This is a genomic window from Pedobacter ginsenosidimutans (assembly GCF_001442625.1).
Lineage (GTDB): Bacteria > Bacteroidota > Bacteroidia > Sphingobacteriales > Sphingobacteriaceae > Pedobacter > Pedobacter ginsenosidimutans.
Map to the genome: position 1 here is coordinate 57672 of NZ_LMZQ01000004.1, position 57671 is coordinate 115342.

A 57671-nucleotide genomic window follows, 5' to 3' on the forward strand; every position below is an offset into this window, starting at 1 on the left:
ACAACAACACCGATCATAACCTGGTAGAAGATTTAAAGGGCGGTGTTTATGCAACAAATACTTATTTAAGCAACAATACCAAAACCAATATTGTTGATGAAACACCAGAACTAACCTTAAGTAAATCTTTCCGCAAAAGTTTATCAAACAGATTTGACAAAAATTTAAGGATTGAAGCTTCTGCAAAACAGCGTTTTATTTTTCAGGATAACAGATCGGATAAAGCCTTGCAGAACATTAACCGAACCTATAATAAATTTGTACCGGAAGTGAGTATCAATTATAGCAATTACCAATATGGCGAATTTTATAGATCAATGTCATTAAGCTATAAAACCAACATTATTATTCCAAATTTACAACAGTTAGCACCTTTAACGGATAGTACGAATTTATATAACCTACAGATGGGAAATATTAAATTGAGGGAAGCTACCGATAAGTCTGTTAACTTTAACCTCAACCATTCCGATCAGACAAGCAAAAACACCTTAAATTATAACTTTTATGCTTCGGCAGGTATAATTGATGATGGCATTGTAGATAGTATTTTTATCGATAATCAGAATAAACGCACCATCTATTTAACCAATGCAAACGGCAATAAGTATTTAAATGCCAATGGTTTTCTAAGAAAAACATTTAAGCTGAAAACCACGGAGTTACAACTCAGTTTAAACGGGGGAATAAATATTGCTAAAAATGCCAGTTATTTAAATGATGTATTTAGTTTTTCCAATATCTTAAATACGAATGCCAAACTAAGCTTAAACTATACTTATAAAGATAAATTTGCAGCTGAAGCTGGCCAGGGATTTAACACCTACAGAACGAAACAGGAAGCATTTAACACGAAATATAGCGGATTAAATTTAACCAGTTCTTTAAGCTCCATTTATAACATTACCAAAAAGTTTACTTTAAGTAGCAACATTAGCTTTAACTCGAGCAAATCGAACAGTGCCGCCAATATAAATTTTGCCATCTGGAATGCCAGTGCCGTTTATCGTTTTTTAAAAGGAAATAATGCGGAGTTTAAATTTTCTGCCATGGATCTGCTACATCAAAACACCAACATCATTAATTATGGGGGTGCCAATAGTTTTACGTTAGGCAGTCAAAATGTACTACAGCAATACTTTATGGCTACTTTTTCATACTACCCTAGGCAGTTTGGAAAAAAGCCAGTAAAGAAATAAGATGATTTAACCATCATCTTATTTCTTCATCGACATGTAATCTAAAGTAAGATTAGAAAGTAATTTAACACCCAACACAAAACCACTTTCATCAAGATAAAAATCCGGTGTATGGTGCGATGCAGCTTTTAAAGGATCTTTACCTTTTGGCATCCCTCCTAAAAACACAAACAAACCTGGTACTTTTTCCTGAAAGAAGGAGAAATCTTCTGCACCTGTAACTGGTGGTTTTAATTTCACATGATCCTTACCTGCCGTCAATTCCATGCTTGGCAACATCTTTTCGGTTAGCGCAATGTTATTAAAAGTAACCGGATAATGGTTGCTATAAGGAATTTTAACTTCAGCCGTTGCACCGCCTGCTTCGGCCGTTTTGGTTACTATGGTTTTAATCCTTTCGATAAACATGGCCTCATCTTCCTTACTAAAGTTGCGTACTGTACCTAACATTTCTACCTTTTCGGGAATAATATTCGACCGTACACCACCATTAATAGCGCCAATGGTAACCACACCTGGATTTTCTGTTATATTTAAATTTCTACTTACTATGGTTTGCAGGCTATTGATAATCTGGGCCGAAACCACCACCGGATCGATACTGCTCCATGGATAGGCCCCATGTGCCTGGCGGCCGGTAACGGTAATCTTCATATCGTTTACTGCTGCCATTGTACCCCCGGGGCGGTAAGTTACATCGCCAACTTCGGTTTGAGAATTGATGTGTAAACCGAAAATTACATCAACTTTAGGGTTTTCGAGTACACCCTCCTTAATCATTAATGCTGCCCCACCTTCATCTCCGGCAGGCACACCTTCCTCAGCGGGCTGAAATATGAATTTCACCGTCCCCTGAATATCTTTTTGCATAGAAGCCAGTACTTCTGCTACGCCCATTAAAATAGCCACGTGGCTATCGTGCCCACAGGCATGCATTACACCTACCTCTTGTCCGTTATACTGCGTTTTTACTTTCGAGGCAAATGGAACATCTACCCGCTCGGTAACTGGTAAACCATCCATATCGGCACGCAAAGCAACTACTGGCCCAGGTTTACCTCCTTTTAGCACACCAACTACGCCTGTTTTGGCAACGCCTGTTTTTACTTGTATACCTAAAGATTCTAAATGTTTTGCAATAATGCCAGCTGTTCTTACTTCTGTATTTCCCAATTCGGGATGTTCGTGAAAATCGCGCCTCCAGGTAATTACCTTTTGTTCGATGGCATCGGCTTTTTTCGAAACCAATGGTCTTAAATCTGATTTTTGGGCAAAAGAATTTAATGCCAGTAGCGAAAAACCGATCAGGAATACTTTCTTCATAAATGAATTATTTAGTTTAGGTGCCCTAAGCTAAACAATTTTAAGGAGAGATGGAATTTGGTGTTACCTGAACAGATAAGAACAGTATTTCTTCAGGTATCAACGCTAAGGTTTCCAAAATGGATTTTAGAGTTGTCAACTTTAAATGGCAGGTTTCCTACTAAAAGTTGACAACTCTTCTTAGGTATTTATTTTTACGGGTAGATCAAAAGAACATAGATCCTAAAAATCAGTAAATGCTTAATTAAACATCCCCTTCAGCTTATCCATAATACCGCCACCTCCTGCCTGGCCGGGCTGCTGCGCCTGCCCACCGCCATTAAACATTCCGATTACGTCACTTACATCAAATTTACCATCATCGCCACCCAAACTTCCCAAAACATCTTTAATGTTAAAGGAGCTATCGTTCGGGTCGTTTGTTTTTTGGGTAAACTTGGCAATCAGCCCCGGAATAATGCTTGCTGCCAAAGATTTCGCCGTATCGGCATTAATGCCCAAGCCACTTAATTTATCGATAAAATTCCCCGAAGCCTGTTCAGCAACCTGGGTGCCTTCTGCTTTGTTACCGTTAAATATATCAGTTAATGCACCAATATTACCTGATGATACCTGGTCTTTCAGCGTATCGAAGATAGAACCCGATGCAGCCTGGATTACCGCTTCATTTTGTTCATTCGGAATAGCGGTATTGTTAACAACACTTTCCTGTACGTTTTCACGCACCATTTCATTTAAGTTTTCTAACATAACGTAGAATTAAAGGTTAAAATAATTAATGAACTAACAGGGATGGTGTATTAAAGTTAATGTGTTTAATCGACATTAAAAATTCTTATTCATTTAGAACATTAAAAAGACCATTTTAAATTTTTGCTTTATTACTTTTACAAAAAAACAAAGATTATGTTACCTAAAGTAAATTTCACAGAAACTGAGGCCTACAAGTATTTAGCCGATCATTTTATAGATATTAATCAAAAAAGCATTAAAGATCTTTTTGCTGAGGATGCAGATCGTTTCAATAAGTTTTCTGTTTTTTTTGAGGATATTCTGCTAGATTATAGCAAGAACCGCATAAGCGATGAAACATTAGCACTATTGATTCAATTGGCTCGTGAGTGTAAATTGGATGAAGCTATAAAATCGATGTACAACGGCGATAGAATTAATGAAACCGAAGATCGTTCGGTGCTTCACATTGCCTTACGTAATTTAAGCAATACACCAATTTTAGTTGATGGTAAAGATGTGATGCCCGAAGTAAATGCAGTACTGGCTAAAATGGAGAAATTTAGCAACAGCATCATTAGCGGTGAATGGAAAGGTTATACAGGCAAAGCCATTACCGATGTGGTCAATATTGGTATCGGTGGGTCAGACTTAGGTCCGGTAATGGTTACCGAGGCCCTAAAACATTATAAAAACCACTTAAACATTCACTTTGTTTCGAATATTGACGGAACACACATCGCCGAAACATTAGCAGATTTAAATGCGGAGACAACATTATTCTTAGTCGCATCAAAAACTTTTACTACACAAGAAACCATGACGAATGCACACTCTGCCCGTACATGGTTTTTGGATAAAGGTGGAAAAGAAAGTGATATTGCTAAACACTTTGCCGCATTATCTACCAATGCTAAAGACGTTTCTGCTTTTGGTATCGATACCGAAAATATGTTTGAGTTTTGGGATTGGGTTGGTGGTCGTTACTCGTTATGGAGCGCTATCGGTTTATCCATCTCATTAAGTATAGGCTTTGATAATTTTAAACAATTGTTAGCGGGTGCTCACGCAACTGATAACCATTTTAAAACTGCTGAGTTTGAAAGCAACCTGCCTGTAATTTTAGGTTTGTTAGGCGTTTGGTATATCAATTTCTACAATGCAGAAACACAGGTTATTTTACCTTACGACCAATATATGCACCGTTTTGCTGCTTATTTCCAACAGGGAGATATGGAGAGCAATGGTAAACATGTAGATAGAAATGGGAATGAGGTTGATTATGAAACCGGGCCAATTATCTGGGGTGAGCCCGGAACAAATGGCCAGCATGCTTTTTATCAGTTAATCCATCAGGGTACCAGGATTATCCCTGCCGATTTTATTGCTCCGGCTCAGAGCTTAAACCCACTAGGCGATCATCATCCAATTTTACTATCAAACTTCTTTGCACAAACAGAAGCGTTAATGAACGGTAAAACCGAAGAAGAAGTAACTGCTGAGTTAAAGAAAGAAGGCAAATCAGATTCAGAAATTGAAAAAATTGCACCGTTTAAAGTATTTGAAGGCAATCGCCCAACAAACTCTATCTTATTGAAAAAAGTAACTCCATATACTTTAGGCAGTTTAGTTGCCATTTATGAACATAAAATATTTGTTCAGGGAATTATCTGGAACATCTTCAGCTTCGATCAGTGGGGAGTAGAGCTTGGCAAGCAATTGGCCAAAAAGATTCTTCCGGAGCTGGCGGGCAACGAAAAAGTTTCGAGCCATGATAGTTCTACCAATGGCTTAATTAACCAATACAAAGCCTGGAGATAAAATATAAAAAAAAGCGAGTGTAAATACTCGCTTTTTTTTGTTTAAATCCATAATTTAGGCCCATCCTTATTATTCTTCACGCTAGTGAAAAATCCAAATTAACTTATTAATGAAATAGTTGCTCGCTTTCGCCTTTGATTATTTCTAATCATTTAAAAAACTACTAATGAAACCATCATTAGCATGCTATTCATCATAACAAAAAAACATGCTAATGATAGCTTCATAACCATTAAAAAACAATTATAAACTTATGAAAAAAAGAATTCTTTTTGCTTTGGCTATTTCCAGTCTGTGCTTAAGTGCCTCTGCCCAAAAAGTACAGTTTACGGAATTCGACCTTGACAATGGCCTCCATGTCATTCTACACCAAGACAAAACCGCTCCAGTAGTTGCCGTTTCGGTAATGTATCATGTTGGGTCTAAAGATGAAGAAACCCAGCGTACAGGTTTTGCTCACTTTTTCGAACACTTATTATTCGAAGGTTCGGATAATATCAAAAAAGGTGAATTTATGAAATTAGTGAGCAGTAACGGCGGCCAGAACAATGCCAATACTTCTCAAGACCGTACTTTTTATTATGAACTTTTTCCATCAAACCAGTTAGAACTGGGTCTATGGCTGGAAAGCGAAAGAATGTTACACCCGGTAATTAACGAAAGTGGAGTAAAAACACAAAATGAAGTAGTAAAAGAAGAGAAACGTTTACGTATAGACAACTCCCCTTACGGAAAATTTACAGAGAAAATTTTCGGTCATTTGTTTGATGGCCATCCTTACCGCTGGCAGCCAATTGGTTCAATGGAGCACTTAGATGCTGCAAAATTGAGTGAATTTATTGCTTTCTTTAAAAAGTATTATGTGCCTAACAATGCGGTTTTAACCATTGCCGGCGATTTGGATATAGAGAAGACTAAAGCTTTAGTAAAATCATACTTTGCTGAAGTACCTAAAGGTGCACCAATTGTTCGTCAAGAATTCAAATTACCAGAAATCACCAAAGAAATTATCGATACGGCTTACGATGCCAATATCCAGATTCCAGCCATCTTCGCGGCTTACCGTGTACCAGGGATGAAGAGCAGAGAGAGCAAGGTTTTAGGGATGATCAGCTCTATTTTATCAGAAGGCGGAAGCTCGAGATTAAGTACTAAAATGGTCGATCAAAAGAAAACAGCATTACAGGTTGCTGCTTTTAACTATTCGCTTGAAGATTATGGCGCTTATATCACCTTGGCTTTACCCAATAAGAATACACCGCTTAACGATTTATTAAAAGATATTGATGAAGAAGTTTTACGCCTTCAAACCGATTTAATTAGCGAAAGTGATTATAAAAAACTGCAGAATAAATTCGAAAACAACTACGTGAGTGCAAACAGTAAAATGCTAGGTGTTGCCGAAAACCTGGCTGATGGTTATACTTTCCATGATAAGGATACAAACGATATCAACAAGGAATTAGAGGTAATCAGATCAATCACCCGCGAGGAGATCAGAGATGTTGCTAAAAAATACCTGAACAAAAACCAAAGAGTTGTATTGTATTACTTACCTAAGAAATAAGCTGATCGCTTTTCATTTTAATTATTAAAAACATGAAGAAATTATTCATTATAGCTGCAGTTTCCTTATTGGCTCAAGGTATTTCAGCACAAACAATAGACCGAAGCCACAAACCAAAACCTGGCCCGGCACCCGTTATCACCGTTGGCGATCCTGTGATTTATAAATTAGCAAACGGTATTACTGTTTTAGTGGTAGAAAACCATAAACTACCAAAAGTATCGGCAAGTTATAGCATCGACGCAGGTCCTATTACCGAAGGCGCAAAAGCAGGCGTAGTAGGCTTGATGGGCAGTATGCTGAACGAAGGAACCACAACTAAGACAAAAGCACAATTTGATGAAGCAGTAGATCAGCTAGGTGCCGATGTAAGTGCAGGGGCTAATGGGGGCTCTGCTTCTGCTTTAACCCGTTATTTCCCTCAGGCATTTGCTTTAATGGCGGAGAGTATCCGTAAACCTGCTTTTCCTGCAGAATCTTTCGAAAAACTAAAATCGCAAACCATTACCGGATTAAAATCTAACGAGAAAAGTGCGAAAGCCATTTCAGCACGTGTGGTAAATGCATTGGCTTATGGTAAAAACCATCCGTATGGAGAGTTTGAAACGGAGGCTTCTATTACAGGCATTACTTTAGACGACGTGAAAGCAGCTTATAAGAAATACATTACCCCATCAAGAGGTTATTTAACTTTTGTTGGTGATATTAAACCAGAAGCAGCCAAAGCCTTAGCAGAGAAAGCCTTTGGCGATTGGAAAGGAACTGCCTTAACTTTACCGGTACTTACTAAAGTTGCTAATCCTGCCAAAACTGAAGTTGACATCATAAATGTGAGCAATGCTGTTCAATCTGAAATTACAGTTGTGAACTTAATCGACCTGCCAATGAGCAGCCCAGATTATTTCCCGGTTTTATTGGCAAACCAGATTCTAGGTGGTGGTGGCGAATCGAGATTATTTGATAATCTCCGCGAGAAACATGGCTTTACTTATGGTGCATACTCAAGCACAGGTTCTGGCCGTTTCCAATCTAAATTTTCGGCCAATGCAGCTGTTAGAAATGAAAAAGTTGATAGTGCAGTGGTAGAATTTTTAAGAGAAATTAACACTATCCGCACGACCAAGGTGACCGCTGACGAATTACAGAATGCGAAAAATCTTTTCAATGGATCGTTTGCACTGGGCTTAGAAAATCCGGCACGTACTGCAGGTTTTGCAAGCAATATCTTAATTAATAACTTACCTAAAGATTTTTACCGCACTTATTTACAAAAGATTAATGCCGTAACAACCGATGATATTTTAAGGGTAACTAAAAAATACTTTAACCATGATAATACACGTATTGTTATTGTAGGTAAAACTGATGCCTTTGCAACAGGCTTGACCAAAGCAGGTTTTAAAACACAGCTTTATGATAACTATGCGAATGCGGTTAAAGCAACCGAAACTGCTGCTGTACCAACAGCTGCACCTGCAGAAATTATCAAAAACTACATTAAGGCGATTGGTGGTGAAGAAGCTATTAAAAAAATCACTTCATTACAGCAAAATGGTGAAATGGAAATGCAAGGTCAAAAGCTTACGGTTACCATTAAAAACATGGCGCCTAACTTAAGCAGCATGGAAATTTCCATGGGCGGCCAAACGGCAATGAAACAGGTTTACAATGGTAAAACAGGTTACGCGATGCAGATGGGCCAAAAGGCTGAATTAACTGGCGATGACCTGGCTGAAAAGAAAGATGATAAAGGTTATGGTAGTCAAGTGTACTACGCAACTGATGGAACGAAAATTGAAGCAGCTGGAACAGCCAAGGTAGGTACTGCTGATGCATTTAAATTAAATATTACTTCTCCATCGGGCAAAAAGAAAACTGAATATTACGACACCAAATCAGGCCTACTTTTAAAAGAGGAGAGTACCACTACCAAAGGCGGAGCTGAAATTAGCGAGTCTGTGGAATATTCAAACTACAAAAAAGTTGGTGATGTGTTATTTCCGTTTACCTTAACTCAATCGGTAGCAACTCCGCAAGGCGCTCAGGAGTTTTCAGTTGTAATTAAAGACATTAAAATTAATCCGCCATTAAAAGCCGAAGATTTTAACTAAGTTTTAGATAGAATTTATCTCGAAAGCCGTCCTGATGTAAAATCGGGGCGGCTTTTTTTATTTTTTTTTATTGCAGGCAACCAATTTTAAAAAGCTTACGTATCGATTAAGATTTCAACAGAAATTTCATTTAAAAACCACTGCCAATACAAAAACAGCAATGATTCTTAAATAAACAAAACTTAAACTTAAAAAATTCGGATATGACTGCTAAAAAACAAGTTATCGCGATTTTATTCGCTGCATTCCTGATCATGTTATGCATTTCCGTAAAGGCAAAAGGCAATTCAGTCCTCATTAACAAAATTTTAGCTGTTTCGCTTACCAATCGACTGTGATTATCAAGAAATCTATCTTTTACAAAATTAATTTAAACAAAAACCTTATGAAAAAACAAAATTCAATTTTTTTACTAGCCGCACTCACTGCTTTACTTTTTGCCTGCTCAAAAAAACAAGCAGAGGAAATAAAACCCGAAACACCAACACCAAATGGTCCAACACCTGTAACCACTGCGAATGTAACCTACTCAAATTTTGCCGGGGCATTGTTTCAAACCAAATGTAACAGCTGTCATGGCCCTAATGGGGGAATGAAGGCGGTATGGGCATTGAATGGTTTAGCCTCTATAAAAAATGATGCACGTGTAGCTAATTCAGTTTTGGTTACCAGAACAATGCCCAGAGGCGGTTCTTTAACCGCGAGCGAAAGAGAATTATTACAGGCCTGGGTTGATAAAGGTATGCCAGAATAATAAATAAGGATTAACGCTGATCAAGATGGTTCCATAAAAATTTAAATAAATACACCAATGCAAAAACTACTTTTCACCTTAATAGCCCTGTTATTATGCACAGGTATAAAAGCGCAGATATGGGTAAGTAAAAACGTAACTTCTTCATTTTTCTCTTCAACACCTGTTGAAGATATCGATGCGTTAAGCAAAACAGGCGCTTCGGCCCTCAACATCAAAACCAACGATATTATTTTCAAAATCAACAATACTTCTTTTCAATTTAAGAAAAAGTTGATGCAGGAGCATTTTAACGAAAACTATATCGAAAGCGATAAATACCCAACTTCAGATTTCAAAGGAAAAATTATAGAACAGATTGATTTTTCAAAACCAGGTACCTATCCAATCACCGTAAAAGGAAATCTGCAAATCCATGGAGTTACCAAAGAATATCAGGTGAAAGGTTCTCTGGTTATCACAGCTGATGAGGTAAAGGCTACTTCGGCTTTTAATGTAAAACTTGCTGATCACGACATCAAAATTCCAACAATTGTTTTCAAACAAATTGCCGAAACCATACAGGTAAAAATGACGGCTACTTATCAACCTAAAAAATAAAACCTTATGAAATATCATCTAAAATCACTTTTATACTTGTTTGTCCTTTGTCTACCAATAGTTGCTTCTGCACAGGATTCGCTTGAAAATGCATTGCAGATGCCTGTAGAAAAAAAGAATGTAAAGGCCACATTTAAAGCAACCAAACTCATTAACATACAAACCAATGAAACCATTTACAAAAATGAACTGGATTTCAGGGTAGACCACCGGTTTGGAGATATTGCCGGATCTGGCGGCGGGATTAAAAACTTTTTCGGCCTGGATCAATCTACCGATATCCGAATAGGTTTTGAATATGGAATCAGCGATAAACTTTCTGTAGGCTTAGCCAGGGCAAAAGGCGCCGGAGTTGTAACACAATTGTATGAAGGAAACTTAAAATACCGGTTGCTGGAACAAACAGATGACGAAAAAATACCCGTAGCGGTAACATTGTTTGGCAGTACAACCATTGCAGCCGTAAAGGCTTCAACTGATCCAACAGCGGTAAATGCTTACAGCAAATTTCAAGATCGTTTGACCTATGTGGTGCAAGCGGTAATTGCGCGTAAATTTAATTCGAACTTCTCGATGCTGGTTATGCCATCATACATACACCGCAACTTTACCGTTTTTGGCGATCAGAACGATATGCTTGCACTGTCGGTTGGTGGGCGTATCAAGATCACTAAACGGATGGCTTTTGTTGCCGACTATACTATTCCATTCAGGGATAAAGATAAAAAAGCCTACCTCGAAAGCACATTGGGAACGCAATATTACAAGACACTTGGTGCCGGACTGGAATTTGAAACCGGAGGTCATATTTTCCACCTTAATTTTACCAATGCCACGGCTATACAGGAGTCGCAATTTATTACCGATACCAATACCTCCTGGCTTAAGGGACAATACCGTTGGGGTTTTAGCATCGCCCGTAGATTTTCTTTTGATAAGAAGAAAGCAAAATAATCAAACTTATAACAAACGATTAAGTTTTGTTTTTAAGGGTAAGCAGTATCGTAATTGGTACTGCTTTTTTTTATGATAATGATTAAACGGTTACATTCTGCCCTTTTACATCAAATGCATCACGTAAGCCTATGGCCAGCACATTAAAGGCATAAACCGTAAACATAATGGCTAAACCGGGCAAAACCGCTAAGTAGGCTGCATCCATAATAATATATCCATAATGTTCTTTAATCATGCTCCCCCAGCTTGGCATAGGTGGTTGAGCGCCAAAGCCCAAAAAGCTTAACCCTGTTTCCAGCAATATGGCTGAGGCAAAATTAGATGAGGCAACAACCAAAATTGGCCCCGCGATGTTTGGTAATATATGTCTGATAATGGTTCTGCTCGTACTAAAACCCAAAGCTCTTGCGGCCTCCACAAATTCGACTTCTTTTAAAGCCATTACCTGCCCGCGTACTAACCTTGCTACATCTACCCAGGTTGACAAGCCTACCGCAATAAAAATCTGCCAGAAACCCTTGCCTAAAGCGAATGATATGGCAATTACCAGCAGTAAGGAGGGTAATGACCAAACTACATTCATAAACCAACTGATGGCTGCATCTACGCGACCACCAAAATAGCCAGCAATGGCTCCTAAACTCACGCCAATAAAAAGAGAGATTAGAACGGCCATTAAACCTACAGATAACGAAACTCTGATACCTAAAATCAACCGGCTTAATAAATCACGTCCGTAAATATCTGTGCCCAAAATATACGTGCGTGTATAGATGTTATTTTCTTTGAAAAGAGCTTGTGGTGTTCCTGTTTTTGAAGGTAAAACACAACTTGGACACAAATCTTTCAGTTCGTATCTGGTTTCCTTGGCTTTTTCATCCTCGCCAATATATTCCTGTACAAGAACATCTTTACCTTTTATCTTATAAGAAGTAATCGGGATGCCTTTAAACGTTGATGTTTGCCCGTTTAACATTCTTTCGAAAAAGTTAAGCTTTTCTACTTTCGGGTTCCTACTGACAATTAAAAACGTAAATCTACTTCCGGGTTTCTTTTTGTTTAACTGGAGAATCTGAACATTCGCATTTGGAGAATCATCGGGCATAATTAAATAACCCAAAATACCCATAACCATCAAAAGTAAAATAAAGACAAATCCGCCGAAGGCAAATTTATTCCGTTTAAACTTTAACCATACTTTTTTTGATGGGCTATTATCCATTATCTAACCATTCTGCCTTTCCAATTGTATTTTCCACTGTTTCCAGCAATGCCGATGTAAACCATATAAAGTACGTGCAGCACATTTAAAACAGGGATCAAAATGAGTAAACTGCGCCTTTTGGCAAAGCCGGTTACATCCCATAAAAATAAGGTTTCTAAAACCATTTTAACCAATAGTTGATAAAATGTGATGGTCAAAAAACCTGGAATAAAAAGCCCTGTAATAAAGTTTGCCAGAATAGTGAGGTTAAAGATCCAAATCAGAACCCCTAATACGATAATGGCCTTATTTTTATAACGGGTACTTTTCGAAGCCCAACGTTTCCGTTGCTGAATAAATGCGCCCAAGGTTTCTTTTGCATGCGTATACACAATGGCTTCTCTATTTTTGAGAAAACCGATCTGATCAGGGTACTTGGCAGCAATTTTATGCAACAGTAGCTCGTCATCGCCCGAAGCCAGATCATCTATGCCCTGAAAGCCACCAACTTCATAAAAGGTTGTTTTCTCGTAAGCCAAATTTGCTCCATTACAGGTTGAGGGTTCCTTATTGCCAATAGTAGAGGCCCCCAAACCGATCAGGTATAGAAATTCTAACGATTGCAGGCGCTCAAAGAAACTTTTCTCCTGGAAATAGGCTACCGGAGAGGAGATCATTTTATAATTTTTCTGCTCATATAGGTTTACAATAGTAGCGAGCCAATCTACACCCATTCTGCAATCGGCATCGGTGGTGATAATCAGATCGCCAGAACAAGTTCCTATTGCAGTTTGTATAGCCTTTTTTTTGTATGAATTCAACGCCCTATCTTCATTCAGTTTGATCAGTTTCACATTCCGGTCTGCATAACTCAACACAATTTCTGCCGTACGATCGGTAGAATGGTCGTCGATAATAATAATTTCAGTTAAAACCTTAGGGTACTGCTGTGCAACAAGGTCATCGATGGTTTTAGTAATATTAGCTTCCTCATCCCTTGCGGCAACAATGATAGAAACTTTGGTTTGTGGATCGGATTTTTGCGGAGTAAAATAAACCAGGTTATGCCATCCTCTGATAAAATTAAGGACTAAAAAACCATAGATTAAGGTTAAAGCAGCAGATACTAGACTAATTAGATTTAAGATTTCCAAAAAAATTGAGTTTAAAAACGAAATAAGTTCCTAAGATAGCAGGAATTATAATATTTATGAGCCAAATACTTGCAGTACATGCAATAACAGCCACATGTTGGTCAGTTACGTGTTTAAATAATTCAACAGCGGTAACACTCCTGATACCCACATCAAAAAGATCAAGTGAAGGTAATGCCGATTGTACCAAAAAGAGCAAACAGGTCATCATAATGATATCTGCATAATGCAACCCTGGTATTAACCAGATAAACAGAATGAAATATTGCGAGCTAAATACCAGATAACGGGCAAAACAATAAATGATGATTTTGAACAGCTCTCTTTTTCGGTAACGGCCTAAAATGCTGTAAAACTTCTTGTATTTCCTTGTGAATTTAATAGAGAGCAAAATCCCATTTAACCATCGGATATTAAAGTAGAAGATCAGGAAAAACAGACAGAAAAATACCGCCAGAAATACTACTGCGATAAACAGCACATGATCGATCGGGATAAAACGATAAACAAAAAAACAGGCGGCAATGGCTCCAAAAACATTCGTTAATACCAGTTGACCAATGCTGCCAACACTCATGGCCACTATACCCACAATCCTTCTTTTAGGTGATAGGAAAAATACCCTTCCTCCATACTCTCCTAGCCTGTTGGGTGTGAAAATGGCCAATGTTAATCCGCAAAATACCGATTCGATAGCGCGATAAAAACTGATAGGCTCGATGTGGCTCATGAGGTATTTCCATTTTCCCGCCTCCAAAAACCAATTCACAAACATCAACAATACCACGATACCAATTACCGTAATAATTTCTGTTTGAGGGATATTTTTTAATAATGTACTAAAATCGTGCAGGTTTTTATTCGCAACGAGTTTATGGTAAATAAACCAAAAAGCAAATATTACGATTGCAGCTTTGATGAAGATTGATAATATTTTTTTGTTCTTGCCTGTCAAGATTATCTTTTTAGTTTGCAAATATGCTTAATATTGCTGTAATGTTGAACGAAAAAAAGGAACGGGTTATTATGGGCATTGATCCAGGCACAGCGGTGATGGGTTATGGCGTAATTTTAGAGAAGGGAAATAAAACAGAACTGATCAGTTTAGGGGTGGTAAAGATGACCCATTTAGATGATCCATTCCTTAAACTTCAACGTATATTCGAAAAGACTGTGGTTTTAATCGATCAGTACAAACCTGATGTTTTGGCCATCGAAGCACCGTTTTATGGAAAAAACATTCAGGTGTTATTAAAATTGGGTCGCGCACAGGGCATTGCCATTGCAGCTGCACTCTCCAGAAATATCTCGGTGACTGAATATTCGCCGCGTAAAATCAAACAATCCATTACCGGCAGCGGAAATGCCACTAAAGAGCAAGTGGCGGCGATGCTGCAACGTTTGTTAAATTTCAAGGAAACACCAGAATTTTTAGATGCAACAGATGGTCTAGCTGTTGCAGTTTGCCATTCTTTTCAAAAAATTACCTCCGGTGGAAAATCTAAAACCTATTCGGGCTGGGAATCTTTCGTAAGTGATAATAAAACCAAGGTTAAAGGTTTGGTTGCAAAAGTCAAGAAATAGTCGGCCGGTGTCCCACCGACCGACGGGTAATCTTCATTAAATCTCCATACTTTCCTATTTATTGGGAGTCAGATATAAGATTAGACTATCTTTTGAAACTGAATTATAGTTGTTTTTCTCCCGGTATTCATCAAAGTCAATTGCAAGCATATCAAAACCATCTTTTCTTAGCACAATTCTAGCATCTGGACAGTCTGGTACACACCCCACAAAGCGGCTACCTGTAAAAAAACCTTGTTCATCAGAATAACAACTGTCTGCAATATTACCATCTAGTTGAAGTACAACTTTAACTCCTTTTAAAGGAAGTTTGGTCTGTGAGTCATATACATGACCATCACCTCCCACAATCCCCTCGCATGCTAGTAGAAAGGTCAGTAATCCAAAAAACATGATATTAAATATGACCTTTTTCATTTTCAGGTTATTATTGGCATTCCAATACATGAAATAAATTTAATTGTTCGGGTGATTATCGATTAAACTTTTGGTCGCTTCATCTATTGCTAATTTATTCTTACGAATAAAGTATTTTATAGTGAAGAAGATTGCAATACCTACTAATATTAACATCCATAAATTGGAAATTGCGATGATGATTTCTTTAAAAATTGTCCAACCATTTACAATGCCCAACCAAAGTCTGTTAGCAAATGCCGGACGGTAATCGTACAGATTGTCATTGGCCACAATCATCGTTTTAACGGTATTATCCTGATAAAAATTAAGGGTAATGGTACTGAATTTTACACGGCTATCGATTTGCATATTCTCAATTCTCTTGTCTACATAATCGTCTTTGATGTAAAGAGAAGATTCTACATTAGCGCTTTTCTTCGAGGCTACTTTATTAATCTTTTCAATCGCATCGACCCGATTCTGTGCTTTTAGCTTATTGGATAAATAGGCGATGCTTTGATCATCCATCTTCATTGATTGGTTATCCACAAAAACCGCCATTTTTGCGATGGTATTGGTAAATTCATCCAGTTTCTCCGACGGAACTTTTGCCACCAGATAACCCTGTGTACGATAGGAGGTAATTTCTTTTAACGAATCGGTAGATTGTTTTACTTTATCGGTTTCCTGGATGGAGCTTTCGATGGAGAACTCTGCAACAGTCCCCCCTTCGGCTTTAATGGTTTTGCTAAGCTGTTCTTTTGTACTTTGAACATTTTTAACCCTAAAACGCATATCAGCAGTTTTGATAATCTTAGCTACAGCTGTACTATCTGTGGGCATTCTTAATTCATTTGCGACGATAACTTCGGAGCTAGCATACTTTTCATTCGATTTTTGGCAGCCAAAAATTGTTAAAACTATGGCTATAGCAATAATATTCCTTTTCATGATTCAGTGGTTCTAAAAAATTAATCATTTTAAATATCTGCTTCAAATGGCCATTAGAAGTTTTGCGTTTTGGGTTGGTTTGTAACGCTCTTTTCACTTAATACTACAAAGTGATTTAGGTAACCCAAAAAACAAATTGTTTATATACAGATGTTATATAGCCTACATTTCCATAAAGTAAAAATGCAAAAACAAAAATGCCAGTCACAATGCAAAAACCGAAAGCCGCAGAACTGTCTGGTTTTGGATAGAAAGGTTTGCCCAAGTGATTTAAACCTGACAGGAGCGGGCACCGAACGCAATGAGGTAAAGCGGATTGCTAAACCTATCAGGCTTTTAAAACCTGATAGGTTTGTTCACAAAAAAGCCGATCATGAATGAACATGACCGGCTTTTATATCTTGATCGCAATTGGCTTATGCGTCTAATATTTTGAATACCCCTTTAATGGCAATAATTGCACCGATGAACAAAACAATCCAGGATGCTAAAGATACTTGCCACGAATCATAAGCGAAACGTGCATAAGTACCCACCATGCAAACCAGTACACCAAAAATCATTAATTTATAAATTCCTGGCTGGTTAGCCGTTTTCATACTTTCTGTATTGTGCTTTAATTCGTTGTTCTCCATAATGTTTATTTTTATGATGCTGCAAAAGTAATACTTATTGCTGAATAATTATAAAACTTAATAACTTTTTAATCGTTCTAATCTTTGTTTCGCTTTATCCTTATCACTAAGTTTTTCTCCCTGATACAAAGGCTTTTCCCAATCGCCGTACATTGGGTTTGGCAACACGATATACTTTGTGCCAAATAGGTTCTGATTTGTGTTTACCTGTTCAAAGGTATTTTTATTTTCGCGATAAAAAATATTGCTGAAATCGCTTAAATTATCGCCACATAACAAGAGAATATTATGCGTTTCAGTAATTTTTTGGCGGCGCGGTTCTTTATTTGATGTTCCTTTCGAAACCACTAAATGCGCATCATCTGCATATGGAAAGCCAAAGCGTTGAAGATTTTTCAATGTTGCGGTATAATCCTTTTCATCACGGTTGCTCACATAAAATGTTTCGATATGCTTTGATGCTGCAAACTTTAAAAAAGCCAAAGCCCCCGGAACAGTATCAGCCTGGGCTAAACTTGTCCATTCCGTCCAATCTTCTGGCACATAACTCAGTCCTTTTTTAATTTCATGTCCCTGAAAAGCCGAATTGTCTAAAACCGTCTCGTCTATATCAACAATTACACAATTTGGCTTCTTACTGGTATCAGCCCATAAAGCTTCCTTTAATGATAAACGGGCAAAGTTATAAGCCTGAAAGCATAACGCCCTATACTCGCCCGAAGTTTGCTGCCAAAGCACTGCATTGGTGTAATCACGGGCAGGATTTTGGGCTGCAGCAAAAATCGGCAGTAAAAACGATATAACGATGAGTAGGTGTTTTTTCATGATTTGGAATTAATGCCCAAAGATATTAAACTCCTGTGATGCAGCATTCATTTAAACATCATTTAAATCATATCGCAAATAATTTTACCTATTAATTTTTTAGTTATAGAAATTTATTAGTTTTGGGCACACACAAATAAAATCAAAAATATGAAAATCAAAAGTTTACTAGGGATAGTTATTGCCCTATTTTTCTTTGCGGCCTGCAAGAAGGATAACCCGGTTAATGAGCCAAAAAACTCAATAGAATTACTTAAAGATTCAGCATCATATGTTATTAATGGGAAATCCTATACTGCTATTGGTATTGATAAAAACATGACTTATGTAACACAATCAAATCTTAAAATTACTTCAGGCGAAAATTTTAATTATTTATTGGTGGGAGACAAAGATTCTCTACTATTTGTAAGAGAATATAGTATTAGAGCAGCCTATACCAACATTGCAGTTTCGTTTATAAAAATCTACAACAAAAATGAAACAGAATATACCAATGAAAATAATGGCGGATATCTAAGTTATCCAAAGAACAAGACAGATATATTTTCTCCTGGTTCATATAGATACTCAACTGAGTTTAATAGAAGCAATTCTACTTCTGGAATTGCATTTACATTAATCAACCAACAAGGCATATTTAAATCATATAGTCAATCAGATTTAGGGAAACAGGCATCTGTTACACCAATTGATCAAAAGGATTCCAAATTTGAAATTATAAGTTTAAAAAAACGAAAATCGGATTATCTGTTAGAAGCTAAATTCAATCTAAATGTTTTCGATGAAAATAAGAAACCATTAAAAATAGAAAATGGATATTTAAGACTCAGCATCTTAAAATAATTAATAAAATAACTACAAAAAGCCCATTTCAATTAAGAAATGGGCTTTCTATTTTATTGCCAAACTTTAACCATTCAAAAAGCCTCCCCTATCGGCTTTTGATAAGATGAGTGTTTCTGCTTCTGGATAGGCCTGCGTAAAAGTTGCAGGAATTTTATTTTTACCTCTTTCGTTCCATTTAAACTCAACAGCTAAAAACCTCTCTTTCGTTTTTTCAACATAGTCTATTTCTTGCTGCTGTGTAGTGCGCCAAAAAAAGCAATCAGCTTCCATTTGATGCTGATGCAAAAACTTCATCCGCTCAGCAATCATATAATTTTCAAACAATGCACCAACGTCATTTCTATTGGCTATTGGATTAAAATTCCGGGTAATTGCATTCACAATACCGGTATCATAAAAATAGATTTTTTTATTCTTTTTAATTTCATTGCGTACATTGCCTGCAAAGGCTGGTAAGGTAAAAATCACAAAAGATTTTTCAAGCAAGCTGATGTATTTATCTACTGTTTTCTGATCAGCCTTTACTAGCTGAGCAAGTTCCGAGAAATTAACTTCGCTCCCAATCTGCAAAGCTAAAGCCTTTACAATTTTTTCGAACAACAATGGCTTTTTCACTTCTTCGAGCGCAAATAGGTCTTTATATAGATAACTATCTGCAAGTAATTTTAAATGCTCTTCTGCATTTTGTGGGTCGTTAATAATTTCTGGATAAGCACCATAAATCAAACGTTGTGCTAAAGATCGTTCTTCGGTCAGGAAATCAGTATTGTTTACCAACTCCGCATACGAAAAAGGCAACAGCATCATTTCGTATTTCCTACCCGTTAACGGCTCGTTAATCTTTCCCGACAACTCAAAAGCCGACGAGCCTGTAGCAATTACCTGAACGCTTTTAAAGCGATCTACAATGATTTTAATTAATAAGCCTACATCACTTATGCGTTGCGCCTCATCTATAAAGAGCACCTCATAATTACCGAGCATTTGTGCAATCTGTGTTGCATTAGGTTTGGCTAAGGTTTCTCTTACATCTGTATCATCTCCATTAAGGTATAATGTCTTCTTATCTACTTTTGCTAATAATTGCTCTACGAAAGTAGTTTTGCCAACTTGCCTTGGGCCAAATATAATAAATGCTTTACCCTTAAAGAGTCTTGAAACGGCATAATCCAATTGTTTCCTAACGATCATAGCAAATATTTAACATACAAAAGTATAATAATTTTGGATTACAATCCATAAAAAACATAATAATTTTGGATTATAATCTTTAAAAAACATAATAATTTTGGATTTTAAAGTTCTAAGTGCATAAAAAAGCCCATTTCAATAAAGAAATGGGCTTAAATAATTTTGACTATTGACTAAAGACTTCCGACTCCAGACTTTAAAGCCTTATCCGTTCAAGGCTGCTGCACCACTTACAATCTCAGTTAACTCAGTTGTAATTGCTGCCTGGCGTGCCTGGTTATATGAAAGTTTTAAGGCTTTCAATAATTCGCCGGCATTTTCAGTTGCTTTATCCATTGAGGTCATACGTGCACCATGCTCAGAAGCGTGAGAATCTAAAACAGCTTTATATAACTGAATTTTAACCGATTTAGGGATCAACTGTTCTACAATCTCTTCTTGCGAAGGCTCTAGAATGTAATCAACATTGGTTGTTTTACTTTCAACCTTTGTTTCTTCCGCTTTTGGTAAAGGCAACAACTGTTCAGTTGTAATAAACTGAACCGCTGCATTTTTAAAACGATTGTAAACAACCTCCACTTTATCGAATTCACCTTTAATAAAACCGGCCATAATCACATCGGTAATTTTGGTTATGTTTTCGAAAGTTAAGGCAGCGTATACCTCATTATTATTACCAATTACGTTATAATTACGTTTTTCGTAAAAATCCTGAGTTTTCTTACCGATAGAAATAATGCTTACATTACCGTTTTTCAACTGCTCGCTATATTTCTCAGCAATTAAATTGTTCGCCGCTTTAATCACGTTCATGTTAAAAGCACCAGCCAAACCGCGGTTTGATGATACTGTTACAATTAAAACCTTATTAGGTTCACGCTCTTGTATAAAAGGCGATGAAGACCCTTCTAAACTTGCTGATAGATTACCTAAAATCTCTTTCAGTTTAGTTGCATAAGGACGTAAAGCGATAATTGCATTAGTAGCACGTTTCAACTTAGCTGCCGAAACCATTTTCATAGCCTTGGTAATCTGCTGCGTTGATTGTACCGATGCAATCCGGTTTCTTACTTCTTTTAAATTAGCCATTTTTTAAGTATCGAGTATTAAGTGTCAAGTATCAAGAATGGATTCGTTTATCTGTCTTGATACTTGATACTCATTACTTGTATCTAATTAGTATTTACTTGAAATCTCTTTTGCTACTGTATCTAAAACACCAGTGATGGTATCGTCAAATTTACCAGCTTTTAATGCCGCTAAAGTTTCTGGATGACGTAATTCCAATTGCGTTAAATATTCAGTTTCGAATTCTTTTACTTTATCAACCGGTACGCTACGCATTAAGTTTTTAGTACCTGCATAAACGATAGCTACCTGTTTCTCAACTGTAAAAGGTGTAAACTGAGCTTGTTTTAACATTTGTACGTTACGTGCACCTTTATCTAAAACCGATTTCGTTGCAGCATCTAAATCAGAACCGAATTTAGAGAAAGCCTCTAACTCGCGGTATTGAGCCTGATCTAATTTTAAAGTACCCGCTACTTTTTTCATCGATTTGATCTGCGCATTACCACCCACACGTGATACCGAAATACCTACGTTAATTGCCGGACGGATACCTGAGTTGAATAAGTTCGATTCCAAGAAGATCTGACCATCAGTAATCGAAATTACGTTGGTTGGGATATATGCTGATACGTCACCTGCCTGAGTTTCGATAATCGGTAAAGCTGTTAATGAACCACCGCCTTTAACGATATGTTTAATCGATTCAGGTAAATCGTTCATCGCTTTTGCGATATCATCGTTAGAGTTGATTTTCGCGGCTCTTTCTAACAAACGACTGTGTAAGTAAAAAACGTCACCTGGATAAGCTTCACGGCCCGGTGGACGACGAAGTAATAAAGATACCTCACGGTAAGCTACAGCTTGTTTAGATAAATCATCATAAACAATTAAAGCTGGTCTACCTGTATCGCGGAAAAACTCACCAATTGCAGCACCTGCAAACGGCGCATAGAACTGCATTGGAGCAGGATCTGCAGCCGAAGCAGCAACAACAACTGTATATGGTAAAGCGCCATTTTCTTCTAATGTACGTACAATGTTAGCTACAGTAGAGTTTTTCTGACCGATAGCAACATAAATACAGAACACAGGCTGGCCTGCTTCATAAAATTCTTTTTGGTTGATAATGGTATCGATACAAACGGCAGTTTTACCAATCTGACGATCGCCAATAACCAACTCACGTTGACCACGACCGATTGGAATCATCGCATCAATTGCTTTAATACCAGTTTGTAAAGGCTCATTTACCGGCTGACGATAAATTACACCTGGTGCTTTACGCTCTAAAGGCATTTCGTAAGTTTCACCTAAGATTGGTCCTTTACCATCTAAAGGCTCACCTAAAGTGTTCACTACGCGGCCAAGCATACCTTCACCAACTTTAATAGAGGCAATTTTTTTGGTACGTTTAATCGTATCACCTTCTTTGATCTCGTCTGAAGCACCTAAAAGTACCACACCAACGTTATCTTCTTCAAGGTTTAATACAATACCTTGTAGGCCGTTTGCAAATTCAACTAATTCTCCCGATTGAACTTTAGTTAAACCGTAAACACGGGCAATACCGTCGCCCACTTGCAACACGGTACCAACTTCTTCCAGTTCGGTTTCTGATTTGAAGCCCGCCAATTGCTGTCTGATAATTGCCGATACTTCGTCTGGTCTTACCTCTACCATAATTTTACTTTATATCTTTTTGTAAATGTTTAGTGCTTAGCGCATGGCGCTTGGCATTTATTCGCCATCCGCTTATCGCAATACTGTTTTGTTTGGCGTTTGGCGCACGGCGTTTTCCGCTATACGCTTATCGCCTCGCGCTTACTGCGCAAATTCTTTTTTTAGTTTACTTAAACCGCTGGCAATACTTGCATCAAATTGCTTATCACCAACTTTTAATATAAAACCACCAATTAATTTTTCGTTAATTTTTTCGTTAACAATAACCTGGTTGGCGTTTAATTCTCTTTTAACAATCGCAATAATCTGCTCTTTAGCTGCAGGGCTTAGTGCACTTGCAGTAGTTACATCAGCAGTAACAATACCCTTAATTAAGTTATATTGTTGAACGAACTGTTTAGCAGTGGCAAATAAAATCGCCGAACGGCCTTTGTTTACTACAATCTTGAAAAACGAGATGGTTAGCTTACTTACTTTATCAGCAAAAATACCGTTCAAAATACCCGTCTTTTTATCTAAAGGTACAATCGGGTTTTTTAATATTGCTTCTAGTTCAGGGGTTTCATCAACCACTTTCTCAAACAAAACCATATCATTATAAGAAGCCTCTAGCGCATTGTTTTCAACAGCTAGGTCTATTAATGATTTGGCGTATCTGCTTGCAACTTTAATTTCTGACATATTCTTAGGTGTGAGATGTGAGATGTGAGATGTGAGACGTGAGAACCAATCTCAAATCTAATATCTAATGTCTCAAATCTATTTTCTCAAAACTAGTTTAATTCAACGTCTTTTAACAAGTTAGCTACTAAAGTTTCTTGTTTTGCTTTATCATCCAATTGCGTACGTAAAACGCGTTCTGCAATTTCTAATGATAATGAAGAAACCTGGTCTTTAACTTCAGCCAAAGCTGCTTTCTTTTGGTTCTCGATTTCGATTTTAGCTTTCTCGATCAATTTAGCACCTTCAACCTGAGCTTGTTTTTTAGCTTCGTTTAAAATACCATCTTTTAAAGTTTTAGCTTCCTTTAAAATCTCATCACGTTCTGCGCGAGCTTGTTGCATCAAATCTTGATTTTGGCTGGTTAAACGAGCCATTTCTTGTTTGGCTAATTCAGCTTTGTTAAGCGCCTCATCAATGCTTTGCTCACGTTCGTGAATAGCACCTAAAATAGGTTTCCATGCAAATTTTCTAAGTAATATCAATAAGCAGATGAACGATATTCCAGTCCAAAAAATTAATCCTATGCTTGGGGTTACTAAATCCATTTTATCTAATTTTTTTAATCTTAATCTCTTTAATAAGATTGGGTAAATAACCAATCGTTAAATACCCAACCTAATTTTTTCAGGTGAATTACTGAGGGTTGTTTCCTAATAATGCAACTACCACACCGAATAAAGCAGCACCCTCGATAAGGGCAGCAGCGATAATCATTGCAGTCTGAATTTTTGATGCAGCTTCTGGTTGACGAGCAATACCTTCCATTGCTTTACCACCTACTTGACCGATACCGATACCTGCACCGATTACTGCTAAACCGGCACCAATTGCCGCGATTGAACCTACCATAACTAATTTATTTATATTAATTTGTAAAAAATAGTTTTCTATTAATGATGCTCTTCTACTGCCATACCAATAAACAAGGCAGTTAATAATGTAAAAATAAAGGCCTGTAAAAATGCCACCAACAATTCTAACACATCCATAAACAATACGAATGCAACTGAAACCGGGGCAATAGCCAATGTTTCGAAAATAAAAATTAAGGATATTAAACTTAATACAATAATGTGGCCAGCTGTAATGTTCGCGAACAAACGAATCATCAATGCAAAAGGCTTCGAAATGATACCGATCAATTCAACTGGAATCATAATTGGATACAACCACCAAGGCACATCAGGTCTAAAAATATGTTTCCAGTAATATTTGTTACCATTAATATTAACGATAATCATAGTACCCAATGCCATTACAAAAGTCAAGGCAATATTACCCGTAACGTTTGCCCCAAAAACTGGCACCAGACCTAAAAGGTTATTAAACCAGATAAAAAAGAATACGGTTAGTAGATAAGGCATAAACTTTGCGTATTTGTGACCGATGTTTGGCTTAGCAATATCATCTCTCACAAAAACAATAATTGGCTCTATAAAAGATTGCAAACCCTTTGGTGCTTTACCCACACGTTTTTTATATGCATTAGCTACTGAGATAAAAACAATAAGAATAATCAAAATGGCCAAAAACATTGCAGCAACGTTTTTAGTAATCGAGAAATCTAAAATGGATTTACTTGCTTCCTCATCTATTTTTCCATCAGCACCAACCACTTTAATATGATCTTCCTCTAAGCGATAGTTATTGTATTTACCGTTATAATCATGCTCACCATGATGAAAGTGACCAGAAGAGAAAACCTCTAAACCGTTAGCCGTATATAAAATTACCGGAAGAGGCAATGAAGTATGCCCCCAAAGGTGCCACATATGCGAATCGGCAATGTGCTCCATGATCACTTTAGTTGGCTCGAATTTTTCTTCACCATGCTTAGCAGCGCCATGCTCACCAGAAACTGCTTCGGCAGATCCGGCTACAAGACTATCAACAGGAACAACAGCGCTATCAACCTGGGCGAAAGTATCAATTTTGATAGATAAAAACGCGATTAAAAGCGTAAAAACAACAATTAGTCTTTTAACTTTCGACACAAAAACTTGGTTACAATCCATTTATTGGCAGTTTTTTACTTTAAATTTTGGTGGCGCAAGTTACGTAACAAACAGTAAATTTCAAAGGCCGTAAACAATAAATATAAAGAAAAAAAATTAAGCAGAAATACAAGCCCAATTCCCTTCGCTTTTATACTGTAAATCAACACAAAAGCCATACAAAAAATCATCTTCACTGCAATCGATCCCATAATCGCCATAATGCCTACTTCCGGATCACGTTTTATACCGATATCAACAAGCATATAAGCCACGTAAGTTATGCCGGCCAAAAAGCCAAACATCACCCAAAAATTGTTTACAAACAATTGTTTATCAGGAAATACGAAAGGTAAAACGGCAATTAAACCTATTAAAAGGCCTACAAAAATGAAATAGATACTGGTAAATTTGGCTAGAGTCAATGTATAATTTCTTAGCAGATAAAAACTTTTGCAAAGATAAGGTTTTTAGTATCAAGTAAGTAGTGAGGGAGATAATTATTATGAAGGTTGGTTAACTGTTTAAATTGATTAACCGGTTAACTGAAGCAAACAGCAAATTGTTCTATTGCTTAATTGTTTTAAATTGGTTAATCTGTTAAGCGAAACAAAACTTCTAATTTAAATTGTTTTATATTAACTGCTGATAGCAAACTGTCGATTGAAAACCGAGAATTGCCTACTGAAAACTGCCAACTGAAAACTTACGACTTAGTAGCCTGCCTAATGGCCTGGTATAATGCAATCCCTACCCCCGCCAAAGCAAAAGCAGCAGTAATTAAATTAGTTTTGCTGTTTCTGTGCTCATCAATCTTGTAACCAATAAAAGTAAGCAGACCAATGGTTGCAATCATCTGGAAGCCAATAGCAGAATATTTGGCGGCCGCATTTACCTTTTTCTTTGTATCTTCTTCTTTCGGATTTTCCATTTTTTAATGCAATAATTAAATTAACTTTGAATAATTAAAATTTGTTGCCAAATAGAATATTTTTCTACATATATTGTTTATTGTATATCCACCTAAGAGATTTATCATACTTGAAAAATTACGCTAACAAAAACTTAAATCCCTTCTTCATCCTTATAAGTGTCCTCCTTATTTATGGCTGTGTCGCAAATAAAGATACAGCAGTAGATCGCAGGTTTCAAAACTTAACGGCAAGGTATAACTATATCTACAATTCCAATGTTTTACTAACTGAGTACAATGAGAGCTTATTACAAAGTTATGCCGATAATTATGAAAAAACACTGCCTGTTTACCTCGATCCTGAACCACAGGTAAATCTGGTGCTTACACCAGGGGTAGCCAATAAACAGCTCGACGACGTTATTACCAAAGGACAAACTGTTATAAACGATAAAAGTTTTAGTAATTATATTGATGATGCCTATATGCTTTTGGGTAAAGCAAATTATTTAAAAGGCAATTATTTTATCGCATCAGAATATTTCGATTATACGGCAAAAACCTATAATAACGATTTAAAAACATTCATTATGGCCATGAACTGGAAAGCACGTAGCCAAATGCAACTGAACAATATGGTACTGGCCGATAAAATTATTGATACCATGTTGCGTGCTTCTGACGAGCTGAAGAAAGATCTGGCTGAACCTTTAGCCACTGCCGCTCAAATGCGTATTTATCAAAAACGCAATAAAGAAGCTATTCTTTTTTTAGAATCGGCAATTGCCCTTCCGTCCGAAAAACAGTTACGTATCCGCTGGCGCTTTATCCTTGCTCAATTGCAAGAAAAAGAGAAAAATCTTCAGGATGCTTATGCCAATTTTACCAAGGTTGAAAAAAGCAACGCTCCATTTGAAATGTATTTTCACGCCAATTTAAACCGGATTAAATTAAAAGCATTATTAAGCGGCGTTAAGCTAAATAAAGAAGAACAGCTTTTAGCATTACTTAAAGACGATAAAAACTTCGATTATACCGATCAGATTTACTATCAGGTTGGAGAACTTTTCTCCTCCGAAGGAAACTTTGCAAAAGCTGAAGAAAATTACCACAAATCAGTTGCAAAAAGCACCAGGAACCAAACTCAAAAGGCGTTGTCCTATTTAAGAATTGCCGACTTAAACTTTAAAGAGTTTAACAACTACATTAAAGCAAAACTGTATTACGATAGTACGGTGATGATTTTACCTAAAAACTTTCCTGACTACGACAACATTGTTAAAAAAGCCGATAACCTGAAATATTTAACTGATAGGTATGCCATTATTGCTAAAGAAGACACTGCTCAAGCTATTGCCAAACTTCCTGCAGGCGAGCGCGAGGCTAAGGTTAAAGCCTATTTAACACCTAAAGTTGAAGTGAGCAATACCGAAGGGGTAATCAGCAATCAATATTTAAATGATCCTGATTTCCCTAATCGATCGTTAAATGCCTCGAATAATACTGCGGGGAACACCTTTTACTTTAATAACAATGCTGCAATAAGCAATGGTTTTGGCGATTTCAAAAAACGTTGGGGCAACAGGCAGCTGGAAGATAACTGGCGACAAAGCATCCGTTCATCGGCCCAGGAAACCAATCAGGTTTTGGCAGGTGGAAATGTAGCCACCGGAATCACGCCTGCAAATGGAGAAACGAATCAAACGGCGGTAGACCAAACCACATTAGAAAAACAGTTTTTAGATGGTTTGCCAACCACTCCGGCTCTATTGGCTACCTCCGATCAAAAAATCATTGATGCTTATTTCGAAATCGCCAGCTTCTACCAACAAGAGCTAAACGACAAAGCAGAAGCAAATAAGATTTACCTGGAACTGATTAAAAGGTATCCGGATAATAACCATTTAGTTGCCATTTATTACAGTTTATATCTAAATTACAAGGGTGTTGATGAAGTAAAATCAGATCAGTACAAACAATTAGTGCTTACAAAGTTTCCCGAATCTAATTTTGCAAAGAACATCTTAGATCCATCATACTCGGCCAAACAAACAGAGATGGAAAACATAGCCATCAACAATTACAATGTGGCCTTTGATGCCTACGCGAAAAAAGATTATGCAAATGTGGTAAAACAGGCTGACGATAACATTACTGCTTTTCCCAATAATGATTTAGCACCACAGTATGCCTACTTAAAAGCAATTGCTGTTGGCCGTACAGCAAAGGTTGATGCCCTGCTTACCGAATTCAATCTGATTACCACACTTTATCCAAACGATAAAATTATTACACCATTGGTCCGCGATCATTTAAAATATATTGACGCAAATTTGGAAGAGTTTAAACAACGACCACTAGCACTTATCGATTTTGATGCTAATGCGCCACGTTTTGTAAGCCAGGCTACGCCAATTGCCGTTCCAACAAAACCTTTAGTAACTGATAATACCGCTGTAAAAACAGCAGATCCTACCACTGTATCTAAACCTGTTGAGGTTAAACCAGCAGATCCGACTAAACCGGCCAGCATTTTTAGTGCAGCTAAATCAGAAGAGTACTATTATGTGATCGACGTTGCCGACGCAACCTTAACCTTAAGTTCATCGCGTTTCGGAATAGGCCAGTTTAACCGTGGCAATTACCCCGATAATGATTTGGTACATAAATTGGTGGAGTTAGATAACGACCAACTGATTTACATTACTAGTTTTATAGATCTTGAAGATGCCAAAATTTACGAATCAAGCATTACAGGGCAGTTAAAGAACATTATGAAAGTTCCAGCCAATCTATATAAGGGTTTTATCATCAGCAAAGAAAACTTCGAAAAGCTAACAGACCGATCGCGCATTAACGAGTATCTGGAGTTTTTAAAAGACAATTACAAATAAGTAATATGGTTTAAGCTGGTAGAGAAAAACCTATTCTATAAAAAATTAATAAATTTGCATCCAAATCTTCTATTCTGGAGATGATTGGAAAATAACAACACAAAATGAATAAGTCCCTTTCTGCACAAGAAACAAAAAGATATAGTTTAGTCATCTGGAAAATACTGATCGGGGGAATAGCCCTGTTTGCCATTTTCATTTCGATGATCGGGTTGGGCCTTTTTGGTGCACTGCCCTCTTTCAGGGATATTGAACATCCAAAAAGTAATCAGGCTTCAGAAATTATTGCAGAGGATGGTCGCCCTTTAGGCACTTATTTTGTTCAGAACAGATCGAATGTTACTTATAAAGATATTTCGGAAAACGTAATTAATGGGCTAATAGCCACAGAAGATACCCGCTTTAAAGAACACTCGGGCATAGATTTCAAACGTACCTTCACCATTATCGGATATAATTTAATCGGCAAAAAACAAGGAGCAAGTACCATTACACAGCAATTGGCTAAAAATCTTTTTCCAAGAGAATCGAACCTGAATTTTTTCTCCCTGGTGTTAACCAAGTTTAAAGAGTGGATTGTAGCTGTTAAACTAGAGCGTAACTATACCAAAGAAGAAATTATTACCATGTATTTAAATACGGTCGATTTTGGTAACCAGGCTTATGGCATAAAATCGGCGGCAAGGGTTTATTTTAATACTACCCCTGATAAACTTACCTTAACAGAGGCTGCAACGCTTGTAGGGATGCAAAAAGGGATAACCATGTACTCGCCAACTCGCCATCCTGAGCGCTCAAGAGACCGTAGAAATACCGTAATGGCCATGATGGTTAAATCAGAGCTCTTAACCCAACAGGAATTTGATGAGCAAAAAGAGAAACCCTTAAACCTGCATTTTAATGCAGCAACCGTTAACGATGGCATTGCACCATATTTCCGTTCGGTATTGAAAAATGATATCAAAAATATTTTTCAGGAGCAGTCGATTACCAAACCCGATGGCACACCTTACGATTTAGACCGCGATGGTTTGAAAATTTATACCACATTGAATTATGATATGCAGGTATATGCCGAAGAAGCGCAAAAAGAATACATGAAAGTATTACAGGCGCAGTTTATCGCCAGCTGGAAAGGCAGAAACCCTTTTAAGGATAAAGCTTTACAGATTGAACAGGGGATTAAAAGATCAGACCGTTATAAATCGTTAAAACTGGAAGGTAAATCGGACGATGAAATTAAAGATGATTTCAACACCAAAACAGAAATGACCATCTTTACCTGGAAAGGTAATATTGATACGGTGATGAAACCGATCGACTCTGTACGTTATTACAAAATGTTGCTGCGTAATGCTATGATGACCATGGACCCCACAAATGGCCATGTAAAAGCATGGGTTGGCGGAATCAATTACGAGCATTTTAAATACGATCAGGTTAAAATGGGAACCAGGCAAGTAGGCTCAACCGCAAAACCTTTTACTTATGCTGTAGCGATTGAAAATGGTTATTCTCCTTGTTACACTGTGCCAAATGTACCAGTAACGATAGATGGCTATGGAGAGCCATGGACGCCAAGAAATTCGGGTAAACCTCTACCGGGCAGCATAACTTTACAAAAAGCCCTGGCTTACTCTCAAAATTATGTTACCGCTTATTTAATGAAACAGGTTGGTCCTGTGGCCGTATCAACATTGGCAACCAAAATGGGGATCCCTAATGTTCCTGCATTTCCTTCCATCTGTTTAGGTACATTCGATTCATCTGTCTACAATATGGTAGGCGCTTATGGCGCTTTTGCAAACAAAGGAACCTATACCAAGCCGATTTATCTATTAAGGATAGAAGATAAAAATGGTGTAGTATTGTTTTCTCAAAAGGAAATACCAAAACCGATAATGAGCGAAGAAGTTGCTTATGTAATGACTAGGATGTTAAAAGGTGTAGTAACTAACGGAACCGGATCGAGGCTGAATTATAAATACAAAGTAAACGCACCTATCGGAGCTAAAACAGGTACTACCCAAAATAACTCAGATGGTTGGTTTATGGCCATTACCCCTCAATTGGTAACAGGTATATGGACTGGTTGCGAGGATAGGGCATTCCACTTTATCAGCACCAACCAGGGTGAAGGTGCCAATACCGCGCTACCGATTTTTGCAGGATTTATAAAGAGGGTATATGCCAATCCAGCATTAAAAATTAGTCATGCTGATTTTGAGGCACCAAAATCTGGTGTTTCTATTACCTACGATTGCAACCAATACCAGCAACAGGAAGAGGGTGCAACAGAATTGGATGAGAAACTTGGTTTTTAGACACTATTTACAACCAAAAGTTTTCACCTAAATTTTAGGAGATAAACATTAAATTTGTAATAGAAAATTGAAATATATGAGAGTTACACTGGAAATAGCAGATTTTGATGAGATGAAAAAACTCCTTTCTTTATTTCAGACCATGAAATTAGAGAGTATTAAAATTATTTCTCCTAAGAATGAGGTTAAGCCTAATATCTTGAAAGGAGACAAAACAATCAATCCAAAAGATCTTTTTGGCATTTGGAAAGATGCCCCAAAAAATATAGAAGACATAAGAACTAAAGCCTGGGATCGTAAGTAACAGTTATGGTTTTGTGCGATACTAATATTCTAATACATGCATTTAATGGTAATACAACTACCATCGAAGCTTTGGAAGAAATAGGCTTTGCAAATATTGTGCTTTCATCAATTACAACAATGGAGCTATTGCAGGGCATGGGAAATAAAGCTGAGCTGGTACAGATGAAGAAAAAGATTAAGTATTACGACATTATTCATTTTGATAGCCATATATCGCAGAAATCTATAGAACTTATTGAAGGTTTTAAGTTAAGTCATCATCTTCAAATTCCAGATGCAATTATTGGAGCAACCGCGATTGTTAACGAAATAGAATTGTTTACTTACAACAAAAAAGACTTCGATTTTATGCCTAATATTACACTCTATTAAAATCACCTTAATTTTGCTCCATTAATCCCTCATGAGCAGTTTCGACCATAAAGCAGCATTAACCGCAATTCCGCATAAACCTGGTGTTTACCAATATTGGGATGCTGATGGAAAGCTCATGTATATTGGAAAGGCGAAAGACCTGCGCAACCGTGTAGGTTCTTATTTCAATAGCGACAGGAATCAATTTAATGGTAAAACAAGGGTACTCGTTTCCAAAATCCGTAAAATTACATTTACCATTGTTGATACGGAGATTGATGCCTGGTTACTCGAAAATAGCTTAATTAAAAAGCATCAGCCAAAATTTAACATCAACCTAAAGGACGACAAAACGTATCCCTGGATTATTGTTAAAAATGAAAACTATCCACGGATTTACTGGACAAGGAAAGTGATTAAAGATGGTTCTACCTATTTTGGTCCTTATGGTTCGATAGGCATGATGCATACCATTTTGGATCTGATTAAAGAAACCTATCCCCTTCGTACCTGCAGTTTACCACTAACGGAGAAAAATATAGCTGAAGGGAAATTTAAAGTTTGCCTGGAATATCAAATTGGTAACTGTAAAGGTCCTTGTCAGAATTACCAAACCGAAACGGACTACGATAAAAATATAGGTGAGATTAAAGAGATCCTGAATGGCAAAATCGGAAATGTAATCCGGGATGTTAAAGGGATCATTAAATCGGCATCAGAAAACCTGAACTTCGAGCTGGCGCATCAATATGCAAGGAGACTAGAAGTACTGGAGAAATACCAGAGTAAATCTACCGTGGTAAATAGCGCCATTACTAATGTGGATGTTGTGAGTATTGCATCGGATGAACGCTATGCATTTGTGAATTACCTGAAAGTGATGAACGGAACGATTATCCAGACGCAGACCATCGAGGTTAAAAAGCAATTGGATGAGAGTGACGATGAGATTCTAACCCTCGCCATGTTGGAGTTCAGAACGAAATTCAGCAGCACTTCCAAAGAGATTATTGTTCCTTTTGAGCCGTCGTTAGAAGATGAAAGTTTAAAATTTACTGTACCTAAGCTCGGCGAGAAGAAAAAACTCCTGGAGCTTTCGCAAAAGAATGTTTTGTTCTTTAAAAAAGAGAAACTTAATCAATACGAAAAATTAAATCCTGATTTACGCACTGATCGTATTTTAACGACCATGCAGAAAGATCTGCGTTTAACTCAGCTTCCAAAACATATAGAATGCTTTGATAACTCCAACTTTCAGGGGAAATATCCGGTTTCAGCGATCGTTGTTTTTAAAGATGCAAAACCATCGAAAAAAGACTACCGCCATTTTAATGTGAAAACGGTAGAGGGCCCTAACGATTTTGCGACCATGGAAGAAGCCGTTTTCCGCCGCTACAGGAGAATGTTGGATGAAAACCAGACTTTGCCTCAGCTCATCATCATTGATGGCGGCAAAGGGCAGCTTTCGTCCGCCCTGAAGAGTTTAAAGTTATTGGGCATAGAGAACAAAGTTACCGTAATTGGTATTGCCAAACGTTTGGAAGAGCTGTTCTATCCTGGCGATTCCTATCCTTTGTATCTGGATAAAAAATCGGAAACCTTAAAAGTGATCCAACAGCTACGTGATGAAGCCCACCGCTTTGGAATTACCTTCCACCGCAAGAAACGCGATCAAGGAACACTTAAAACAGAACTGGAGCAGATTGAAGGTATCGGCAAAACTACCGCAGATAAACTACTGACGCATTTTAAATCAGTTAAAAAAATTAAAGAGGCTACCGAAAAAGAACTGGCAGAAGTGCTGAATAAAAAGCAGATGATTACCCTTCAGGCCTATTTTAATCAGGAATAGCTCTTTAATCCTGTTTTCTTTGAAGAATGATTAAGATTTCTCCTCCAAAGGAGTTCCTTTGGAACACTACGGAAATGAGGATATAAAAAAAGCTCCGATTTTCATCGGAGCTTTTTGTTAATATTTAGTATTCCCAAAGACCTTGTTCGTAATCAAGAACAGATTTTTTAATCCTTTCTGATTCGTACAACCTTTCTCTAGGATCGGTAATAATATCTCTGATCTTATTGTCGCCAGGATTCGACTCTTTAACAATATAGCTGCTGAATAAGCGACGGATAAAGAAATCATCGAAACTCAATGCCGAAGCATCGTTATTGGTATTAATCAAACGTTTCTTCGTTAATATCTCCCTAGCCTCTGGATAGTACACCCAAAATACCGGTTGCCATTGTTTAGAAACCTCATTGTATTTTAATGGAGCAATGCCTACAATACGCGGTTCGAAAACAGAACGCTTGGTATCGAAAATCCAGTCTTCTTTAATTCTGAATTTCAGGAATAACTCCGGGTTAAAATCATTAACTACAGTGGTAACCGTTCCGGTTTTATTGTTCGAAACCTCTGCTGTTCCTAAAGCCGATTTGGAAGCAGAATCTGCCGACATTGGATTAAGGAAAGCATCATCTTCGTTCAACGCGCTATCAATTGGTGAATACGCTGTTAATTCATCTTTCTTAATTGCGGCAATCAATACATCAATTAATCGAGATTTAGGTGATTTTAAGGCTGAGTTAACCGTATCACGCAAGTCAATTTCTCTCCAGATCCGTTTTGCATAAAAAACATCCTCTTCTCTTACATCTGCCAAAGGAACCATTTCAGTACTATCAATGTCCTTACGGGCATAGAAACCATCTTTAGGTGGTACCTTAAGTTTCTTTTTAGCTGTTTTAACAGGAGCTTTCACTGTATCTACCACTGGAGGAGCGGCAACTACTGGTGCAGCTTTCTTTGGTGCTAACTTGGTTGGTTTTTTTTGTGCAAAAGCAAACGAGGTTAACAAAACTAAAATAGCAATACTTAAAATCCTTTTCATCTTCTTTTTATTTTACGCTAAACGCTAATGAAGGCAAAATTCTTTGACGACCATCTGGCCCTACAGAAACAATATCTTCAAAAAATACCCTTGTACCAGGCGTAATTGAGTTTATTGCACCTTTAACCGCACCTGCAAAACTTCCACCATTACCAGGAATGGTAACGGCATCAGAACGCGGTTTTATAATTGTTAACTTATAACGTTGTATTTTAAACTTAACATCGAAAGGAAAATCATCCAGATCTGCTTCAATTTCAGTTTCACTTTTTAGCTGTACTGAAGCTACATCACCTCCGGCGCGGCCACCAACCTTAGCTACCGGAGCAGGGATAGCTTTAACCCTGAATTTTTGTGAGCCTAAGCTAACCGTTTTACCAGCATTATTTGCCGATACATTAATGGATACTTCCTGACCAACCATGCTTCCCGGGACATTAACATTATAGTTTCCGTTACCACCAGACATTGAACCTCCTGAAATAGAAGCACGAACGCTTTCTAGTGGGAAACCTGCTGCCGAAACTGTAAATGGATTAGCAATACCTGCATAAATTACATTCAGTTTGGTTGAAGAAACAGATGCTGATGGTTTCGCTACCTGATAAGTTTGTGGCTGGGTTTTGTATTCTTTTACCTGACCATCGGTTTGGCGAACACGAATCGTACCAACCCATGTAAACTGGCCAACACTACCTGTACCACCACTATAAGTTCCTTTACCATCTTTAACAGATAATTTACTTCCATTAACGGTAATATCAGGAGTTGATCTCGAATCGCTGGCTGTTAAAAATACTTCAGCAGTATATGGCTGACCTTGGATTACATAAGAAGTAGGTGCTACTGCAACTGCTGCAAACTGATCCAAATTAACCTGTGCTTTATCCATATTTCCGAACAATTTTTTAACTACTTCTGCTTCAGCATTTTTGGTGTCTGTTTGCAGTTTGGTTAAAATCGTCATTGCAGCAGTTAATGGCGTTCCTTCACCAAAGTAAGTTTCCTGCCAGTTTCCTTTTCTTTTTCTTGCAGGATCTTTAGCTTCAAGAGAGAATGAAACATTTGCTCTATCAGCCGGGTCTAGCAAAGAGATTAATTTTTCGCGTGTGGCGTTAATTCTCTTTTTCAACTCATCTGCTTTCTTTTGATTGATCATGATATTCTGTGCAATATCCTGATTTGATCTATTTACCAAATCGTCAGTTTCCGGATCGATTCCATCACCTGCCTGGGTAAACTCTTTTTTAATGCTTTCAATATAATTATTTAAGTCATCAGCTGCCTTTTGTGCCTGTTTTGCCTTATCGTAAATTGGCTGTGCACGGGCTGGCTCTTCTTTCAACTTCGAATTTTCGAAGGCAGAAAACAACTGATTAATACTTGTATTTACATTGTTTTTAGAAGTATCCAAACTATCGTTGATATTTTTGAATGCATCTAAAATGGTATCTGATACGTTTAAGGCGAGCATCGCCAACAATACCAAATACATGATATTGATCATCCGCTGCCTTGTTGTTTCTTTTCCGCCTGCCATGTTTGATGTAGCTTTTCCTTTTAAAATTAAAAACTAAACAAATTATACACGTGGGCTGTTCATAGCCGATAACATATTGCCATAAATTGCATTAAGCGATGATAGGTTTTTAGCCAACTTATTCACCTCTTCTTTAAACTGTTTCGAATCTTCCATCGATTCGTTAAAGTTCTGCATGGTTAACGATAAGTTTGAATAGAATTTATTCATCGATTTTAGATGCGCGCTAGAATCTTGTAATTCTAATTCATATACCGCATTTAAAGCTGATAAATTTTTAGCCAAATTGTTAACCTGATCATGGTAAGCCTGAGAATCTACGGTGCTCTCGCCCATTGCTTTCAAATTAGCCGTGGCTTTATCAAAAGATGCACTTAAATTATCGAAACCTGCTGATGCTGTTTTAATTTTGCCCGTAAACTCGTTTGTTGCGGTAGATGCATCTGCAACATTAGAAATTGTTGCTACTTTATCACCAAAAGTACGCAAACCAGAGCCTAAACTTTCAATCAATTCAGGACCAATTTTAGCATCTGATAACATTTTATCCAAAGCTGCTGTGTTCGATGCCGTTGCTGCAACTGGTCTTGCCGAGGCTGTTGGTAATTCTCCTTTAAAATCCGGTTTTAATTCAGGATAAACTCTTTCCCATGCTGGTTCTGGTTCTGGCGGGAAGAAACCTGTTAAGAAGAATAATAAAGCCTCAACGCCCAAACCAGCGCCTATAATTAAATTCGCCCATGATCCACCAAGATGCGTAATTTTAAATAACGCTCCAATAATTACAATACTTGCTCCCCATGAAATCGCTACGTGTAACCAGCCTGGTTGTTTCTTTGCTGCCATAAAATTTTGATGTTTTTCTTTAGTTTTTAGTTTGTTTGGTTTAATGTCTTAAGTCGGTACCAGGATAAGATGAAACGCATCTGAAACCAATGTATGATCTTTGTGTATCCTGATATTCATATGTAGCTACGGCATTTTGTAGAAAATAGCCTGTATCTTTCCACGAACCACCTTTTACCACTTTACGCTTTTTGTATTTGCTGTCGGTTGCACCAGCATCGTAAGTAAAATTCGGGTTCAAATCATGCAATAATGGGCTTGCACCTTTATTGTAAGCGGTTAATGTCCATTCAGAAACATTACCTGCCATGTTGTACAAACCATAATCATTAGGAAAATACGATCTAACACCTACGGTATAAATACCACCATCGCTTGAATAATCGCCACGGCCTGGTTTAAAGTTAGCCTGTAAACATCCTTTTGTATTCCTAATGTAAGGACCTCCCCAAGGGTATTTGGTTTTGGTATTACCACCTCTTGCTGCATATTCAAATTCAGTTTCGGCTGGTAATCTATAATCTGATCTGGATCCTACGGGCAATTTTCTTGCTGTTGCAACGCCATCATATAACCTCGTTCTCCAATGAGAGAATGCTTTTGCCTGCTCCCAGCTTACACCAACTACAGGATAATCATCGTAAGAAGGGTGGTTGTAGTAACCACGTACCATAGGATCGTTCTGTGAATAAGAATAATCTGTTTTCCATACCATGGTATCAGGATAAATAGCAACGGTATAGCGATCGATATAATCCTGGCGTTTGCTGTTTGGATCTTTATGCCCTAGAGCAGCTTTCTCCATATTTAATTCTGCATAAGAATATTCGAATTTACGAACATCCAGTTCTTTTTTTCCAGGAAGTGCATCCAAACCTGAGTAATACATGCCATCTAACTGGCTCACTTGAGCGGCAGCTGCACCCTTACCTTTATTGCGCCAAATGTTGGCACCGTTTGGTCCAACTTTCCTCCAATCGATGTATTTCTCACCACCAACAGCATTTGCGGCATTTCCTTTAGGAGTAACCATAAATTGTTGAGGGTTGCCCATCATCACAATTGCAATCGAATCGCGTACCCAGTTGGTAAACTGGCGGTATTCTGCATTGGAAATCTCGGTCTGGTCCATAAAGAACGCGCTAATCGTAACCATTTTACTTGGCCCGTTCTGAGAGAAAGTAATATCTTCATCCGATCCTCCCAGTGGAGTATGCCCTGGCGGCACATAAACCATTCCTAGCGGGATTCTATCGTTTTTGAATTTTCGGTTATAAGCACCAACCAGCTCACCTTGGCCGCCATGACCACAGCTTGCTAGCATTACAGTTATACCTACAATAGCTAGAAGGTAGATTTTCTTCATATTTTTTATAGTGTGCACAGCACGATTAGGAGCAATTTTATCAAAAATCACTGAAATTATCAACAAAAGCAAATATTTTACGTTAAATCATCACTCAAAGGCAATTAAAGTTATATTAACATTTCTCTAACAGCCTTATATTTTGTTCAACAATATGCGTAACTCTCTTACTAAGAGTAAAGTTACGCATTTATTATGTTGACTTAAAATAAATTATTTATCGTATTATTTATTAGATATTTTGATGTAATTTTCGATAGCCATCGTCATAGATGGAACGCCTGGGGTTGGCGCAGCAATATCCACTATCAGGTCCATATCGGTACAAGCTTTACTCGTGTTAGTTCCAAAAGCAGCAATCCGGGTATTATTCTGTTTAAAATTGGGGAAATTTTTAAACAACGACTGGATACTTGACGGACTAAAAAACGCAATAACATCGTAGAATACTTCAGCTAAATCAGATAGATCGCTCACTACTGTTCTAAACAAAACTGCAGGGGTAAAATTATATCCACTTTTTTCCAGGAACTTCATCGTGTCTTCGGTAGCCATATCAGAGCAAGGATATAAAAACTTCTCGTTTGCGTGTTTTTTTAGCACTTCTGCTAAATCTGCGGCAGTTTGTTTACCGAAAAAGATTTTACGCTTCCTATACTGAATATACTTCTGCAGATACAACGCAATAGTCTCAGACAGACAAAAATATTTCAGTTCTGCCGGCACTTCATAACGCATTTCTTCGCAGATTCTAAAAAAATGATCTGCTGCATTACGGCTGGTAAAAATTACCGCCGTAAAATCGGCCAGGTTAATCTTATCCTTTCTAAAGTCTCTTGCGGGCACACCTTCAACGTGAATAAAGGACCTAAAATCAACTTTTAAGTTGTGTTTTTTGGCCAAATCGTAGTAAGGAGATTTTTCTGTTTCAGGTTTTGGTAAAGTAACCAAAATACTTTTTACTTTGCGGATTCTAGAGTCGTTCTTTTCTTGCATTTTCCTTTTTCCTGCTACAGTCCTATCGTTTTAATTAGTATAAGGATAGGACATATTTCGAGGGCGCAAAAGTACAAAAATAAATGCATTCTAGAAAACTTATTATTAGAAAGTATCGTTATACCTGCCCGCAATAGCTGAAAAGCAAAAATAATGCCTAACAGTAAGAATGCCAACACGATATACACCCCGCCGTATTTAAGTGGCGATAGGGCAAAAGCAACAACTAAAGGAATAAACAATAGCGATGCATTAAAGTAGCTGAGGTACAAAATTGAGATGTATTCGCCCACCGGCTTCTGCACATTGAACAGATAACCCAAAAAGCGCAAAAGAACCAGCTTGAGGGCATAAAAAACAATTATAGTAATCGATATACTAAAAAAGAACTTAAACCCATCTTTAGCCTGATACATGTCATTCCACTGCGCTACCAGAAAAAAGAACATCCCAAAAACAAATCCAAACTGCACAAAAAGTAACAAAAAAGGCCAGGAACTAAACAGGTTATCTTCCTTGTTAATATTATTCAAAATCCTGTTGCTGAAAAACGATTGAACGATTGCCGACAATTGTTTCGAAAAAGCATTTTTTAGAACGGCAAAGATGATAAGCATACCAAAAATAAATCCAAGCAAACCAACATTGCCTTTTGGGATTTTTGTCCCTAGCTGATAGGGATTTGCCTTTTTCTTTAAGTGCTGATATTTCTTTTGCCAGGCCAGTAAATCGAGTTTAGGAAAAAGATATTCCTTTTCGATGGTATCGAGCAAAGCTCCCTTATTAATTAAACTATCGGGCAGCACCCAGGTATGGTGAACAAGCGAATCGGTCGAAAATTTCTGTCTGGCAAGGGTTGCCGAATCGGGCCGGTATCTTCGATATTGATATTGATTTACAGCTATGCTATCTGTTTGAGCAGGAATTTCTTGTGCTGCTACAAAATTAGCAGACCATATAAACGCGAACAAAAAGAAAATAAATTTCGGCATGCTGTAAATCAAAACTTAAGGATGCAAAAGTAGTCGAATAATCATGGTTTACCTAAAGAAAATAAATGGATTTAGGATAAGTTACCTCGCGCCCTCTACATGCTACGATCTGGCAAACCGAAGAAGCGCTTCATAATTACCTGAATCTGCCAATTTCAGTGCATTTAGATATTGTTTTCTGTTCTCACTTTCTTTTGAAAGATTTCCTGCACCCCACGTAAATACTGGTCTATCAAATATCATTTCAATAATCATATCAGCCATTAAGCGGCTATGCCTTCCGTTCCCATTAGAAAAACAATGAATACTTACTATACGATGTTTAAAACGTATAGCAATTTCATCAGGAGAATAGGTACTGTTTTCAATCCAAAACCCCGCATCCTCCAGCAAATTCTTTAATTCAATAGCAATCTGCCATCTATCTACCCCAATATTTTTGTTTGTTTTGCGAAAAGCCCCCGCCCAAAGCCAAACATCTTTATACATACGTTTATGTACATTTTTAATAAAGGATTCAGTAAACAGTTTATCAGATTTAATTTTTTTTCCGATGGACCATTTTACGGCTTCCTCAATATTTTGTTGCTCAAACTCATCAAGTTCCTCTCTTGTAGCAATGGTAGAAATAAGCAAATCCTCTTTTTCATCCTCATCCAAAGGGGTTTGTCCATCAATATAAATTAAATCTAATCCCATAAAATTTTAGGCATTTCATTTTTAATTTCTTCCGTTCTTTCAATTATTGCTTTTTTGATCCTTTCTTTTGAATTACCCTGATCTTCTAATTTCATTGTGTTTGAAGTTCGAAGTACAATTTTCGTAGCCAGTTCATTGGCTTTTTTTTCAATCATAGCTTCCAATGATCCATCTTTAGGCACAAAGCCATAAACCAGCTCCATATCTAAAACTCTACCTAATTCCCTTAGAGATTTTATAGTTATCGAACCGTCTGCCTCTCTTTTTTCGATATCTAAAACCGCTTGTTTACTTACTGATAATTTATTGGCCAATTGCTGCATAGACATACCGAGTGTGTTACGAATGGCTTTAATCCAACCACTTGGCGGAATTGCAATCCTGCTTAAAATGGCAAAACTTAAAAGCTTGCCATTTAGTTGTTGCAACATTAATGATTTCTTTCCCATAGCATTTATAGTAAAGCTATTACTTTACTTTATCAACACAAAAGTAAAGCTATTACTTTACAAAATCAAGAAATAAGTAAAGCTATTACTTTACTTACCCGATTTCCATTAATCGTTATATAAACTAATTGCTTATTATTTATAACAATAAAGAAAAATTAACTTCGCTATCTTTGCAGCAATGTCCGGTATCTATATTCATATCCCTTTCTGTAAAAAGGCCTGTCACTATTGCGATTTTCACTTCAGCACTTCCTTAAAATATGCTGATGAAATGATTGATGCAATCTGCAAAGAGATCAAAATGAAAAAAGACCGGATTAGCGGACAAGTTGGAAGCATCTATTTTGGCGGCGGAACACCCTCTATTTTGTCGCAGGCAGCTTTACAAAAGATTTTTGACACCATTAACCGCACTTTTTCGGTTGATGCAAATGCTGAAATTACCATCGAAACCAATCCCGATGATTTAACGGCGCAGAAATTAAAGGAGCTGAAACAATTGCCCGTTAACCGCTTTAGTGTAGGTATTCAATCTTTTTATGATGAAGACCTGATCTGGATGAATCGAGCACACCAAGCAAGAGAGGCTGAGGATTGTATCAGAAGAAGTCAGGATGCCGGTTTTGAGAATCTAACTCTCGATTTAATTTATGGCTATCCTTTGCTTACCGATCAAAAATGGCTAAGTAATATCCAAAAAGCAATTGAGCTCGAGGTTCCACATATTTCAGCCTACGCGCTAACGGTAGAACCACGGACGGCTTTAGCCCATGCCATTAAAAACAAAAAACAAACTCCTGTAAACGATAATCAAAGTGCTGCTCAGTTTGTAATTTTGATGGAGAAATTGATAGATGCCGGGTTTGAACACTATGAAATTTCGAATTTTGCAAAACCTAACCACTATGCCGTACATAACACAAATTATTGGAAAGGCATAGATTACATTGGCATAGGTCCATCAGCACATGGCTTTAATGGCCAGAACCGCTATATGAACCCCGCCAATAACGCCCTGTATATGGAAACATTAGGCCATAACAAACTTCCTGAAATTGTTGAAGAACTGAGTTTAAACGACAGATTTAACGAGTACATCATGACTTCGTTAAGAACGATGTGGGGAACTGATTTACAAAAAATAAATACCGATTTCGGGAAAGACTTTTTAATAGAAACAAAACACAATCTTAAAAATTTTGAGGATAAAGATTGGTTAGTGGTTAACGGAGATAGGATTCGTTTAAGTCAAAATGGAAAATTATTTGCCGATCATATTGCTTCGGAATTGTTTATTATTGAGAATGACTGAAGGAATGAATTTTGAATGATTGAATTTATTTTACTGCAGAAACCAACTATTCTTTCATTCAATCATTCTTTAATTCAATAATTATATATTATGTCAAAAATTGTATGGATTACAGGTGCATCATCAGGTATTGGAGAGGCCTTGGTATATGAATATTTTAAAGCTGGCAATAAACTGATCATCTCGGGAAGAAATCGCGATGAGCTATTCCGTGTAAAAGGAAACTGCCAAAACTCTTTTAATGTACATGTTTTACCATTCGATTTAAGCGAAACGGCTACACTCGAAAACAAAGCTGCCGATGTCATCCGTATTTTTGGAAAAATAGATTTACTGATCAATAGCGGCGGCATAAGTCAGCGGAGTTTAGCCCTTGAAACCAACCTGCAAACAGAACAACAGATTATGGACACCAATTTCTGGGGAACAGTTGTACTGAGCAAAGCGGTTTTGCCTTTGATGATTGCCAACGGTGGTGGACAAATAGTTGTAATTAGTAGCCTTGTCGGGAAATTCGGCACGAAATTCCGCTCTACTTATGCGGCGTCAAAACATGCACTACATGGTTATTTCGATTCACTCCGATCGGAAGTTTACGATAAAAACATCGATATTACCATCATCTGCCCAGGCTTTATCAAAACAAATGTAACCTACAATGCACTTACAGGAGATGGTAACCCACTCAATAAGATGGGCGATGCGCATGAAAATGCTATGACTCCGGCCGAATGTGCCAAACAAATTGTAGTGGCTGTTAGCAACAAAAAAGAAGAGGCTTATGTTGGTGGAAAAGAAACGAGAGCAGTATTATTGAAACGATTTTTTCCGAAGATTTTTTCTAAAAAAGTAAGAACAGCCAAGGTGAACTAGCACTGCGTTTTGAGGTTGGTGTTAAGCGTGACCAGCGAAGTTAATAAAGGATACGACTTAGGGACGAACCCAATTGATCTAAACCCGGTTGAAGCGATATCCTTTTGGCGCCATGCTGAGCGGAGTCGAAGCACAGCCAAAAGATTTAGCGAAAAACGGGACTAGCCCACCCGAAGAACTACCACAGCACCTTTACAAATCGAAAAAAACAAAAATTAAAACACTAACAATCAATACATTAAAAATTATTTTTTATTTCTAAAAACCAAGTATCTGTAAGCCATCGTAAATGGAATCAAATAACAGAAACTTAAAAATTAGAAATAATGAAAAATTTAATCTTAACCGCATTTGCCGTAATTACCATGGCATTCACTACTCAAGTTTACGCTCAAAAAAATCCAATGGTTGGTGGAGCAGCTATGTATTCGACTAAGGATATTGTAGACAATGCTGTAAATTCAAAAGACCACACTACACTGGTAGCGGCAGTTAAAGCTGCGGGCTTGGTTGAAACTTTAAAAAGTGCTGGCCCTTTCACTGTTTTTGCACCGACTAACGCTGCATTTGATAAACTTCCTGCAGGAACTGTTGATAATTTGGTTAAACCAGAAAACAAAGCAACCCTTACTACTATTTTAACCTACCATGTTGTTGCCGGTAAAATGGATAGCAAAGCAATTGCAAAAGCAATAAAAGCTGGTGGTGGTAAAGCAGAACTTACAACAGTACAAGGGGGTAAACTTTGGGCCTGGATGGAAGGTAAAAAATTAGTGCTAAAAGATGAAAAAGGCGGAATGAGCACTGTAACCATTGCAGATGTTTATCAAAAAAATGGAGTAATCCATGTAATTGATACTGTTTTAATGCCCAAATAACATTTAAAAGATATCCTTATTAAAACCACAAATCACGCCCTAAGTGATTTTAACATTAACGCACTTGCTCATAAGTAAGTGCGTTTTTCGTTGTCAAGCATCATAACTTCTGACTTTTTTTGATGAATTGTCAGTTTTTTTTAAAGTTTTTGTATTTGTAATGTTTAGTGTTTTTTAACTATTTAATTTTGCTGTATTAATAGTTTTTTAACATGAAATTCAATTTATCTCCGATAGATGTAGTTGAAGACATATCTAAATCAGATTTCGAGCTGAACTACCTTAAACCGCGTAAACCTTTGGTAATAAAAAATATGGCCAAAAAATGGCCGGCTTACCAAAAATGGACAATGGAATATATGAAAGAAGTTGTTGGTGATAAAACTGTTCCACTTTACGACAGTTCTAAAGCCGATCCTTCTAAACCTATAAATGCCTCTGCCGCCGAAATGAAATTTGGCGATTATATAGACCTGATTAAAGAAACACCGACTGATCTGCGTATCTTTTTGTTCGATCCGATAAAATTTGCACCAAAACTACTCGAAGATTATATCGCACCGAAAGATTTAATGGGCGGTTTTTTAGATAGTTATCCAAATATGTTCTTTGGCGGTAAGGGATCAGTAACATTTTTACACTATGACATTGATTTAGCACACATTTTCCATACACACTTTAATGGCCGTAAGCATGTGATCTTATTCGATTACAAATGGAAAGAACGTTTGTATCAAATCCCGTATGCTACTTATGCCTTAGAAGATTATGATGTGGAGAATCCCGATTTTGATAAATTCCCGGCTCTAAAGGGCGTTCAGGGCGTTGAAGCCTTTTTAGAACATGGCGACACCTTATTTATGCCAACCGGATACTGGCACTGGATGAAATATCTGGATGGTTCTTTCTCAATTAGTTTAAGGGCATGGGACAAAAGCTGGGCGGTAAAAGCAAAAAGCTTGTATAACTTAACTTTACAGCGTAAATTTGACGACTTTATGAAAGCAAACTACCGCGAAAAATACATGCAATGGAAAGAAGAACTTGCAGTTAAAAGAGCAAGTAGAGCGCTAGAGAAGAATTTACCAAAATAAATAATCATAGAATTATTGAATGATGGAGTGAGAGAATTATCTCCCCTCAAAAACATTCACTCATTCAAATATTCATTCATTAAACAAATGCATCCCAACATTATAAAAATCCAGGAAAGAATAGAGCCCCTTAGGCAGGAAATCATTAACCATAAAGTTTATTCGGCCATTAGTGAAATAGAAGATCTCCGGGTTTTTATGGAACACCACATTTTCGCCGTTTGGGATTTTATGTCGTTGCTTAAAGCCCTACAAATTAATTTAACCTGTACTACTTTGCCATGGTTCCCGGTAGGCGACCCTGTTACCCGACAACTGATCAATGAAATTGTAGCAGGTGAAGAATCGGATGTAGATGCCAATGGAACGATTAAAAGCCACTTTGAGTTATATTTAGATGCCATGGATCAATGCGGTGCCAATACCAAACCCATCAATATCTTTTTACAGGAACTAAAAAACGGAAAAAGTTTTAACGAAGCTTTCGCGAAAGCGGATGTTCCTGCAACGGCAAGGGATTTTGTAAATGCGACTTTCGAAACCATCAACAGTGGAAAAACACATTTACAAGCAGCAAGTTTTACTTTTGGCCGCGAGGATTTAATTCCAAACATGTTTTTTAGCATGGTAAATGACCTGAACAGTACGCAGGCAGATAAAGTTTCTATCTTTAAATATTACTTAGCGCGCCATATCGAAGTAGATGGCGATCACCATAGCCATTTAGCACTCTCCATGACAGAGAAACTTTGTGAAAAAGATGAAGCCTTTTGGGCTGAGGCAGAGGAAACCACAAAACAGGCACTACAAAAAAGGATCGACCTGTGGGACGCTGCCTATGCCGAAATTGTTAAAAATAAAGTTGAGGCGTAATTACTAAATTGTTAAGTATTTGCTAATTTAGATTACGTGATTTTAGTCACATTTACCTGTTAACATCAATTTTGTAAAATAAAATTTACACATTTGTTGTTCGGCACAAATAACCGATTTTAAGCGCATGAGTTTCATTTTAAAACCTGTTGATATCGTTGAGAGCATCACTCCCGAAGATTTTAAGAAAAATTATCTGAAAACTAAACGTCCGTTAGTAATCAGGGGCCTAACTAAAGACTGGCCTGCCAGAGAAAAATGGACGACTGAATATTTAAAGGAAATTGGTGGCGAGCTTGAAGTTCCACTTTACGACAACTCTAAAGCAGATCCATCTAAACCAATCAATGCAGCTACGGCGCATATGAAATTTGGCGATTACCTTGACCTGATCAAACGCGAGCCAACTGAACTGCGTATTTTCTTTTTTAACCTCTTTAAAAAAGTACCTAGCTTAATCAATGATGTAAAAATCCCTAAAGATTTAATGGGTGGTTTCATCGAAAGTATGCCTGCTATGTTTTTTGGAGGTTCTAACTCGGTGACCTTTTTACATTATGATATCGATTTACCGCATATTTTTCATACGCACTTTGGAGGTAGAAAGCACATCGTTCTTTTCGACAACAAATGGAAAGACAGATTGTATTGCCTGCCAAATGCAACTTATGCTTTGGAAGATTATGATGTAGCCAACCCCGATTTCGAAAAATTCCCGGCACTAAATGGTGTAGAAGGTTATGAAGTTTTCTTAGAGCATGGTGATACTTTATTTATGCCAACCGGAATGTGGCACTGGATGAAATACCTGGATGGGTCGTTTTCTTTAAGCTTAAGAGCCTGGGATCAATCAATTACGCGCAAAGTAGCTAGTGTTTGGAGTTTATTTACCCACGGCGCTATAGACAGTTTAATCAAAATGACTTTCAAAGAAAAATACGCCCACTGGAGAGAGAAAAAAGCAGTTAAAATTGCTGAAAGAGCTTTAGCTAAAGGCAGACCATAGAAAAGTATTGAAAAAGTAAAATACAACGGGGCATCGTTTACGATAGCCCCGTTTTTTGTTATAATTGCGCTTAAACACCGAGAATCAAAAAATCAGATACTAAAGATGGAAAACAATACCCTTAGCGAAAAAGAAAAAATGCTGGCCGGCAAAGCTTATCAGGCTGGCGGCGAAGAACTATCAAAAGAAAGATTAAAAGCGCGTGAAATTGTTTTCGAGTTTAATAACCTCGCGCCAAAATTTATCAAACAACGAAAAGAGTTATTAAAAAGGTTATTCGGAAAAACAGAACGGATGTTTTATGTAGAACCTCCATTTAGATGCGATTATGGCTACAACATCGAAATTGGTGATAATTTTTACGCAAATTTTAACCTTGTTATTTTAGATTGTGCTAAGGTACGCATTGGCAATAGCGTTTTCATTGCGCCAAATGTGGCTATTTATACTGCAGGCCACCCTATCCATGCACATTTACGCGATCAGGAATATGAGTGGGCGCAGGAAGTGACCATTGGCAACAGTGTTTGGATCGGTGGAAACGTGGTGATTAACCCAGGGGTAAAAATCGGATCCAATGTGGTAATCGGATCAGGTAGTATTGTAACCAGGGATATTCCGGATAATGTTTTTGCCGCAGGAAACCCATGCAGGGTAATCCGCCAGTTAACAGATGCTGATAAGGATTATTATTATAAGGATTTTAAGTTGGGAGAGTAAATAATCGTCCCGATTTGCAATCGGCATGCATGAGAGGGGCGATTTTATCACCATTAATTTATTTATTACACAGCTTTAAAAATGCTGATCTCGTTAAAAATGAGAATAATTTAGATTAATTGTTCAACGTTATTGTTAATAACCTCTCATTAATTTACTTTAAACGAGCTGATCAACGAATCGAGCAATTTCTGATAATGCTTGGCTTCTATTGCTTCGCCACTGAATATAAAAGAATAGGTTTTACCATTCAATTTAAAAAGAGTGATATTCCCAATATTTCTATCCGCAATGATTGAGGTTTGAAAACCCACCCTAAGCACTTCTTTATTTCCAATTTTAATATTACGAGCAGTATCGAGCAATCCAAAAGTTATCTTTCTTTGCTGATAACTACTTCTGCAAGAGCGAATGGTCTTTTCAAGAAATGAGTTTAGATTAAGGTCTTCATTAATTTGCGTCAAAATCAAATAAGCATCCTTGCTTAAGGGCTCATCATTCTCCATAGAGATTATACGGGTCCCTTTTGCTCCTTCAATCGTTCTGTCTTTTTTAACCTTCCAATATTTATTGGGCAACAGGAAGCTCAATCCATTTTTTTGGTAAACGACGGGTTGGTCTTTACGGTTTGAAGCGTAATTGCAAGAAGCGAATAGCATTAAAGAAAAAATTATTATAAATATATTTTTCACGTTTTATGCAAATTACGGCTTATGAACTATGATCAGCAACTACTTTCCATTCGCCCTTAATTTTTTTAATTAACAAGGTAAAATATCCTTTAAGTTCATCCTTTTCGCGTTTAACATTCCAGCTGCCCAATACAAAAGCCAAATCAGGCTTTAAAAAATCGACCTTTTTAATTCCGAACACCAAAAAACCCATTGCCGATTTATCCGGATAACCCTTTTTATAATTATCCAATGTTTTCTGCCAGCCATAAGTTGGTCCGTTTTTACCTACAAAAAGTAAACTATCCGATTTTTCATAACCCTGCATAAAAGCTTCAACATCGCCTTTGTTCCAATCTGCGCGTTGCTTTTCGAGTAAATTAAGTATGGCCTGTTTATCTTTCACATTTTGAGCAAAAGCGCCAAAGGAAGCTAAAAACAATGTAATTACAAGTATTCTTTTCATGATTATTTGAGTTGGGGTAAAAATTAAAGATATGAAACAAATTATTTTGTTCCATGAGGAAAAATTCTTTATTTACATATCTATAAATCTCCTATGCAAAATAAAGTAATCACAATTGGCGAAATACTCTGGGATGTTTTTCCAGAGGGTAAAAAAGCTGGCGGCTCGAGCATGAACGTTGCGCTTAATTTACACAAACAAAGTATAGATAGCAGTTTTATTAGCGCAATTGGTGATGATGAAAATGGAAAAGAGCTATTCGATTTTCTAGCCAGCAATCATTTTGCAACTGATTTGATTCAAATAAATGACCAATTACCAACCAGTACGGTTGTGGTGCAGTTGGATGAAAACCATCAGGCCACGTATACGATTAAACAACCTGTAGCATGGGATGACATCAAAATCACCGATAAAAACATAGCCGCTGTAAAACAGGCCGATGCCTTAGTATATTGCAGCTTAACCTGCAGAGCGGAAGAATCCAAAAAAACTATCCTTACGCTTTTAGAAAATGCCAGGACTAAAATATTCGATATAAACCTTCGCGCTCCTTTTTATACAAAAGAATTAATTGAAGCCCTTTTGGCGAAAGCGGATATCCTAAAAATAAATGAAGATGAAATTTTATGGGTAAAAGAATCTTTTGGCTTAAGCGGTAATACAGATGAGCAACTTTTAAAACAACTTTCCAGTCAGTTTAATATCGAAATCATCTGCCTCACGCTTGGCGATAAAGGTGCCTGTGTTTTAAAAGATGGCAAATTGTTTAAACATCCTGGCTACAAGGTGCAGGTGGCCGATACAGTTGGTGCCGGTGATGCTTTTTTAGCTACATTTATTGCCTGTTACCTACAGGGTTACCCAATGGAAACCACATTAGATAACGCCTGCAAAGTTGGGGCTTTTGTAGCCTCGCAAGCTGGTGCAAACCCGAATTACAATAAAAAGATTTATCATATGGCGTTGGGTTAGCTTTATTTTTTAGCCACGGAAACACAGATTGACACGGAATTTTATTTCTAAAAGGGTGGGTTTTGCGTTAGGGATTGTAAGGGTTCAGTGCCGATTAAGCATCTGTTTTTATTTAATCACGGTATGCTTACTTGTTTCACAGGTCTTCATCGGTACCGGAGCGAAGCGCAGCCCTGTAAAGCCCGACCCTTGCGCAGCTTGGGGAACGCCCATATCAGTTTGACAGTTTTCAATTGGCAATTCAATCTGCTTTAGTCTTTCGACTTTTACCTTCCTGCTTGTCTCCAAATATGACACCCCGCTTAAATTAATGCAAAGCGAAACTTTTATCTTCGATAAATCGTTAATATAAGCACATGAGAGGTTTTCGTTTTTCTGATTATAAGCCAGGCGATGCGCCAAAAGGTGGCTTTGATGAGTTGCTGAAATTATTTAGCGAACTGCTGAATTATACAGCTGGAGATGCAGCAGAGGCTTTAAGCTGGCTGAACGAGCTCGACAAGCAATATAAACTAACCAATAACGATTATGGTATTGGTAATTTTATCGACGACCTGAAAGACAAAGGTTATCTTACTGAAGACAATCAATCCGGAGAATTTAAAATTACGGCCAAAACCGAACAGACGATCCGCAAATCGGCGCTTGATGAAATTTTCGGGAAACTAAAAAAATCGGGGCGGGGAAACCATAACAGTAACCAATCAGGTGTTGGCGAAGAGAAAAATGCCGACAGACGTGAATATAGTTTTGGGGATAGTTTGGATCAGATTGATATGACGGCCTCTATTCACAATGCGCAGATTAACCATGGCATTGGCGATTTCACCTTAACTGATCGCGATCTGGAAGTAGAGGAAAAGGATTTTAAAACCTTAACATCTACAGTATTGATGATCGATATTTCGCACTCGATGATCCTATATGGCGAAGACCGGATTACTCCTGCAAAAAAAGTTGCGATGGCTTTGGCCGAGCTGATTAAAACGAAATACCCTAAAGATACTTTAGACATTGTGGTTTTCGGAAATGATGCCTGGCCAATTAGCGTGAAAGACCTGCCTTATTTACAGGTTGGTCCTTATCATACCAATACCTATGCGGGATTAGAATTGGCTGCTGATTTACTCCGTCGAAGGAAAACGCATAATAAGCAGATTTTCATGATTACCGACGGAAAACCAACCTGCTTAAAAGAAAATGGTAAATACTATAAAAACAGTATGGGTTTGGACAGGAAGGTAATTAATAAAACCTTAAACATGGCTGCCCAATGTAAGCGCCTGAAGATCCCGATTACCACATTTATGATTGCCAAAGACCCTTACCTGCAACAGTTTGTGCGCCAGTTTACCGAAATTAATGGTGGCAGGGCTTTTTATAGCTCATTGAATGGCTTGGGCGAATACATTTTTGAAGATTACATTAAAAACAGACGTAAGACAGTTAAATAAGGTAAAGGGCAGAAAGGTGGAAGGTTTAAGGCAAACCCAAAGCCGGAAACACCTACCTAACGAGTCTAAGAAAACATTTTAAACAGGCGAAGATTTAATGGTTGAATGCTGCGCGCTGCAACCCTAAACCCTAAACCTTAAACCGATTTTAAAAAGATGCAAAACACCACATTAGGCGAATTAAAAACCACAGGATATAAATCGAGATCTGTAAAAGAAGAGCTTAGAGAAAATCTTATTAAAGTGCTCCGCGATAAAAAAACTGAATTTGAGGGCATTATCGGCTACGATGAAACGGTGATTCCTGAACTGCAAACAGCCATTTTATCGCGCCACAACATTTTACTTTTAGGTTTACGTGGGCAGGCAAAAACGCGTATTGCCCGTTTGATGGTAAACTTATTGGATGAATATGTGCCTTATGTTGCCGGAAGCGAAATTTTTGATGATCCATTGAACCCGATTTCTTGGTATGCGAAAAATGAAATTGCCATAAAAGGCGATGATACCGAAATCGCCTGGTTACACCGCAGCGAAAGATACACCGAAAAACTGGCCACACCAGATGTTACTGTTGCCGATTTAATTGGTGATGTTGACCCCATTAAAGCCGCAACATTGAAATTAACCTATAATGATGAGCGTGTAATCCACTTTGGTTTAATTCCGCGTGCACACCGGAGCATATTCGTAATTAATGAGCTTCCGGATTTACAGGCCCGTATCCAGGTGGCATTATTTAACATGCTACAGGAGAAAGATATCCAGATCCGTGGTTTTAAACTGCGTTTACCCCTGGATATCCAGTTTGTATTTACCGCAAATCCTGAAGATTATACCAACCGTGGAAGCATTGTTACACCTTTGAAAGACAGGATTGAGAGTCAGATTTTGACACACTACCCTAAAACGGTCGAAATTTCGCGCAAAATTACTTTTCAGGAGGCAAAATTAACCACCGATCAAAAAGCCAATATAGAGGCCGATGGTTTGGTGAAAGATTTAATAGAGCAGATTGCTTTTGAAGCACGTAAAAGTGAGTATATCGATCAAAAGTCAGGTGTTTCAGCAAGGTTAACCATTTCGGCTTATGAAAATTTAATCAGCACTGCTGAAAGGAGAATGCTGATCTCAGGTGAGAAAAATACTTTTGTACGTTTATCCGATCTTGCAGGAATTATCCCGGCAATAACCGGTAAAATAGAACTGGTTTACGAAGGCGAACTGGAAGGGCCGGCGCATGTAGCTACTACGTTAATCGGCAAAGCGGTTAAAACTTTGTTTGCACGTTACTTCCCTGATCCTGAAAAAGCGAAGAAAAGTAAAACAGCCAATCCTTATACCGAAGTAACCGAATGGTTTACCGAAGGTAATAATGTAGATGTTACCGATGCTTTAACCAATGCACAGTATAAAAAAGCACTGATGCTGGTACCGAACCTGTACGATCTGGTTAAAAAATTCCATCCTAAATTAAGCGAAAATCAAACTCTATTGTTAATGGAGTTCGTATTGCATGGTTTAGCTGAATATTCGCAATTAAGCAAAAATTATTTAAATGGCGGCTTCGGTTTCGCTGATATGTTTGGCAGTTTATTTAACGCCGAATTTGACGAAGAAGAGGATGAAGACGATTTCAGATAATATTGAATTTCTCTAATTTGATTAGCTTTGACAAATTCTTTCTCTAGGGAGAATGTGTCGAAGCTTTTTATTTATAAATCCTAAACATAATGGGAAGACTACCTTTCATCATTGCTGCCTGCATATTCATCATTGCTTTTGATATTTATTGTTACAAAGCCATAATCGCTGTTTTTAAAAAATGGAAACCGACTACTAAAAAAGTATTCGCTATTGCATATTGGAGTTATAGCCTACTCTTAATTTTCGGCGTTTTCTGTGGAATATACCTTAACCTTTTCCTTACATTAAGAGCCATTATTTTAGTTGCCTTCTTTTTAACCGTTGCCTGTAAACTGGCTATGCTTCCATTTTTGATCTTGGATGATTTACGAAGGTTGTTCATTAAAATTTTCAGGAGGAACAAAAAAAGTGAAGTTTCAACAGCGCAAAATACAACAGCAGACCCCATTTCACGCTCTGAGTTTCTGGTTAAAGCCGGATTGGTGGCAGCAGCAGTACCCTTAACTTCATTAAGCTGGGGCATTATTTCTGGCGCCTACGATTATCAGGTGCGACGGGTAAATTTAATCCTCCCTAACCTACCTAAAGCTTTTGACGGCATTACCATGGGGCAGATTTCTGATATCCACTCTGGAAGTTTTTACAATAAAACAGCCGTAAAGGGCGGGGTAGAAATGCTATTGGCTGAAAAACCCGATTTCGTTTTTTTTACCGGCGATTTAGTCAATAACCTGACCAACGAGGTAAGGGATTATCAGGATATATTTTCGAAAGTAAAAGCACCTTTAGGTGTATATTCAACGTTGGGTAACCACGATTATGGTGATTATTTTTTTGGCAAAGAATCTTCTCCTGCAAAGGTAAAAAACCTGAAAGATATGGTTGATGTGCATAAAGTAATGGGATACGATTTACTCATGAACGAAAACCGGAGATTAAAAGTAGATGGAGAAGAAATCGGAATTTTAGGTATCGAAAACTGGGGCATGGGCCGCTTTCCTAAATATGGAAAAATGGAGCTTGCAGTTCAGCATACAGACGATTTACCGGTTAAACTTTTGCTTAGTCACGATCCTTCACACTGGCGAGGAGAGGTTTTAAAGAAATACCCTCAAATAGATGCGATGTTCAGTGGCCACACACACGGAATGCAGTTTGGCGTTCGTTTCAAAGAGGTTCAATGGAGCCCGGTGCAATACATTTACAAAGAATGGGCTGGTTTATACCAGGAGCAAAAACAACAGCTTTACGTTAACGTGGGCTATGGCTTTTTAGGCTACCCGGGCAGGGTTGGTATTTTACCTGAGATTACAATATTTACTTTAAAAAGAGCATAGTAATAAAATTCGTCATTTCGACTGAAGAGCAACGAAATGGAGAAATCTATAAAAGAGATTTAAGTAAATCATCCATAGATTTCTCCGCTACGGTCGAAATGACGACTGTTATTTATCCCGCGTTAAAGCGATAACCTACTCCCCTAACAGTCTGTAACAACTGCGGATTATCAGGGTTCAATTCTATCTTCTTACGTAAGCGCACAATATGCATATCAAGCGTTCTGGTGTTCACATCAGAGTTGTAGCCCCACACCACCAACATCAATTCGTCACGGTTGATTACTTTACCGGGGTTGCGCAAGAAATAAAGGAGGATACGGTTTTCCAATATCGTTAACTCGATTTTCTTTCCATCTCTAAACAACGTGTGGATGTTTGGATGATGTTCCATATTACCAAAACGGTGAATTTCAGCTGTATCTTTATTCACGATAAATTTCACCTTGCTCTCCAACATCGCAACCAAAACATCCATATTAAATGGTTTGGTGATATAATCAGATGCGCCAAAGTTATAGGCATCAATTTTATCTACATCCTGCGCTTTAGCAGTCATCATAATGATCAGGTTTTCGAATCCTTGCTTGCGCACGTTCTCGCAAACTTCGGCGCCCTGTTTACCCGGCATCATCCAATCCAATAAAACAATATCAGGCTGATCGGCAACAATCATTCTTTCACCAGCTTCGCCATCATTTGCTTCAAGCACAGTATAACCTTCAGCCTTTAAACGGTGGGCCACAAGAAAGCGAAGATTTTCATCATCTTCTACGATTAATATTTTTACTTCTTTTGACATTTGTATGTGTGTTTTATATGCGGTTGTAATGTTGAAACGCTGTGATATTTAAAGGGTTAAATTCAACTTTATAACACCTTCCAACCCGTAAGCTTCCAACTCCTAAAATTTAACTATTATAAGGCAGCACTATTTTAAATTCGGTACCACTTCCTACTTTACTTTTTACAGAGATTTCCCCATCCATAAAGTTAACCAGTTCTTTGCAGAATGCCAAACCCAGGCCTACACTGCCCATTTGGTTATATTCATTCTGAATCCTGAAAAACTTCTTAAATATATTGTTTAATTCTGATGCTGCGATACCTATCCCTTTATCAGCAAACCGGAAAACCAGCACCCCTTTAATCAACTTTGCACTAATGTGTAATTTTTTCTGCTCTGGCTTCGAATATTTGTAGGCATTCTCTGCCAGATTATCGAATAAACTTCCCAATAATACCGGATCGGTAATAAAGGTTTTAAAGCCCACCACCTCATAGGTAATCTTAAAATCGGGATGCTTCAACGTATGCGATTCGATGGTACTTTCAATAAAATCTACAATATTAACTTCTTCCTGGTTCAGCTTAATCGCCTTATTTTCGATCTGCGTAAAGGCCAGTAATTTATTCATTAAACCGTTCAGCTTGTCGGCTTCTTCATCCAGTATCTTGCCATACAGTTGCTGTTCCCTCTGGCTTAATGCGGTAGCACTTTTAATATTGTTTCCCGCAATCTTAATCACGCTGACGGGTGTTTTAAACTCATGCGTAAGGTTATTCACAAAATCGTACTGTAGCTTAAACATTTTACTATTGATATTCAGGTTACGGTAAATTAAAAATGCAACCAATAAAAGCACGCCGTATACCAATAATAGCACCAGGGCGATCGGCATGAAGTAAATAAAAATTTCTTTCTTGATGTAAGATCTTGATGAAATGAGGTATAACTTAAAATCAGAAAATGCGCCTGGCAGGGCAATTTCGGTATTAATATTTTCATCAGAAGTATCAATCGGATCGTAAGTCAACGGCTCAATCCTGATCGTTTGGTATAACAATGGTCTGGTATTGATAATCTTTATTTTATGCGCATCGAGATTAAAAACCAGTACATCCTGTTGATAAACAGGCGCCGGATTTAACTTCCGCCTGATCATATCTTTATAGGCCCTTAAATCTTCCCGGCGGGGAATATTTAAATAGGTAATTTTATTTTCATTCGAGTTAACGATAGAAAAATTAGTAAACAATTCTTCTTGTGTAGGCACCGATGCTGTATCCAGATCCTCAACCAAAGTGGCAAGTTTAATGGCTATTGCATTAAAATCGCTTCCCACATTAAAAGATCTGGTATCATCTTCTGAATATAACTTTACCGAATCGGGTTTAACACCTTTACCAAACTGAAAAATAGATTTAGGGCCTATACCTAAGTGGTTTGCATTGATCCCATCCTTAACAGGAACATTCTTTACCTCGGTATCGTAAAAAGTAACCTTCGAGATAAAAGGATACTTTAACATCACGGTATCTACAAACTTTGCTGCTGTAGAAGAATCTAAAAAGCCACTATAATACGAAATCTCGGGCATTTTATTCTGAAAGAAATCGTTATAAGGCTTAATACTTTGCTCTAGCACGTTTACTTTCTCAGATACAAAATCGTTCTCAATCGATTT

General features: G+C 37.5%; 55 protein-coding genes (2 of these 55 cut by a window edge). 25 read left to right on the forward strand and 30 right to left on the reverse strand.

Going from position 1 to position 57671, the window contains the following annotated elements:
- Nucleotides 1–1199 carry the end of a TonB-dependent receptor gene (locus ASU31_RS07325; RefSeq protein ID WP_057931726.1) on the forward strand. The gene continues 1627 nt to the left of window position 1, outside the view, so only the last 1199 of its 2826 coding nucleotides appear in the window; the start codon falls outside the window, past its left edge; it ends in the stop codon at nt 1197–1199.
- An 18-nt stretch (nt 1200–1217) separates the two neighbouring features.
- Here ASU31_RS07325 and ASU31_RS07330 read toward each other — a convergent pair whose 3' ends face one another.
- Nucleotides 1218–2522 (reverse strand): amidohydrolase, encoded by a 1305-nt coding sequence (locus ASU31_RS07330; protein WP_057931727.1) that lies wholly within the window; start codon nt 2520–2522, stop codon nt 1218–1220.
- Nucleotides 2523–2762: 240 nt separating this feature from the next.
- Nucleotides 2763–3272 (reverse strand): hypothetical protein, encoded by a 510-nt coding sequence (locus tag ASU31_RS07335; RefSeq protein WP_057931728.1) that lies wholly within the window; start codon nt 3270–3272, stop codon nt 2763–2765.
- A 156-nt stretch (nt 3273–3428) separates the two neighbouring features.
- On the opposite strand from ASU31_RS07335, the gene pgi reads away from it, so the two are divergent.
- From pgi to ASU31_RS07365, 6 genes are all read left to right on the forward strand, one after another.
- Nucleotides 3429–5075, forward strand: a complete 1647-nt coding sequence (gene pgi / locus ASU31_RS07340; RefSeq protein WP_057931729.1) for a glucose-6-phosphate isomerase — start codon at nt 3429–3431, stop codon at nt 5073–5075.
- A gap of 253 nt (nt 5076–5328) precedes the next feature.
- Nucleotides 5329–6642 (forward strand): M16 family metallopeptidase, encoded by a 1314-nt coding sequence (locus ASU31_RS07345; RefSeq protein WP_057931730.1) that lies wholly within the window; start codon nt 5329–5331, stop codon nt 6640–6642.
- Nucleotides 6643–6674: 32 nt separating this feature from the next.
- Nucleotides 6675–8753, forward strand: a complete 2079-nt coding sequence (locus tag ASU31_RS07350) for an insulinase family protein (protein WP_057931731.1) — start codon at nt 6675–6677, stop codon at nt 8751–8753.
- 385 nt (nt 8754–9138) lie between these two features.
- Nucleotides 9139–9507 (forward strand): c-type cytochrome, encoded by a 369-nt coding sequence (locus tag ASU31_RS07355; RefSeq protein ID WP_157257945.1) that lies wholly within the window; start codon nt 9139–9141, stop codon nt 9505–9507.
- Nucleotides 9508–9564: 57 nt separating this feature from the next.
- Nucleotides 9565–10107 carry a YceI family protein gene (locus ASU31_RS07360; protein ID WP_057931733.1) on the forward strand — a complete coding sequence of 181 codons (543 nt, stop codon included), beginning with the start codon at nt 9565–9567 and terminating at the stop codon, nt 10105–10107.
- A gap of 6 nt (nt 10108–10113) precedes the next feature.
- Nucleotides 10114–11061 carry a DUF5777 family beta-barrel protein gene (locus ASU31_RS07365; RefSeq protein WP_057931734.1) on the forward strand — a complete coding sequence of 316 codons (948 nt, stop codon included), beginning with the start codon at nt 10114–10116 and terminating at the stop codon, nt 11059–11061.
- Nucleotides 11062–11143: 82 nt separating this feature from the next.
- Here ASU31_RS07365 and ASU31_RS07370 read toward each other — a convergent pair whose 3' ends face one another.
- The 3 genes from ASU31_RS07370 to ASU31_RS07380 are packed head-to-tail and all read right to left on the reverse strand — an operon-like array spanning nt 11144 to nt 14377.
- On the reverse strand, nt 11144–12286 hold the full coding sequence (locus tag ASU31_RS07370; protein WP_057931735.1) for an ABC transporter permease: 1143 nt from the start codon (nt 12284–12286) through the stop codon (nt 11144–11146).
- Complete coding sequence (locus ASU31_RS07375) at nt 12286–13422, reverse strand: glycosyltransferase family 2 protein (RefSeq protein WP_083505305.1); 1137 nt, start codon at nt 13420–13422, stop codon at nt 12286–12288. The genes ASU31_RS07370 and ASU31_RS07375 overlap by 1 nt, the downstream gene beginning before the upstream one ends.
- Nucleotides 13400–14377 (reverse strand): lysylphosphatidylglycerol synthase domain-containing protein, encoded by a 978-nt coding sequence (locus ASU31_RS07380; protein ID WP_057931736.1) that lies wholly within the window; start codon nt 14375–14377, stop codon nt 13400–13402. Before ASU31_RS07380 ends, ASU31_RS07375 begins: the two co-directional genes overlap by 23 nt.
- Nucleotides 14378–14418: 41 nt before the next feature.
- Here ASU31_RS07380 and ruvC point away from each other — a divergent pair, with 41 nt between their 5' ends.
- Nucleotides 14419–15006, forward strand: coding sequence for a crossover junction endodeoxyribonuclease RuvC (gene ruvC, locus ASU31_RS07385; RefSeq protein WP_057931911.1), 588 nt, complete (start codon nt 14419–14421; stop codon nt 15004–15006).
- A 54-nt stretch (nt 15007–15060) separates the two neighbouring features.
- On the opposite strand, the gene ASU31_RS07390 is transcribed toward ruvC, so the two are convergent.
- The 4 genes from ASU31_RS07390 to ASU31_RS07405 all read right to left on the reverse strand — a co-directional run bounded on the left by ASU31_RS07390 (nt 15061) and on the right by ASU31_RS07405 (nt 17816).
- On the reverse strand, nt 15061–15453 hold the full coding sequence (locus ASU31_RS07390) for a hypothetical protein (RefSeq protein WP_057931737.1): 393 nt from the start codon (nt 15451–15453) through the stop codon (nt 15061–15063).
- A 9-nt stretch (nt 15454–15462) separates the two neighbouring features.
- Entirely contained in the window at nt 15463–16356 is an 894-nt protein-coding gene (locus ASU31_RS07395) for a DUF4349 domain-containing protein (protein WP_057931738.1), read from the reverse strand.
- A 416-nt stretch (nt 16357–16772) separates the two neighbouring features.
- Nucleotides 16773–16991, reverse strand: a complete 219-nt coding sequence (locus ASU31_RS07400; RefSeq protein WP_029278686.1) for a hypothetical protein — start codon at nt 16989–16991, stop codon at nt 16773–16775.
- Nucleotides 16992–17048: 57 nt separating this feature from the next.
- The gene (locus ASU31_RS07405) at nt 17049–17816 is read right to left on the reverse strand and encodes a 5'-nucleotidase, lipoprotein e(P4) family (RefSeq protein WP_057931739.1); all 768 of its coding nucleotides are present in this window, start codon (nt 17814–17816) and stop codon (nt 17049–17051) included.
- A 150-nt stretch (nt 17817–17966) separates the two neighbouring features.
- Between ASU31_RS07405 and ASU31_RS07410 the strand changes: the two genes are divergently transcribed.
- Nucleotides 17967–18662, forward strand: a complete 696-nt coding sequence (locus ASU31_RS07410; RefSeq protein WP_057931740.1) for a hypothetical protein — start codon at nt 17967–17969, stop codon at nt 18660–18662.
- A gap of 66 nt (nt 18663–18728) precedes the next feature.
- Here ASU31_RS07410 and ASU31_RS07415 read toward each other — a convergent pair whose 3' ends face one another.
- From ASU31_RS07415 to ASU31_RS07455, 9 genes are all read right to left on the reverse strand, one after another.
- The gene (locus ASU31_RS07415; RefSeq protein ID WP_057931741.1) at nt 18729–19856 is read right to left on the reverse strand and encodes an ATP-binding protein; all 1128 of its coding nucleotides are present in this window, start codon (nt 19854–19856) and stop codon (nt 18729–18731) included.
- Nucleotides 19857–20060: 204 nt separating this feature from the next.
- A complete protein-coding gene (gene atpG, locus ASU31_RS07420; RefSeq protein ID WP_057931742.1) occupies nt 20061–20945 on the reverse strand; it encodes an ATP synthase F1 subunit gamma in 885 nt (294 codons plus the stop codon).
- An 87-nt stretch (nt 20946–21032) separates the two neighbouring features.
- A complete protein-coding gene (gene atpA / locus ASU31_RS07425) occupies nt 21033–22607 on the reverse strand; it encodes a F0F1 ATP synthase subunit alpha (RefSeq protein ID WP_029279568.1) in 1575 nt (524 codons plus the stop codon).
- A 141-nt stretch (nt 22608–22748) separates the two neighbouring features.
- Nucleotides 22749–23288 (reverse strand): ATP synthase F1 subunit delta, encoded by a 540-nt coding sequence (gene atpH, locus ASU31_RS07430; RefSeq protein WP_057931743.1) that lies wholly within the window; start codon nt 23286–23288, stop codon nt 22749–22751.
- Nucleotides 23289–23380: 92 nt separating this feature from the next.
- On the reverse strand, nt 23381–23875 hold the full coding sequence (locus tag ASU31_RS07435; protein ID WP_057931912.1) for a F0F1 ATP synthase subunit B: 495 nt from the start codon (nt 23873–23875) through the stop codon (nt 23381–23383).
- Between the two features lie 88 nt (nt 23876–23963).
- Nucleotides 23964–24179 (reverse strand): ATP synthase F0 subunit C, encoded by a 216-nt coding sequence (gene atpE / locus ASU31_RS07440; RefSeq protein ID WP_056087863.1) that lies wholly within the window; start codon nt 24177–24179, stop codon nt 23964–23966.
- 41 nt (nt 24180–24220) lie between these two features.
- Complete coding sequence (gene atpB, locus ASU31_RS07445; RefSeq protein WP_057931744.1) at nt 24221–25345, reverse strand: F0F1 ATP synthase subunit A; 1125 nt, start codon at nt 25343–25345, stop codon at nt 24221–24223.
- Nucleotides 25346–25359: 14 nt separating this feature from the next.
- The gene (locus ASU31_RS07450; RefSeq protein WP_057931745.1) at nt 25360–25749 is read right to left on the reverse strand and encodes a hypothetical protein; all 390 of its coding nucleotides are present in this window, start codon (nt 25747–25749) and stop codon (nt 25360–25362) included.
- Nucleotides 25750–26030: 281 nt separating this feature from the next.
- Nucleotides 26031–26255 carry an AtpZ/AtpI family protein gene (locus ASU31_RS07455; protein WP_057931746.1) on the reverse strand — a complete coding sequence of 75 codons (225 nt, stop codon included), beginning with the start codon at nt 26253–26255 and terminating at the stop codon, nt 26031–26033.
- Between the two features lie 110 nt (nt 26256–26365).
- Here ASU31_RS07455 and porW point away from each other — a divergent pair, with 110 nt between their 5' ends.
- The 5 genes from porW (at nt 26366) to uvrC (ending at nt 33967) form a co-directional block, all read left to right on the forward strand.
- Nucleotides 26366–29131 (forward strand): type IX secretion system periplasmic lipoprotein PorW/SprE, encoded by a 2766-nt coding sequence (porW, locus tag ASU31_RS07460; protein ID WP_057931747.1) that lies wholly within the window; start codon nt 26366–26368, stop codon nt 29129–29131.
- Between the two features lie 104 nt (nt 29132–29235).
- On the forward strand, nt 29236–31455 hold the full coding sequence (locus ASU31_RS07465; protein WP_057931748.1) for a transglycosylase domain-containing protein: 2220 nt from the start codon (nt 29236–29238) through the stop codon (nt 31453–31455).
- Nucleotides 31456–31531: 76 nt separating this feature from the next.
- The gene (locus ASU31_RS07470) at nt 31532–31759 is read left to right on the forward strand and encodes a hypothetical protein (protein ID WP_057931749.1); all 228 of its coding nucleotides are present in this window, start codon (nt 31532–31534) and stop codon (nt 31757–31759) included.
- An 11-nt stretch (nt 31760–31770) separates the two neighbouring features.
- A complete protein-coding gene (locus tag ASU31_RS07475) occupies nt 31771–32133 on the forward strand; it encodes a type II toxin-antitoxin system VapC family toxin (RefSeq protein ID WP_209434970.1) in 363 nt (120 codons plus the stop codon).
- A gap of 31 nt (nt 32134–32164) precedes the next feature.
- Nucleotides 32165–33967 carry an excinuclease ABC subunit UvrC gene (gene uvrC / locus ASU31_RS07480; protein ID WP_057931751.1) on the forward strand — a complete coding sequence of 601 codons (1803 nt, stop codon included), beginning with the start codon at nt 32165–32167 and terminating at the stop codon, nt 33965–33967.
- 124 nt (nt 33968–34091) lie between these two features.
- Here the strand turns inward: uvrC and porN are convergent, their stop codons facing one another.
- The 8 genes from porN to ASU31_RS07520 all read right to left on the reverse strand — a co-directional run bounded on the left by porN (nt 34092) and on the right by ASU31_RS07520 (nt 41894).
- Entirely contained in the window at nt 34092–35006 is a 915-nt protein-coding gene (porN, locus tag ASU31_RS07485; RefSeq protein WP_057931752.1) for a type IX secretion system ring subunit PorN/GldN, read from the reverse strand.
- A 7-nt stretch (nt 35007–35013) separates the two neighbouring features.
- The gene (gene porM, locus ASU31_RS07490) at nt 35014–36546 is read right to left on the reverse strand and encodes a type IX secretion system motor protein PorM/GldM (protein ID WP_057931753.1); all 1533 of its coding nucleotides are present in this window, start codon (nt 36544–36546) and stop codon (nt 35014–35016) included.
- 42 nt (nt 36547–36588) lie between these two features.
- Entirely contained in the window at nt 36589–37392 is an 804-nt protein-coding gene (gene porL / locus ASU31_RS07495) for a type IX secretion system motor protein PorL/GldL (RefSeq protein WP_057931754.1), read from the reverse strand.
- Between the two features lie 40 nt (nt 37393–37432).
- Entirely contained in the window at nt 37433–38758 is a 1326-nt protein-coding gene (gene porK, locus ASU31_RS07500) for a T9SS ring complex lipoprotein PorK/GldK (RefSeq protein WP_057931913.1), read from the reverse strand.
- A 225-nt stretch (nt 38759–38983) separates the two neighbouring features.
- Nucleotides 38984–39754: a uroporphyrinogen-III synthase gene (locus ASU31_RS07505; RefSeq protein WP_057931755.1), complete on the reverse strand. Its 771-nt coding sequence runs from the start codon at nt 39752–39754 to the stop codon at nt 38984–38986.
- Between the two features lie 14 nt (nt 39755–39768).
- Nucleotides 39769–40746, reverse strand: coding sequence for a DUF4271 domain-containing protein (locus ASU31_RS07510; protein WP_057931756.1), 978 nt, complete (start codon nt 40744–40746; stop codon nt 39769–39771).
- 102 nt (nt 40747–40848) lie between these two features.
- Nucleotides 40849–41445, reverse strand: coding sequence for a mobile mystery protein B (locus ASU31_RS07515; protein ID WP_057931757.1), 597 nt, complete (start codon nt 41443–41445; stop codon nt 40849–40851).
- Nucleotides 41436–41894: a mobile mystery protein A gene (locus ASU31_RS07520; protein ID WP_029274183.1), complete on the reverse strand. Its 459-nt coding sequence runs from the start codon at nt 41892–41894 to the stop codon at nt 41436–41438. The genes ASU31_RS07515 and ASU31_RS07520 overlap by 10 nt, the downstream gene beginning before the upstream one ends.
- A 181-nt stretch (nt 41895–42075) precedes the next feature.
- Between ASU31_RS07520 and hemW the strand changes: the two genes are divergently transcribed.
- The 7 genes from hemW to ASU31_RS07555 all read left to right on the forward strand — a co-directional run bounded on the left by hemW (nt 42076) and on the right by ASU31_RS07555 (nt 48653).
- Nucleotides 42076–43209: a radical SAM family heme chaperone HemW gene (gene hemW / locus ASU31_RS07525; protein WP_057931758.1), complete on the forward strand. Its 1134-nt coding sequence runs from the start codon at nt 42076–42078 to the stop codon at nt 43207–43209.
- Between the two features lie 90 nt (nt 43210–43299).
- Complete coding sequence (locus tag ASU31_RS07530) at nt 43300–44082, forward strand: SDR family oxidoreductase (protein ID WP_057931759.1); 783 nt, start codon at nt 43300–43302, stop codon at nt 44080–44082.
- Nucleotides 44083–44408: 326 nt separating this feature from the next.
- Nucleotides 44409–44960 (forward strand): fasciclin domain-containing protein, encoded by a 552-nt coding sequence (locus tag ASU31_RS07535; protein WP_057931760.1) that lies wholly within the window; start codon nt 44409–44411, stop codon nt 44958–44960.
- A 212-nt stretch (nt 44961–45172) separates the two neighbouring features.
- Nucleotides 45173–46054 (forward strand): cupin-like domain-containing protein, encoded by an 882-nt coding sequence (locus ASU31_RS07540; protein ID WP_057931761.1) that lies wholly within the window; start codon nt 45173–45175, stop codon nt 46052–46054.
- 87 nt (nt 46055–46141) lie between these two features.
- Nucleotides 46142–46927 (forward strand): DUF3050 domain-containing protein, encoded by a 786-nt coding sequence (locus tag ASU31_RS07545; RefSeq protein WP_057931762.1) that lies wholly within the window; start codon nt 46142–46144, stop codon nt 46925–46927.
- Between the two features lie 127 nt (nt 46928–47054).
- Nucleotides 47055–47933 carry a cupin-like domain-containing protein gene (locus tag ASU31_RS07550; RefSeq protein ID WP_029274179.1) on the forward strand — a complete coding sequence of 293 codons (879 nt, stop codon included), beginning with the start codon at nt 47055–47057 and terminating at the stop codon, nt 47931–47933.
- Nucleotides 47934–48038: 105 nt separating this feature from the next.
- Nucleotides 48039–48653: a sugar O-acetyltransferase gene (locus ASU31_RS07555; protein ID WP_057931763.1), complete on the forward strand. Its 615-nt coding sequence runs from the start codon at nt 48039–48041 to the stop codon at nt 48651–48653.
- Nucleotides 48654–48802: 149 nt separating this feature from the next.
- Here ASU31_RS07555 and ASU31_RS07560 read toward each other — a convergent pair whose 3' ends face one another.
- Nucleotides 48803–49345 carry a hypothetical protein gene (locus ASU31_RS07560; RefSeq protein WP_157257946.1) on the reverse strand — a complete coding sequence of 181 codons (543 nt, stop codon included), beginning with the start codon at nt 49343–49345 and terminating at the stop codon, nt 48803–48805.
- A 19-nt stretch (nt 49346–49364) separates the two neighbouring features.
- On the reverse strand, nt 49365–49790 hold the full coding sequence (locus ASU31_RS07565) for a YybH family protein (RefSeq protein ID WP_057931765.1): 426 nt from the start codon (nt 49788–49790) through the stop codon (nt 49365–49367).
- Between the two features lie 93 nt (nt 49791–49883).
- Here ASU31_RS07565 and ASU31_RS07570 point away from each other — a divergent pair, with 93 nt between their 5' ends.
- From ASU31_RS07570 to ASU31_RS07590, 4 genes are all read left to right on the forward strand, one after another.
- Nucleotides 49884–50765 (forward strand): carbohydrate kinase family protein, encoded by an 882-nt coding sequence (locus ASU31_RS07570; protein ID WP_057931766.1) that lies wholly within the window; start codon nt 49884–49886, stop codon nt 50763–50765.
- Between the two features lie 356 nt (nt 50766–51121).
- Nucleotides 51122–52219, forward strand: a complete 1098-nt coding sequence (locus tag ASU31_RS07580) for a vWA domain-containing protein (protein WP_029274175.1) — start codon at nt 51122–51124, stop codon at nt 52217–52219.
- 156 nt (nt 52220–52375) lie between these two features.
- Nucleotides 52376–53863 carry a magnesium chelatase ATPase subunit I gene (locus ASU31_RS07585; RefSeq protein ID WP_057931768.1) on the forward strand — a complete coding sequence of 496 codons (1488 nt, stop codon included), beginning with the start codon at nt 52376–52378 and terminating at the stop codon, nt 53861–53863.
- A gap of 89 nt (nt 53864–53952) precedes the next feature.
- A complete protein-coding gene (locus ASU31_RS07590) occupies nt 53953–55203 on the forward strand; it encodes a metallophosphoesterase (protein ID WP_057931769.1) in 1251 nt (416 codons plus the stop codon).
- 112 nt (nt 55204–55315) lie between these two features.
- Here the strand turns inward: ASU31_RS07590 and ASU31_RS07595 are convergent, their stop codons facing one another.
- Together ASU31_RS07595 and ASU31_RS07600 are read right to left on the reverse strand one after the other, a co-directional pair.
- The gene (locus ASU31_RS07595) at nt 55316–56005 is read right to left on the reverse strand and encodes a response regulator transcription factor (protein ID WP_029274172.1); all 690 of its coding nucleotides are present in this window, start codon (nt 56003–56005) and stop codon (nt 55316–55318) included.
- A 109-nt stretch (nt 56006–56114) separates the two neighbouring features.
- Nucleotides 56115–57671: the 3' portion of a sensor histidine kinase gene (locus ASU31_RS07600; RefSeq protein ID WP_057931770.1), read on the reverse strand. The gene runs 117 nt beyond the window's last position; only the last 1557 of its 1674 coding nucleotides appear in the window; its start codon lies off the right edge, out of view — the gene reads right to left on this strand; it ends in the stop codon at nt 56115–56117.

Excerpts from the sequence above, each read along its gene's own strand:
- ASU31_RS07330 (WP_057931727.1), bottom strand. The coding sequence starts at position 2,522 with ATGAAGAAAGTATTCCTGATCGGTTTTTCGCTACTGGCATTAAATTCT.
- ASU31_RS07335 (WP_057931728.1), bottom strand. The coding sequence starts at position 3,272 with ATGTTAGAAAACTTAAATGAAATGGTGCGTGAAAACGTACAGGAAAGT.
- pgi (WP_057931729.1), top strand. The coding sequence starts at position 3,429 with ATGTTACCTAAAGTAAATTTCACAGAAACTGAGGCCTACAAGTATTTA.
- ASU31_RS07345 (WP_057931730.1), top strand. The coding sequence starts at position 5,329 with ATGAAAAAAAGAATTCTTTTTGCTTTGGCTATTTCCAGTCTGTGCTTA.
- ASU31_RS07350 (WP_057931731.1), top strand. The coding sequence starts at position 6,675 with ATGAAGAAATTATTCATTATAGCTGCAGTTTCCTTATTGGCTCAAGGT.
- ASU31_RS07355 (WP_157257945.1), top strand. The coding sequence starts at position 9,139 with ATGAAAAAACAAAATTCAATTTTTTTACTAGCCGCACTCACTGCTTTA.
- ASU31_RS07360 (WP_057931733.1), top strand. The coding sequence starts at position 9,565 with ATGCAAAAACTACTTTTCACCTTAATAGCCCTGTTATTATGCACAGGT.
- ASU31_RS07365 (WP_057931734.1), top strand. The coding sequence starts at position 10,114 with ATGAAATATCATCTAAAATCACTTTTATACTTGTTTGTCCTTTGTCTA.
- ASU31_RS07370 (WP_057931735.1), bottom strand. The coding sequence starts at position 12,286 with ATGGATAATAGCCCATCAAAAAAAGTATGGTTAAAGTTTAAACGGAAT.
- ruvC (WP_057931911.1), top strand. The coding sequence starts at position 14,419 with ATGTTGAACGAAAAAAAGGAACGGGTTATTATGGGCATTGATCCAGGC.
- ASU31_RS07390 (WP_057931737.1), bottom strand. The coding sequence starts at position 15,453 with ATGTATTGGAATGCCAATAATAACCTGAAAATGAAAAAGGTCATATTT.
- ASU31_RS07395 (WP_057931738.1), bottom strand. The coding sequence starts at position 16,356 with ATGAAAAGGAATATTATTGCTATAGCCATAGTTTTAACAATTTTTGGC.
- ASU31_RS07400 (WP_029278686.1), bottom strand. The coding sequence starts at position 16,991 with ATGGAGAACAACGAATTAAAGCACAATACAGAAAGTATGAAAACGGCT.
- ASU31_RS07405 (WP_057931739.1), bottom strand. The coding sequence starts at position 17,816 with ATGAAAAAACACCTACTCATCGTTATATCGTTTTTACTGCCGATTTTT.
- ASU31_RS07410 (WP_057931740.1), top strand. The coding sequence starts at position 17,967 with ATGAAAATCAAAAGTTTACTAGGGATAGTTATTGCCCTATTTTTCTTT.
- ASU31_RS07415 (WP_057931741.1), bottom strand. The coding sequence starts at position 19,856 with ATGATCGTTAGGAAACAATTGGATTATGCCGTTTCAAGACTCTTTAAG.
- atpG (WP_057931742.1), bottom strand. The coding sequence starts at position 20,945 with ATGGCTAATTTAAAAGAAGTAAGAAACCGGATTGCATCGGTACAATCA.
- atpA (WP_029279568.1), bottom strand. The coding sequence starts at position 22,607 with ATGGTAGAGGTAAGACCAGACGAAGTATCGGCAATTATCAGACAGCAA.
- atpH (WP_057931743.1), bottom strand. The coding sequence starts at position 23,288 with ATGTCAGAAATTAAAGTTGCAAGCAGATACGCCAAATCATTAATAGAC.
- ASU31_RS07435 (WP_057931912.1), bottom strand. The coding sequence starts at position 23,875 with ATGGATTTAGTAACCCCAAGCATAGGATTAATTTTTTGGACTGGAATA.
- atpE (WP_056087863.1), bottom strand. The coding sequence starts at position 24,179 with ATGGTAGGTTCAATCGCGGCAATTGGTGCCGGTTTAGCAGTAATCGGT.
- atpB (WP_057931744.1), bottom strand. The coding sequence starts at position 25,345 with ATGGATTGTAACCAAGTTTTTGTGTCGAAAGTTAAAAGACTAATTGTT.
- ASU31_RS07455 (WP_057931746.1), bottom strand. The coding sequence starts at position 26,255 with ATGGAAAATCCGAAAGAAGAAGATACAAAGAAAAAGGTAAATGCGGCC.
- ASU31_RS07465 (WP_057931748.1), top strand. The coding sequence starts at position 29,236 with ATGAATAAGTCCCTTTCTGCACAAGAAACAAAAAGATATAGTTTAGTC.
- ASU31_RS07470 (WP_057931749.1), top strand. The coding sequence starts at position 31,532 with ATGAGAGTTACACTGGAAATAGCAGATTTTGATGAGATGAAAAAACTC.
- uvrC (WP_057931751.1), top strand. The coding sequence starts at position 32,165 with ATGAGCAGTTTCGACCATAAAGCAGCATTAACCGCAATTCCGCATAAA.
- porN (WP_057931752.1), bottom strand. The coding sequence starts at position 35,006 with ATGAAAAGGATTTTAAGTATTGCTATTTTAGTTTTGTTAACCTCGTTT.
- porM (WP_057931753.1), bottom strand. The coding sequence starts at position 36,546 with ATGGCAGGCGGAAAAGAAACAACAAGGCAGCGGATGATCAATATCATG.
- porL (WP_057931754.1), bottom strand. The coding sequence starts at position 37,392 with ATGGCAGCAAAGAAACAACCAGGCTGGTTACACGTAGCGATTTCATGG.
- porK (WP_057931913.1), bottom strand. The coding sequence starts at position 38,758 with ATGAAGAAAATCTACCTTCTAGCTATTGTAGGTATAACTGTAATGCTA.
- ASU31_RS07505 (WP_057931755.1), bottom strand. The coding sequence starts at position 39,754 with ATGCAAGAAAAGAACGACTCTAGAATCCGCAAAGTAAAAAGTATTTTG.
- ASU31_RS07510 (WP_057931756.1), bottom strand. The coding sequence starts at position 40,746 with ATGCCGAAATTTATTTTCTTTTTGTTCGCGTTTATATGGTCTGCTAAT.
- ASU31_RS07515 (WP_057931757.1), bottom strand. The coding sequence starts at position 41,445 with ATGGGATTAGATTTAATTTATATTGATGGACAAACCCCTTTGGATGAG.
- ASU31_RS07520 (WP_029274183.1), bottom strand. The coding sequence starts at position 41,894 with ATGGGAAAGAAATCATTAATGTTGCAACAACTAAATGGCAAGCTTTTA.
- hemW (WP_057931758.1), top strand. The coding sequence starts at position 42,076 with ATGTCCGGTATCTATATTCATATCCCTTTCTGTAAAAAGGCCTGTCAC.
- ASU31_RS07530 (WP_057931759.1), top strand. The coding sequence starts at position 43,300 with ATGTCAAAAATTGTATGGATTACAGGTGCATCATCAGGTATTGGAGAG.
- ASU31_RS07535 (WP_057931760.1), top strand. The coding sequence starts at position 44,409 with ATGAAAAATTTAATCTTAACCGCATTTGCCGTAATTACCATGGCATTC.
- ASU31_RS07540 (WP_057931761.1), top strand. The coding sequence starts at position 45,173 with ATGAAATTCAATTTATCTCCGATAGATGTAGTTGAAGACATATCTAAA.
- ASU31_RS07545 (WP_057931762.1), top strand. The coding sequence starts at position 46,142 with ATGCATCCCAACATTATAAAAATCCAGGAAAGAATAGAGCCCCTTAGG.
- ASU31_RS07550 (WP_029274179.1), top strand. The coding sequence starts at position 47,055 with ATGAGTTTCATTTTAAAACCTGTTGATATCGTTGAGAGCATCACTCCC.
- ASU31_RS07555 (WP_057931763.1), top strand. The coding sequence starts at position 48,039 with ATGGAAAACAATACCCTTAGCGAAAAAGAAAAAATGCTGGCCGGCAAA.
- ASU31_RS07565 (WP_057931765.1), bottom strand. The coding sequence starts at position 49,790 with ATGAAAAGAATACTTGTAATTACATTGTTTTTAGCTTCCTTTGGCGCT.
- ASU31_RS07570 (WP_057931766.1), top strand. The coding sequence starts at position 49,884 with ATGCAAAATAAAGTAATCACAATTGGCGAAATACTCTGGGATGTTTTT.
- ASU31_RS07580 (WP_029274175.1), top strand. The coding sequence starts at position 51,122 with ATGAGAGGTTTTCGTTTTTCTGATTATAAGCCAGGCGATGCGCCAAAA.
- ASU31_RS07585 (WP_057931768.1), top strand. The coding sequence starts at position 52,376 with ATGCAAAACACCACATTAGGCGAATTAAAAACCACAGGATATAAATCG.
- ASU31_RS07590 (WP_057931769.1), top strand. The coding sequence starts at position 53,953 with ATGGGAAGACTACCTTTCATCATTGCTGCCTGCATATTCATCATTGCT.
- ASU31_RS07595 (WP_029274172.1), bottom strand. The coding sequence starts at position 56,005 with ATGTCAAAAGAAGTAAAAATATTAATCGTAGAAGATGATGAAAATCTT.